Genomic DNA, 50,068 nt, shown 5'->3' on the forward strand with positions numbered 1-50,068 from the left:
AGCGTGCCCTCGGCCTTGGCCCGGCAAAGCGTCGACGCCCGAGTGAGCGCCCATACCGTCGAAATCCTGCATGGACACCGGCGAGTCGCCAGCCACCTGTTGCTCCCGCGGCGCGGCGCCTACAGCACCCAGAGCGAACACATGCCGGCCTCGCACAAGGCCCACCGCGACTGGACACCCCAGCGCCTGCTCGACTGGGGCGAGCGGATCGGCCCGCACGTCCGGCAGATCGTCGAACATCAACTGACCCACAAACCCCATCCGGAGATGGGCTACCGCTCCTGCTTGGGTCTGCTCTCGCTGGCCCGCCAGTATGGCAACGAGCGCCTGGAGGCGGCAGCCAGCCGCGCGGTGCAACTGCGTGCACTCAACAGCCGCACCGTGCGCAACCTGCTCAAGCAAGGGCTCGACCAGCAACCGCTGCCCAAGACCACCGCCGCCGCTCAACCCGCCCGCCACGAGAACGTGCGCGGTGCCGACTATTACACCCAAAAGGAGCTGTTCAATGATGACGCAACACACGCTTAATCAGTTGCACCACTTGCGCCTCAGCGGCATGGCCAAGGCGCTGGAAGAGCAGTGGACACTGCCGGCCAGCCACAGCTTGAGCTTCGATGAGCGGCTCGGCCTGCTGCTCGACCGCGAGCTGGCCTGGCGCGACAACAAACGTCTGGAGCGACTGCGTAAACAAGCCAAACTCAAATACGCCGGCGCCTGCCTGGAAGACCTCGACCGCCGCCAGGGCAGAGGCCTGGACGAACGCCAGCTCGCAACCCTGGCCAGCGGTGACTGGATCCGCCAACAGCACAACCTGTTGCTGACCGGCCCAACCGGCGTCGGCAAAACCTGGCTCGCCTGCGCTTTGGGTAACCAGGCCTGCCGCCAAGGCTACAGCACGCTATACCTGCGCACGCCACGCCTGCTGGAACAACTGCGCATCGCTCATGGCGACGGCAGCTTCGGCCGCACGCTGCAACAACTGGCCAAAGTCGACGTCCTGATTTTGGACGACTGGGCGCTGGCGCCGCTGGAAGAAAACGCCCGGCACGACTTGCTGGAAGTNGATCGCCCACGGCGACGGCAGCTTCGGCCGCACGCTGCAACAACTGGCCAAAGTCGACGTCCTGATTTTGGACGACTGGGCGCTGGCACCGCTGGAAGAAAACGCCCGGCACGACTTGCTGGAAGTGATCGACGACCGCGCCGGCTCGCGGTCGACGGTACTGACCAGCCAACTGCCGGTTGATCACTGGCACGGCTGGATCAACGACCCGACAGTGGCCGACGCCTTACTGGATCGACTGGTGCACAGCGCGTATCGAATCGTGATGAAGGGCGAGTCGCTGCGACGTAAAAAGACGGAAGAAGAAGCGGCATCGTGACCGATGCGGTTAGAATTTAGACCCCGCGCAATCGGGTGGAGAAACCGGTCACGTTGTTAGCGAAATGACCGGTCACGATGAGCGAAATACGCAACTTGATTTTTTTTGCCAGGCGCACTGCCGTTCAGCCGTGCGCCTGAAGAGACGGCCGGATACATCCGGGAGCTTTTGAAATCGCTTGAAGGCATTAGAGGTTCTCGGAACTAAAAGCGACCGAACCCACGCCCCTACATTGCCTGAAAGCAAGCGCCGAGCAACTTAATGTTACATCCCGTCTAGACTCCAACCACAAGTGCCGAAGGTCCCTGGAAGCACTTGCCCCCAACAGCACATCATTCCCATCAACCGACCTGAGTACACAAGACCATGTGTAAATCATGTGATTCAAACCCTGTTCAAAACGCGAGTGGTCGTCGTAGATTTCTTCAGTTTGCCGGACTAGGAGCAGGCGCTCTGCTACTTGCCGGTGCGCTACCCGCCAAATTCGTTCAGGCTGCCGAGAAAACCCCTGCTGCGCCAAAACCACAAAACTCCATCAGTCCTGACATGGCACTTCAAAGGCTTATGGAGGGAAATGAACGGTATGTTTCAGGCAACTCCAAGACACATGACTTCAAGTCAGAGCGGGAAGCCCTGGTCTCAGGCCAGAACCCGTTTGTGTCGGTACTCGGTTGCTCTGACTCCCGTATCGCGCCTGAGTATGCTTTTGACACTGCTCGAGGTGATCTTTTCGCCATACGCGTCGCGGGGAACTTCGTTACCGATGAGGGTTTGGCAAGCCTTGAATACGCTGTCGCGGTGCTCGGCGCACCACTGATCCTGGTATTGGGGCATGAGAGCTGCGGCGCCATCAGTGCAGGTATAAAGGCAGTAAAAGATCACACTGTTTTCCCTGGTCACATCCCAAAACTGACTGACGCACTTAAACCTTCCATCGAGAAAGTGCTCAACAACCCCGGAAGCCTTATCGACAACGCTACAACGCAGAATGTCAAAGACTCGGTTAACCGTCTTAAAAATGCCTCACCACTGCTGACTGATGCGCTCAGTAAGGGCACGTTGAAGATCGTGGGTGGCGTCTATCGCCTCGCTAGCGGCAAAGTAGACTTGATAGCCTGACTCAGTAGCGCTGCACCGATGCCGAGATCCAGCTGTGAAGAGCCCAGCTCAACAGTGCCGGAGGCCGAGGCGGCACCGGCGGCCCGCCTCGGGTCAATCAGCAGAGGTCAGTACGACAACCCTATTCTCACCATGGGCGCGTCACTGCGGGAGGTCGTTGGCGAGTGCATGCGGTCGCCAATCGTGTCGCCGTACTTGATCCACTACAAGCCGAAGTCGCGGCGACGGGAACAGATCGACGCCAAGGATCACTGGACGCCGGTGACGCCGGACTACCTGGCCAAGGAGTTCAGCAAGGCAAGGGATGCGGCGCACGCCTACGACCATGTGCCGGTCGGCGAGTGCCCCACTTTTCACGAGATCCGCGCTTTAGGGGCATGGCTGTACGAGCAACAGAAATTCCCGCAGGAGTACATCCAGGCATTGATGGGGCATGCGGACGAGAAGATGGCGAAGCACTATCAGGAGGGGCACGACGAAAAGAAAATCGAGTCCCTGGAGGTGGGTGCCGAGTTGGCGTTTTGCGTGGGGGTTTTGCAAAAGTTTTGCAAATCGCAGAAAGCAAAAAAGGGTCACCGTTTCCGGTGACCCTTCTAGACCGCCCAGCAGAGCGGATTTTGTTTGGTAGGCGCGATTGGACTCGAACCAACGACCCCCACCATGTCAATGTCTGCTTGAGCAAGCTGCAAGCCTTGGTGCTCAAGGGTTTCACAGAACGCCCATTCACATTATGAGGCGTCAAAAATGGCCACTTTCCGCTTACTTCCGTCTGGCAACTGGAATGCTCAGGTACGGATAAAGGGTAAATCTCCCCAGTCGAAAACTTTCAGCACCAAAGCTGAAGCAGAGTCATGGGCGTACCAGCTCGAAGCCGTGACGATGGATCGCAAGCACCACACCATTTATACGTTGGGCATGACGTACTGCGAAACGATGCTCAAGGGAAAAGGCAGCTACGACCACGCACTGAAGATCGTGGAGCATCTGGGTAAGCACTTCACCCAGCCAATCAATGAAATCACCCCGCAGATGATCAACGACTTCAAGATCATGCGATTGAAGAAGGTGAAGCCGTCAACGTGTAGGACGCAGCTTGCTTTTATGTCCCGCTTCTATCGATTTGCTAAACGCGGATTGCTGATCGACATTCACAACCCTGTGAGTGATATCGCACTACCAAAGCCAGACCGGTCTTCTGACAAGGTGATTAGTGCAAGTGAGCTTGAGCGGTTACTGGCGAAGCTGTCACCCATCATGAAACCCATTGTCGAACTGGCATATGAGACTGCCATGCGGCGCTCTGAAATCCTGAAGCTGACCAAAGACTGCCTGCACCTCAAAGAGCGGATTGCCGATGTGATTGATGGGAAGAACGGCACACGATCAGTTCCCCTCACCCACCGAGCCGTTGAAATTCTTGAACTCGCCCAACTGTGGGCCACTGTGGAACGTCACCCACTCGGCATGATCTTCACTGTGACTCCCCACGCCGTTTCTCAGGCTGTGCGTCTGGCGCGTGTAAAGGCTGGACTTGATAGCAGCGTCAGGCTGCACCAGCTCAGGCACACCAGAATCACCAACGTAGCGAAAAAGGGATTCAACAACGCACAGATCATGATCGTCTCGGGCCACAGGGATACTCGATCCGTAGCTCGATACTCCCACCTGAATGTCAGGGATGTGTTGCACCTGATCGACTGATCAAACGAACGGGCAGCCAGCCTCGATTAACAGAAGGGTTGGCGGCCTCGAAAACTCGTCAGAAACCAACGGTAAACCCGAGCATAATCTGCTCTGGGTTCGTCATATTCTTAGAACAAACTTCCGTCCGGCCCAATGTTTACGGGGCAGATCGACGGTCTGAACTAAGCAAACGCTTTTCTCTCTCGCTGAAAAGAAGTTTTTCAAACTTGGCAATCGTAAATGTCAATACCTAGGGGTTGCTTTTTTAAAGGATTCGTGTAGAATCTGCCTCCTGCCTCAGTGGGCAGAACAGACAAATTAGAAGCCTCTACGCGACCATGGTGTGAACAAATCGCCCAGAAATCGCAGGAGGTTTTTTAACGCCTGAATTTTGGTTGACCACCACCGACGGTCAATGCAAACCATGAGAAATGCCATGATCATTGCAAAAGCAAGCAAAACAAACCACGAGGTCGCCGACATCCAATAGCTGAATTCAATACTACTTTGTAGAAAGAATACTGCCGATGATGCCGACCAATGTGTCGGTATTTTTTTTGCCAAAAAATCAACATACGGAGGTACATATGAACATCGATTCTACCTAACTCGCCTGCACTGCACAGCGCCATGCATTAGCAAGTTGCCGCGACAAAAATATACAGGCACAACCAAATAGAGGTGAAAGCCAACCCCAAAAAAAGCCACAAGGAGAAATATAAAATGCCGAACTACATCGTTATAGACAAAGAATCAAATCTGATCATAAAAATTATTTGCTCAAGCGTCAAACCGAGACTTATCGCCAAGTACCGAGCAATACGGGTGTCCGATGCCATTTTGGCTAAATATGATAAACGGGCCGGACTGCGATCCCGAAACGGTACTTTGGTCGACGCCGGAGAGTTAGCGAGCGTGAGCCCTGCGTTTTTTGAACTGCTACAAGTTCGCAGCTAACGCCACTGTTTACTGACGCAAATCCATGTAAAAGAGCCGACCCCTACCTACCCTATGGACTGGGCATTTTTACATGGGTTTCAGCCAGCATATACGGGGGTGTAATTGCCTATATTAGGCAAAGCACACCCTCTTCGGCACCACGCTCACAAAAACCAATTGATCAGGCAATTACCCCGAGGTGATGGCCCACACAGACAAACAATACAAGAGGACCATTTATGATTTTCAAAGCAATTCAGGACTTCAATATCAGTACCCGCCGTATCGGTGACTTTTGCGTCAACATTGACACTAGTGAAATTATCGAGAAATACGTTACATCGGAGTTCATTGCTCCGACAGACCCAGTCAAAGAACCCAAACCAAAGGCAGCATGGAAGGCTCCAAAATACTCCCTTGGCCCTGAACAAATCCAAGACGCACTGCGCCTCCTAACTGCTGCAAACGACTCCCAGGACGCACCACAAAAAGTTGCAAGTAACGTGGCGCCGCTGAAGCGAGTCACACGCCCACCAAAGGTAATGGCTAACCCAATCCACCATCTGATCGTGCTTGCCGATGTGCATCCTGAGCACGACCTGTACGACTTACCACCACAGGACTGGGTGGAGGGTTATGTCATGGGAGCCTGCTATGTCGTCGCCAAGGCAAGCAAAGGTAAACTGAACGTGAGCCCTGCCCATGTGTACGCCGCTGTCAAAATGCCAGACATTAGCACTACGACTGTAAGGAATCTCACCGGCCTAGGCAAGTCTCAAGTTGCCTTGATTGCACAGTGTGCCCGTCTTGCTCTGGATGGAATGATGATGCATCTAGAACGCAATCCGCAGGTACGTGACGCGCTGCAAGCTGAGGTCGAGTGCATCGACGCTTGCACCAGTGCTTACATACATTCCCAGCAGGCTCGTACTGCCTAACGCTGAGCACTTCAACGAATTCAGAGATAGTCCGGGACTATATAGAGACGGAACGTCTCGGCGGTAGCTCAGTCGGCGGAGCCGAAGACTTAGCACAGTTGAAATGGGTCAGGGGCTACTGATGAACGAAGTGAAGCCCCCAAGAAAATAAGGATACTATTTTAACTTCGTTCAAGGCTTAGCACGATCAATGGAAAATCACGCCACGAAAAAGCCTAGGCTGATGAACGAATCAATAATCCATCAGCACCCAAGGCATGGCCAAAGCATGCCCCACAGTTAATTTATACCCAACCTTAACCTTAACATCTAAACATTAACCAATTTTGGTCGTCGAATCCGTGGTCGAGGTGGATATAGAAAGCTTTTTATTTCAGTAATCCACTGAGGACATTCTTCAACGACCGCTAACTCTGCATATTGCAGTGCAAATTTTATTTTAAATCCGCTAATATCAAATAGTTTTTCAAGAACTTCTTTATCAGAGTCTCGCAAATTCAGAGCCAACCCCGACGGAAGAGTGGCATCCATTACTTTAAACTCTTCCGAAAAACTCTCAAAGTCAAGCTCATACAGCTCATCTTTCTTGAAAAAATTCAAAGTATCCAAAAAAGCTTTCGCATCAAGAGTATCTTCAATTTCTGTAGGAGGAAAAAAAGTAGAGCTTGTAGTTTGCACAAGTGTAGTTTTCTTTTCAGATGAAGAGTTCAATAACCGGCGAATCCTTAGATTCTCTATTCCATCTGTGCATTCAAATTTCTCAAAATCTTTGTCTGTATCAAGCAAAAATAATACCCGACCATTAATATCATCCCTGTTGCCCTCTAGGGCCATTACAATATAGTTGAACATTTTTTTAACATTTTTTGCTGCACCAACAGGCAAAATGTATGGTCGCTTATCGTCAGCAGAAAAGTAATGTTCTAAATAAATTTTATCTGACGACCCTTCACAAATAATCCAACGATAATCAGCCCCGGTAACAGAAGCAATTATGGATTGAACCAAATCATTCATACCCTTGAGCTCTATATTAGAAGGGAGCATACCCTTCGTTTTTTCTTTCAGTAATTTTATATCATCCCTGAAGCAACGAAGATCAATCAGCGGGATAGCTCGACTCAGATCAGATTTTGACACATAGACGGCTACTCCGTTCGAGACAATTGGCATAAAACCATACCAATGCGTAGTTATTATTGTCTGTACATTTGCTTCAGCTATTTCACGAAGTTTCTCGAACTGCTCGAAGCAAGAAGATACGTGCAAAGATAACTCTGGCTCATCAATACCTAAAATGACTTGCTGAGGACCTGTTTGCTCTGCCCTCAGCAAGAAACCTCTAGCAACATCGATTAACGCCTTCCTCTTTTCACCAGAACTCAAATGATTGACAGGGGTAGAATTACCTCCATCGATCTTCGTCAATATTTTCGAGTCAAAAAAAGCTTCAATCACCTTCTCGGTAAAATGAGAGTGATTAAATAAAGTTTGCTTTTTTGAAGGTTTTTTGTACTCATAACCATCTAGAACAACAGCAATTTCATTGAGGAACGCCGTTAAGTCCCGATTGATATCATTGATAGTTTTTGTGTTAATAAAGGTTCTAACAATACTATCCAGCTTTCGCCCCAATAACGCCTGAATGGTACGACCTTCAATTTTTGTATAGGACTGAAAGTCAATTTCAGAAGGCAGATACACGTAATTATAGGCTTCCTGTACGAGCTGCAAAATTGAATCACCAGCAGGCTTACCAACCAGCGTGATGAATTTATCCCCCCAAAAATCTTCGTGCGTTTCAAAAATAGAAAAATAAGTCTCAGATGGAGAACCAACTCCTCGCTTTAACAGACCTACTGGAAACAAATAATGAGACGACGAATCATAACCCTCCAATATCAAATGATCACGATGCTCACAAAACTGCACTGCGATTTTCTTATTGGCGGAGTTAAAGTTTTGACTTTTAGCACCCCAAACCTGCTCGCTAGCAGCTTCAAGCGCGAGATCGTGCTTGAAGCTTGCAGGTACGCGCCCCTTCTCAAATAGAAAAACGGGACATATGAACGGCTCCCGAGTATCAAAACCATTACTAACAATATGATTATAATTCCACTCCGAACCGTTAAAAAAAGAATTCAACGCTTCCAATATTGAACTTTTACCAGCTCCATTTTCACCCACAATAGCACTGAACAGTTTTCCTTTAGATAAAGGTATGTAATTGATATTTTGATATGTTTTGAAATTACGAATAAATAGACCAACGATCATTTACACTCTTCCCTAAAGCTCAACTGATATCGCACACGCTACGCTATTTCGCCAATAATGGCACACTGGCATTGCAAAAACGATCAACAATTCCATAGTTTCGAACTGGAAGCAATACGGAGCAACTTTAGAAATGTTGGAAAAACGCCACCCCCCAAGCCACATATATTTATCATTTCAAAGAACGCTCGTTCTGCGAATTGACAATCAGCAGTTTCAGCCTGACAATAAAGGCATCAGTCAGCACACCAAGGACCAAGAAATGAAAGTAGTCGCCTACATTCGAGTCTCCACGAAGGGCCAAGGTGATAGTGGTCTGGGCTTGGATGCACAACGCGACTACATCAATCGTGCTGCTGATCAGAATGGCTGGCAGATCGTTGGCGAGTTCGTAGACGTGGTATCGGGCAAGCTGGCTATCGAGGATCGTCCTGAAGGTGCAAAGGCACTGGCTCTGTGCAAAGAGCAGAAAGCACAACTGGTAGTCGCCAAGCTTGATCGACTCTCACGCTCCGTTCACCACATTGCACGGCTTATGGAGCAGACAGAATTCAAAGTCGCCACCATGCCGCAAGCGAAGACGTTTGAACTCCACCTATTCGCAGCACTGGCCCAACAAGAACGCGAGTTCATTGCAAGCCGTACCCGTGAGGCTCTGGCCTCCTTGCAACGTCGCGCTGATGATGGTGATGCAGTTGCAGTACAGAAGATCAACAACCGTTCTCAGGCGCTTGCTAAAGGCCGTGCTGTCGCTGACATCACAGCCGCCAATGACCAGCGAATGAAGAACGTGAACGCGCATCAAGCAGCCATCCAACCACACCTGCTGGCGTGCTTGTACAACAAACTGAATACCTTCCAGTCAGTAGCCGATTGCCTCAACACCAAAGGCTTGCGTACCGCTCGTGGTAGCGAGTTCACACCAACAGCAGTACGTCGACTGATGCTCGCATTCAACGTCTCGTTCTGAGGCTGTGGAAACCTCAGAGCGCCATTGTTATTTTGTATTTCCGCAGCTTTCTGGTGACCCAATCCGTGTTGTGCTAAGTGCATAGGACAGGCCGACCGTTTTCAGAATGCCCCCACAGTCCAGACGTTTCTAGGATGGACCCACCCCCCTCTTCACGAAAAGTGCTCATAAAAAATTGGGGCGATTGGGTTTTCGTGGAAAAACGGCTTGGTCACTTCTGATTGATCTCTAGCTCAAGCAAAAGCGTTTCAGTGGCAACGACGAACTTCTCTAGCGGGTGTGCTCGGCAGTAGTTCGTAATCCAAAGAAGCCGCCCTTCGGCGTCTGTCCCGTTGAAATATTTGACGCCAGTCTGACCACTCAAACTGCTGGCGTATCCAGAGACCCACACCATGTACTCTTCCTGAATATCCTTATTGTATCCAGCGAACTTCCCACAACTTGCGGCTCCGTAACCGTAAACCTGCCCTTGAGCCGAGGCACTATCACATCCCACAATCCCAACCAATGCAACCGCTGCCGCTATCCCCGCTATCTTCATGATGATTCCCTTATCGCGTGGTCCAGCAATCCTAGCTCCGAGCCTAGCAATGCTTATTTACCGCTCATCTCGATGGTGGCAAAGTGACCATAACTCAAACAATGCAAGGAGCAAAATAGTTGAAAGTCATTCTGTATCTCTGGATGTGTACCAACACCTTCGTACCCGGTCAGACTGATAGCACTGGCTGCATGACGCCGATGATTGACCAGAAGGTTTACGAGTCGGTGGAGTCTTGTACTTATGAGGCAATCCAGCGCCAAGCTGTAGCGGGATTCACTACGATGAAGCAACCCCCAACACCGCAAGGAAAGATGCTGAACTCTATGGACTTTCGGTGCGTAGAGTGGGATGGAGAGTCCGCAAAAATTCACCCAGAAAATACATTCCAATCCGACTGGGCGAAGAGTGGAATACGGCTAATCCGGCAATAGCATTGAGTCGGCTCGATACGAATGCCGAAAGCATCACCGCTGCAATTGAGAGACTGCGTCAAAATCATCAATAGCTAAAAACCAGATAGCGAGACGTGAAAAGCCCCGCCGAAGCGGGGCTTTGCATCACACCAAGACTTTCAAGACTATTACTGCCTCCACTCCGTTGGCCGCTGCTCTCCTGGCATTACCAACGCCTCATAATTCGTAATACCCGCAGCGCGTGCGGCGGCTGCCACGGTCACTTTCGTATAACTGACCGCGTTGTCGATTGTGCTGCCGGGTTTAAACCATGCGGTCCACAAGGTCGTGAGCTTGTGCTTTGCGTAGTTTCGCCCCCTGAGAAACTCGTTAAACTTAGCTCTCGCGGCATGGCTCACGTTGCCATTCAAGTCAACCGTTACGGTTACATAAATAGCCATGATTACTCACCCCGCGATTGGTTGGATTGGGAGACAACAGACGCAGCAAGGGCTTTCGTTTCCTCACTGTATTTGTCGCTTTGGAGAACCTTGCCCGCAACCGCTTCCATTTCAGCACTTGTCTGCTTTGTGGAGTGGGTTTGAGCTAACGCCGAAGCGGCGAGGCGTTTAGCAATCGCGGATGCGTTCGAGTTACTGAGGGTTTCGGAGGCCAATTTGGCCACCTTGGATGACGTCTTCTTACTATTGATGGTCATGCGGTGGTACTCCCAATTTAGGTTTTGTGTCAGCCCCAATGGAGTACCGACCAGCAGAGAGCTGTTGACGATCCCGTCAATGTTTGGCTCAATGCAGTCCCCCTAGGGCTAACGTAATCGCTACTGTTTAGCTTTGGTTGGTGCGGGTGGTTGTGAATCGGTCTCGACAACTTCAATCACAACCATTCGCAGACTTTCCTAAGTACCTAATTCTAGGTCAGCAGCTAACGGAAAAACCCTATATGTAGGGGTTTTGCTCCGTTGAGATACAGGATATTGCGTTTCGCGTGACAATTGCAACGTACTACCTGTGGATAAACCAGTGCGTAAATGGATCAGAAAATTGGAACTACCCTGCAAGCCCCGTGCCGACTGACCTAGAACGTTTAAAGTTTTTTTTCAGAAGGCGTGTGATCGCCGTACTGGTACACCATTTTCCCCGCCTCCTTGTCACCCTCCCGCCGGTATAAATCACTCAGCGTCCAACGCAACCGCTCATGCTCAACCTTGAGCGTGCCCAGCTCCCTACACGCCTGACGGTACATCGATATCAGCCCGGATAACTCTTTGTGTGCGCTCCGAAGATTCCGGCGAGTCAGCTCAAGCTCCGAGCACAGCAAGTCGCATTGATGCTTCAGCAGCTCTTCATGTGAGGGCAAGCCAAGCTCAAACCCCGCATCATCGATTAGGTCGTCTTTCATTTGGGTAGCGCCATATACTGTACGCACATACAGTACAGTTTGAAAAACGGTCGCTCAAGAGGGAGAAGACAGGTGGTGAAAAAGACAGGGAGATAGAGGAAGGATTGCGCATGAGAAGCGGCTGATTTGGTCGTTCACATTGTCCAGTGTGAACGAAGCCTATATTTTGTGAACGTTCTGAAGAAATCCAAGACAACAAAAAAGGGCCCACCTTTCGGTGAGCCCTTCTAGACCGCCCAGCAGAGCGGATTTTGTTTGGTAGGCGCGATTGGACTCGAACCAACGACCCCCACCATGTCAAGGTGGTGCTCTAACCAACTGAGCTACGTGCCTGCTGTGAGGCGGCATTCTACGGAATTCCGAAGGGGTGTCAATACCTTTTTCGAGCTAACCCTATGAATATGCAAAATATTTAATTTTGCGGCTGCAAAGAAGATTTTGCGGTGGCTGGCGGTCGATTTTTATCTCGGGTAGGATCGACGCACTCGTAAAATATATTAAACAGAGGCTACAGGATGGCAAACACTCCCTACCCGCAATCCTATTACGCCGCATCGACCAATGCGGCTCCGCCGCGCCCGGCTTTGCAGGATGACGTAGAGACTGATGTCTGTGTGATCGGTGCCGGTTACACCGGCCTGTCCTCTGCCCTGTTTCTGCTGGAAAACGGTTTCCGGGTCACGGTGCTAGAAGCGGCGAAGGTAGGTTTTGGTGCGTCGGGGCGTAACGGTGGCCAGATCGTTAACAGTTACAGCCGCGACATCGATGTGATCGAGCGAAGTGTCGGTCCCAGGCAGGCTCAGTTGCTGGGGCAGATGGCGTTCGAAGGTGGGCGGATCATTCGTGAACGGGTAGCCAAATATAATATCCAGTGCGACTTGAAGGACGGAGGCGTATTCGCCGCCATTACCGCCAAGCAGATGGGACATCTGGAATCCCAGAAGCGTCTGTGGGAGCGGTTCGGTCACACGCAGCTTGAATTGATGGATCAGCGTCGCATCCGTGAAGTGGTCGCTTGCGAGCAGTACATCGGCGGCATGCTCGACATGAGCGGCGGGCACATTCATCCGCTGAACCTGGTGTTGGGCGAAGCGGCAGCTGTCGAGTCGCTGGGCGGCACCATTTATGAGCAATCGCCGGCGGTGCGCATCGAGCGCGGCGCGAGTCCGGTGGTGCATACGCCGCAGGGCAAGGTCAGGGCCAAGTTCATCATCGTTGCGGGCAATGCGTACCTCGGTAATCTGGTGCCGGAACTGGCCGCCAAATCGATGCCCTGCGGGACTCAGGTGATCACCACCGAACCCCTGGGCGACGCATTGGCCAAGAGCCTGTTGCCACAGGACTACTGCGTCGAAGACTGCAACTACCTGCTCGACTACTACCGTTTGACCGGCGACAAGCGCCTGGTCTTCGGCGGTGGCGTGGTGTATGGCGCGCGGGATCCGGCGAACATCGAGGCGATTATTCGGCCGAAGATGCTCAAGGCGTTCCCGCAGCTCAAGGACGTGAAGATCGATTACGCCTGGACCGGCAATTTTTTGCTGACCTTGTCGCGACTTCCTCAGGTCGGACGCCTGGGTGACAACATCTACTATTCCCAGGGTTGCAGCGGCCATGGCGTGACCTACACGCATTTGGCGGGCAAGGTGCTGGCCGAAGCATTACGTGGCCAGGCTGAGCGGTTTGATGCGTTTGCGGATTTGCCGCACTACCCGTTCCCTGGTGGACAACTGCTGCGGACACCGTTCGCCGCGTTAGGTGCCTGGTATTACGGGCTGCGGGATAAGTTCGGGTATTAAGCGACACCGCAATCCCCTGTGTGCGAGCCTGCTCCCACAGCGGATTGGTGCTTAGAGTCGATCCCGTGCGATGCCGCTGCGAATGCGCAGGATATCGGCAAGCACGGCGAGAGCGATTTCCGCTGGCGTCTTGCTGCCCAGGTTCAGCCCGACAGGCGCATGTATCCGCGCCAGCTCTACCTCGCCCAAACCACCTATCCGGCGCAACCGTTCAAAGCGCTTTTGCGACGTCTGCATCGACCCCATCACCCCGATGTAAAACGCCTCGGTGCGCACCGCTTCCATCATCGCCAGATCGTCGATGCGCGGATCGTGGGTCAACGCCACTACGGCGGTGTCACTGTGGCAGCCGCCGTCGGCGATGAACACCGAAGGCAGTTGACGACGAATCTCAACGTTTTCCAGCACCACGCCTTCCAGCACTTCGTCACGCGGATCACACAGAACCACCTCGAAGCCCAAGCCGACCGCGAACTCCGCGCAGGCCTGAGCGACGCTGGAATAACCCGCCAGCAGCAAGCGCTGAGCCGCGCCGATCCGCACGCGAACCCGGTCGATCTCGCGCTCGATGCGCGCGCCCTGCTCGCGGTCGGCGAACAGACTGCGCGCACCGCTGGCCAGATCGACTTCGCGGATCAGCCGACGCTGACCCAACAGCGCCGACTCCAATTCACGCAGATGCGCCTGAACCTCGCAATCGGATTCAAGCTTCTCGACCAGCACATCAAGCACGCCACCACAGGGCAGGCTTATTCGCGAACGCGGATCATCGCCTTCGCCGTAACGGACAACGCAGACTGGATCAACGAACACACTCTCGGCGACGCGCTCGAGAAAGTCTTCCTCGACGCAGCCTCCGGACAGCGAGCCAATCCATTGACCGTCCATATTCACCGCCAACAGCGAGCCCGGCGCGCGCGGCGCCGAACCGTAAGTGGCGAGCACCGTACACAGCCACAGACGCTGGCCGGCCGTCGACCATTCCAGCGCCCGGCGCACGACTTGCAGATCGAGATGCTGCATGTCAGTGCGCCTTGTGCTCGAGCGGCGGTGCATCAGCGCGTAATTTTTGCACGTCGCTCACCGCCAGATCACCCGACTGCCCGCCCCAACCCTGACGCAGATAGTTCAGCAGATCCGTGAGTTGTTCGTGGCTGAGCTTCTCGGCAAACGCCGGCATCGGCTGCATGTGTTCGAACCCGGTAAACTTCTGTTCGCCGATCCCGTCGTCGATCACTCGCACCAGGTTGCGCGGGTCTTCCAGGCGCAACGTGGTGTTGCCGCGCATGGCCACCGCAATGTGTGGTTTGCCTTCACCACCGACCGCGTGGCAACCGGCGCAGACGTTCAGGTAATCCTGACGACCACGCTGGGCACTGGCGCTCAACCTATCCAACGGCACGTCAGTCAGCACCTTCGCCGCCGGTGGCTGATCGCCGAGCAGGTAGGTCGCCATCGCCGCCAGGTCCGGGTCGCTGAGGCCTTGGGTGCTGTTGTGGAACACCGGGAACATCTCGTTGAACATCGTGCCTTGGGCGCTCATGCCGTGCTTGAGGAACGAGCTCAGGTCCTGTTGATTCCAGCCGCGCGCGGCCAGGTCATTGGCCAGCAGACTTGGCGCCAGATAGCCATTGAGTACGCCACCCGTCAGGCGCTTATCCTGCTGCATCGCGCCCGGCAAGCCGCGCGGCGTGTGGCATTCGCCGCAGTGACCGAGCACGTCGACCATGTACTGGCCGCGCTTGAAGGCTTCGCTTTTACCTTCCGTGGACGACAGTTTCATGTCCTTGCCGTAGAGCATGTTCCAACCCATCAAGCCCAGACGCACGTTGAACGGAAAGCTCAAGCTGGTGACGGGCGCGGCACGTTCAATTGGCTCGATGGTTTTCAGGTACGCATGAATCGCGTCGGAGTCTTCACGCGGCATCAAGTGATACGAGGTGTACGGCATCGCCGGGTACAGGTTTGCGCCATCGCGACGCTTGCCTTCGGTGAGCGCGGCAAAGAACTCGTCATCGTTGTAGAGGCCGATGCCATGCTTTTTGCTTGGGGTGATGTTGGTGCCGTAGATCGTGCCGAACGGCGAAACGATCGGCAGACCGCCCGCATACGGCGCGCCACCCGGTGCAGTGTGGCAGGCCATGCAATCGGCAGCGCGGGCGAGGTATTCGCCGCGTTTGACCTGATCGTCCGCGTGCGCCAGCAACACCGGCGCGGCCAGACCAACCGCCAACGCCAGGCGGGAAAGTAGATGCTTCATGCTTAACCCTCCTTGACCAGGCCGAGATCGGTCAGCACGTTTCGCGTCGCGCTGTAATAACGTACGTAACCGGTGCAGCGACAGATGTGGTGACCGAGACTGTCCTCGATGACTTTTTCCAGCTGGCTTTTGACGATGGGCTGACGCTGCAGCTTCTCGACCAGCACCGTCGCGGCGTTGACGAAACCCGGCGCGCAGTAGCTGCACTGAAAGGCGAACTCATCGACAAAGCGCTGCTGGATCGGGTTCAGCTCAGTGACTTTGCCCTCCTCGTCACGTTTCGCGTGGCCTTCGATGGTCCGCACTTTTTTGCCTTCGAAGTAATGCGCGCCGGTGATGCAGGTGCGCACTTCTTCGCTGGTGCCATCCGGGTTATCGACGATCACCACGCAGGCATGGCAGATGCCCTGACCGCAGCCCAGACGTGAGCCAGTGAGGTTTTTGTATTCGTGCAGGTAATCGATCATCGGCAGGTCATCAGGGATTTCCACCGGGCCAACGGATTCACCGTTGAGGGTCAGTTGAAGCGGGCGGTTAGCCATTGAGGGCCTCCTTGATGCGGGCAGAAGTGATAGGCAGGTCGCGAACTCGTTTACCGATGGCGTGCGCCACGGCGTTACCGATGGCACCAACCACCGGGATCATCACCACTTCGGCAATGCCCTTCGAAGGGTCACTCGGCGACAGCGGCGGCAGGATTTCAGCCGTCTGCGTCCAGACCGCTACGTGGCGCGCCATCGGCAAGCGGTAACGGTTGAAATTCCAGTCACCCTCCCCCGGGCCACCCTCGTACAGCGGCATCTCTTCCATCAACGCATGGCCGATACCCATGGCGATGCCGCCTTCGAGCTGACCTCGCACCAGTTCTTCCACCAGCACCCGACCGCACTCGACCCACGAGTGATGGTTAAGCACCTGAACTTCGGCCGAACCTTTGTTCACTTTCAGTTCCACCAGCGTTGCGACCGGGCTGTAGTAAGTCACCGCCGCGTTGTTCAACTGAGTATCGGGGTAATGCACATTCTGACGATCCAGCAGGTGGAAACCGGCGCTGGTCATCTGCGCCAGTTTCGCCTTCGGTGCGCCATCGCCGTACTTCACCGCGAGGCCATCGAGCGGCAGGCGCTCGCGGACGCCGTCGATGCTGAACTCGGCCTCGGCCCAGCTCCAGCGGTTGAAACCGTGCACGGTGGCGCCGGTCACCAGGCCTTTATCATGTGCGTGTTTCGCCAGTTGCTCGAAGCTCAACGGCTGCATGCCGTTGGCCGTGAGTTTGCCGTTGACCCAGTGCGCGTCTTCGCGGCGAACCACATACGGGTTGGCCTGGCCGCCGTAAGGGCCTTGGCCCCAGATCTGCAACGCCGCCGGCCATAAGCCGTGGTTGAACAGCACGCGGGACGCTTCACGGGTGGCGTGGCTGAAGTAGTACGCCGAATTGGTCGCCGACGAGGCTGACGCAATTTTGCCGACCCAGCGCGGGTTACGCAGAAAACCGTCTTGTTCAGCTTGGCTCATGATGTATGGATTGCCGCCGGTGATCAGCTGCAACTCCTGCCAGTCGGTCTCGCCGGTGTTCACTTCAGTGGCCGGAATGCCGATGAAATCAGCAACCACCAGCGCCTGAGACGTGGACATGCCAGTGCCGATTTCGATGCCGATGTGGCGCAGAGTCACGTGCCCTTCGGCGGTGAATTCGATGCTCGCCATCGGCGCTTCGGAACCAGTACCGAAGTCTTTCTGGCAGATGGCGAAACCGACGCCGTACCAGTTGTCCGGGTCGGCGGCTTCACGCTGTTGCTTGATCGCGTCGCGGTTTTTCCAGACCTCGTGAACTGCCGCCTTGTCGAGTATCTCGTGCAAGCGCAATGCACCGGCCGGGATCGCGCCCTGGGTGTTTTTCATACCCGAGAGCATGGCGTTCTTCTTGCGCAGGTCGATGGCGTCGATGCCGAGACGACCGGCGATTTCGTCGACCATCATCTCGGTGGAAGCCATGCTTTGCAGCGTCCCGTAACCGCGCATCGACCCGGCTTCTACGGCACGAGAATGGTACGCGGTGACCTGCAAATCGTTCTGCGGCATGTAGTAGATCGATTGCGCCGCGGTGGCGCCAACCGCTGCCACTGATGGGCTGTAGTTAACTCGTCCGCCGCCGTCGACGGTCATTTCGGCACGGAAAATCTTGAAGCTGTGATCGGTCTTGTCCACCGCCAGTTGGTAGCGGATATCGAACGGGTGACGTTTGATGCCGCTCTGGAATTGCTCATAGCGGTCGTTAGCCAGACGCACCGGAACACCAGCGCCGTATAACGCCGCGAGGGCTGCGTAGTAGACGAAAATGTTGTGGTCTTTAGAACCGTAACCCACGGTGTAACCGGGGTGCATGTTCAGGTTGTCCAGGCCGAACCGCGACGGCGCGATCATCTTGGCGGTCTCGGTCGCCGCTTCCAGTGGACACTGGGTCGCCACCACAAAATGCAGTGTTTTGGTCGCCGGATCGTACCAGCCGTTGCCGTTGTCCGGCTCCATCGCGGCCGGTTCGATTGACGGGGTTTTGTAGCGCTCGTCGAACACCAGCCAGTTGTCTGGCGGTGAGTCGATCTGCTGCTTCATGCGATCGGCGTAGAACAGCCCGCGCTCAGTCAGGTTGCCGTGCAGGTCCGGTTGCGAATTCCATACCGGACGACGGTTTTTCAGCATCGGAAACAGGATCGAATCTTTGAGGCTGGCGAACTCATCTTCGTCTGCCGAGGTCGCACCGCCGACGCGCACGTAGCGGAAGCTGCCGTAAGGATCGGCTTCGTAGTAAGGAACCTGGGCGCCGTAACGAATCGCTTTGTCGTTGAATTTGAGTTTGGCCTTGGCCTGGCGGAAGCGTTCGAAATCGTTCCAGATCAGAATCGCGACCGGGTGACCGATAAACATCGGCACCTTGCCTTCGGGCAGCAGCGGATCCGGCGCGTGCTCCTCCGGGAAGACGATGCCGTCCTTTTCCAGATCGGCGGCGGTGACGATGCGGTCCGGCTGCAAGTCAGCGCCGAGCCACGACAGGTCAACACCTGCGTAGATGCGGTCGGCCTTGGTGATCTTCAGCAACATGGCGTGGCCTTGCTGCTCGGGCCAGCCCGGCATGTCCTTGGCACGGATGTCGCGGGCAAAGACTTTGCCGCCGCAGACCTTCGACAAGGCATCGTTACGCGAACGCGCCTTGCCGTTGTTGCCGAGCCATTGCTCGGACGGCACGGTTACGCTGTTTTCCATCAAGGCAGCCAGCGCCTGACTGCTGAGCGGTGTCAGCGTGACGCTCACGCCCGCTACCAGCCCACCCTGAAGAAACGAACGCCGGGATATATCACGGTTGGACATGGATCATCCTCTGGGCGGTTATGGGCTCGCCCTTTTGGTTATGTACTGGAAATCTAGAGTATTGCAGAAACCCTTTTTGACGATGCGAAGGGCTGTGTTGACAGTTTAAAGCTGACCTAGTGGTTAACTTTATAGGTTTCTGCGCTTGTCGCAAACAACCAGTTACAAAAATCTGACCGAAGAATCAAATCACAGCGGCGTTGCGCCGCAGAGGATGACCGTGCCCGGGAACGATCCTGCTAGCTCCCGGGCACTGATTTCAGAAGTCGACAGTCGCCGACAGGAGGTAAGTCCGCGGGGTCGAGAGCGTCAGCCCCGGCGCGCTGTCATCCGAGGCACCGGCCGAACTCCAGTAGCGCTTATCCGCCACGTTTTCGATATTGCCGCGCAGGGTGATGGTCTTTTCGTCGACCCTGAACGCATAACGCGCACCCACGTCAAAACGCTCCCACGAGTCGATTTGCTTGTTATTGGACTGATCCAGAAACTGCGAGCTGGAGTAGATGCCGCGACTGGTCAGCGTCAGGCCCTGAACGGTCGGCACGTCCCACTCGGCGCCCAGATTGACGTTGTATTTAGGCGTCGCAGGTGCGCGGTTGCCGTCGAAGGTGCCGTTGGTGGTATTCGTCAACTCGCTATCGATATACATGACGCCACCGAGCAGACGGAAGCCCTGAATCGGCTCACCGAACACGCTCACTTCCACTCCATCGTTTTGACGCTTGCCGTTCGGACCAAATACCCGCGTGGTCGCGTTGGTCTCATACGCCGGTTGCTTGATCCGGAATACCGCCGCGGTCACCGCGAACGCACCCGCGTCATACTTGGCGCCGACCTCGATCTGGCGACTGATGAACGGCGGGAATATCTCGTCCTCATTCACCGAGGTCGACGGCGCGATCTTGCCCTGGCTCAAGCCTTCCATGTAGTTGGCGTACAGCGACAGCTTATCGGTGGCTTTGAACAGGATGCCGCCCGACGGCGAAACCTTTTCTTCGTCATAAGCGGTGTCGCCTTTGACATCATTCGACCAGTCGTCGACTTTCACGCGCTGCCAGCGGGCGCCGAGGGTCAGCAGCAACCGGTCATCGAAGAAACCCAGGGTGTCGGACAACGCCACACCACTGAAGCGGTTTTCGGTATAGACCTTTGAATCGAGTCGCGTGGGTCGGCCGGGGGTGGGCGTTTCCACCGGGTCGTAAAGGTTGCTCGGGACCCCGGCATAACGTGCACCACCGTTTTCGAAATCCATGTAGAAGTAGCTCGCCGCCAGATTGACCTCATGGCTCACGGGGCCGGTATGAAACCAGTTGCGCACACCCGCCGTGGCCGTCCGGACATTTTCGTCGCGGGTGAAGTCACGGGGCAGAACGCGGAAATCGCCAGCATCGTTGGTGACCGCAACGGCATGACGCAGGAAGTCATGATTGCTTTTGCGCGCGCCAACACCGCCGTACAGCATGACCGAATCGCTGACATCGAATTCGCCGCTCACCGTGCCGAACGTATCGTTGGTACTCGCTTTGCTCCAGGGTTGCGCGTAGTTGTGGCGAACATCATTTGCATGCGGAACCTGCGCGTTGGTGCCAACCTGCACGCGCTCCTGCGGGGCGTCGGTATCGCGCTCGGTGCGCCCGATGTCCGCCGAAAGCCGTAGGCGTTCACCCCGAAAATCCAGGCCCAGTATGGCCATTTCGCGGTCGATACGCTGGTGGTCCCATTCGGTATCGCCGGACTGCTTCACGCCGTTGAAACGAATGCCGAACTTGTTGTCTTCGCCGAAACGCCGCCCCACATCCACGGCACCGCCGACCTGACTGTCGGAGGCATAGCTGCCGGTGAACGAGGTGATGGGCGAGTCGGTCGCGCGCTTGGGCACGACGTTGATGCCACCACCCACACTGCCCCGTGGCGAGATGCCATTGATTAGCTGGCTCGGGCCTTTGAGGATGTCGACGCGGTCGGCCATTTCCATGTCGATCGTGTAGGTCGGCAGCACGCCGTAGAGACCGTTGTAGGAAACATCGCTATTGAACAGGCTGAGCCCGCGAATGGTGAACTGCTCATATCGCCCACCCGCCGGGTTGGTGACGCGAACCGAGGGATCGCTGGCGACCAGGTCGCCCAAAGTGCGAGCTTGCAGGTTCTCAATGGCTTCGCTGGTGTAGGTGGTGATGCTGAACGGCGTGTCCATGAAGTCGTTGGAGCCGAGCAAGCCTTGCGAACCGCGACGCGCTATTTGACCGCCGGCATACACGGGATCATCCGCGCCGCTGGTGGCGCCGAGAATCGAAGTCGGGGCCAGTTGCAGGCTGCTGCCGTCCGGCGCCGGGGTCAGGATGTAAGCCTGCTTACCCACCGGTTGCAGTTGCAGACCGGAACCCTGCAATAACCGGGCAAAGCCCTCCCCCACCGCGAACTCACCGAACAGACCGGCGCTGCTGCGACCGCTTACCAGCGCCGGGTCAACCGATAGATTGACCCCGGCCAGACCGGCAAAACGGGTCAGCGCATCGCTCAGGCTACCGGCCGGCACCTGATAACTGCGCCGGGCACTGTCTTCAGCCCAACTGGCGGGAATAAACAACGGACTGGCGCTCAGGCTGACCAACAGGCTCAGGCGCAACAACGGACGCAAACTGAAAGGCGTGACTACAGGCATTGAAGAAGCTCTCTTGATTCGTTCACATGCCTTGAATGACCAGCGAGACGAAAAAAGGGGACAGGCTTCACACACTATTTTTGCGCGACATCAACGTGACCCAATAACGGGTTCGAGAATGCACCTCCAGCGGCAGGCTGGCTGCCAGCAGTGCCAGCACGCGGTCGGTGTCTTCGAGGCGGAAACTGCCAGTGACTCGCAACGCTTCCAGCGCGGGCTCCCAACGCAGCACGCCCGGACGGTAAGTGCTGAGTTCGCGCAGGAAATCACCCAATGGCTGATCGTTGGCCATCAGCACACCCTCACGCCAACCTGGAGCCAGCGCGTCGAAAAGACTGATCGCGCTGGCGCCCGAGGCTTGAAGGTTGGTCTGCTGGCCCCTGCGCAAGATCAACGACGGCCCCTGCAAGGGCTGCAATTGCACAGCACCGTTGTAGACCGAAACCCGGTAACCGTTCGTTTCTTGACGAACACAGACCTCGCTTTGACTGACGAGAATCTGACCGAACCGGGTCTGAACTGTCAGCGGTGCTGCGCCCCGCACCTTCAGCGACATTTCGCCTTCGATAAGTTTCAGTCGACGGCTCTGCAAATCGACATCAACGGCGCTGGCTGTATTGAGCTGCAAGGAACTGCCATCGGCGAGCTGCACTTTTTCGCGCTCGCCAGTGGCGGTGTGCAGGTCGGCCCGCCAGACCTCCAGCGGCAACTGTCGACTGATCAGCCACGCTGCCGGCACCAACGCCACCGCACCCAAGGCACGCTTGAGCACCACTCGCCGCCCTGGCTCGGGGCGATCCAGACTTTTGAGCGCCAACGTGGACGGCAGATCGGCAAAACGCTGACGCAAGGCTTGAGCCTTTTGCCAGGCATGCTCGTGACTGGCGCTGCTATCGCGCCAGCGTTGCAGATTCGCCCGATCCTGCTCGTTGGCATGACCAGACTCCAGCAAGGCGAGCCACTGCGCCGCAGCACGCACGACCTGACGGGCATCGTGTGTCAGGCTGCTCACAGGTCTACCAACAGGCAATGCTCGTATGCTTGCGCCATGTAGCGTTTGACCGTGCGCTCTGAAACCTTCAATCGCTCGGCAATTTGCTGATACGTGAGGCCTTCGAGCTGACTCCAGAGAAAGGCGCGACGCACCACCCCCGGCAATCCATCGAGCAGTTCATCCAGGGCTTGCAGGGTTTCCAGCAGCAGCCAGCGCGTCTCGGGCGATGGCGCGCACTCTTCGGGCATCGACGCCAGCGCTGCGAGATAGGCTTGCTCGAGGGTACGACGCTGGTAGAAATTGCTCAGCAGGCGCTTGCCCACGGTTAGTAAATAGGCACGGGGTTCTTGCAGGTCGGCAATCCGCTGGGAACTGGCGAGTAATCGCAGAAACGTATCCTGGCTCAGGTCCGCCGCATCACAGCCGTTGCTCATTCGCCTTCTCAACCAACTTTCCAGCCAGCCACGGTGATCGCGGTACAGGTCGTGGAAGGTTTGCTGCTTCGGCATCGCTGCATCACTCATCTCAAGAAGCCCTGTGCCTAGGAATTATCATAAATGAGAGTGATTCTAATTAATGTCGGCGCGATGAAGGAAGTCCTTTATGCGTCGGCTGAGCAGCAAGGGTGGATTGGCAGGACGCCAGCAGCGGAAAAACCAAATTTCAGACACAAAAAACCCCGGTCTTTCGACCAGGGTCTTTGCTATCGACTCAAAGTAGCCAGCGGCTTTCTTTGTAGCTTCAAGGCGTTCAGCGGGCCTTGAAGCAGATATGGCGCAGCGGACGGGACTCGAACCCGCGACCCCCGGCGTGACAGGCCGGTATTCTAACCGACTGAACTACCGCTGCGTATCGCTTTGGACTTGCGTCCAAGTAACTCGTCTGATTGGAAGCTTCGAGGCTTTCAATCTCGAACCAGAATAAATCCTGACTCGGAAAATATGGCGCAGCGGACGGGACTCGAACCCGCGACCCCCGGCGTGACAGGCCGGTATTCTAACCGACTGAACTACCGCTGCGCGTCGGTGGAGGCTTTTAAAAGCTTCCATCTTGCTTTCGCAAGACTCTCGGAAGTGGTGGGTGATGACGGGATCGAACCGCCGACATTCTGCTTGTAAGGCAGACGCTCTCCCAGCTGAGCTAATCACCCGTTTGCATCTCCGAGGCCGCGAAATTTACGCAGGTACCGAAGCTAAGTCAATACCCCGCTTGAAGTTTTTCTGAAAAAGACAAAATCATGTCATTTTCTGCAGCGCTGCCCACGGCCGCCTGCAACCTCAAGCCGCCGCTGTCACGGCCCCTGCTCGAATTACTCGCTGTAAATCATCTTCTTGGTCATGCCGCCATCGACCACGAACTCCTGGCCCGTGACAAAACCGGCGTTCTTCGACAACAGCCAGGCGACCATCGCCGCCACGTCCTCGACCGTCCCTACCCTGCCCGCCGGATGCTGGGCATGATCGGCATCGGTCAGAGGTTCGGCACGACGTACGGAGGGATCTCGCGCATCGATCCAGCCGGGACTGACCGCATTGACGCGGACTTCCGGCCCGAGGCTGATCGCCAAGGCATGAGTCAGGGCCAGCAGGCCGCCCTTGCTCGCCGCATAAGCCTCGGTGTCGGGTTCCGACTGCCCGGCGCGGGTCGAGGCCAGGTTAACGATCGCGCCGCTGTGAGCACGCAGGTAAGGCGCACAGTGCTTGGCCAACAGCATCGGCCCACTGAGATTCACCGCCAGCACCCGATTCCAGTACGCCAGATCAAGGCTTTCAAGGGGGATGTTGTGCGGATCGGCAATCGCCGCGTTGCACACCAGCGCATCCAGGCGCCCGAACTGCCCCAGCACTTCGGCGACGCCCAATGCCACCTGCCCTTCGCTCGAGACGTCCATGGCGATGAACCAGGCGTTGTCGCCAAGCACCTTCGCCACTTTCGAACCGCGTACTCGATCAAGATCAGTCAGCACCACCTGCCAGCCTTCGCTGATCAGCCAGGCCGAAATCCCCAGACCAATGCCTCGCGCGGCACCCGTGACCAGTGCAACCCGGCCGTTGGTGCCAGTGCTTGGCGTGAACAACTCGATCACAAGGCAGCCAACCCACGTGCCAGGTCGGCTTGCAGGTCGGCCACGTCTTCCAGACCGACCGCGATGCGGATCAGGCTGTCACGAATGCCCGCTGCTTCACGCTCTTGTGGCGCCAGACGGCCGTGAGAGGTGGTGCTTGGGTGCGTAATAGTGGTCTTGGTGTCGCCGAGGTTGGCGGTGATGGAAATCAGACGGGTCGCGTCGATAAAGCGCCAGGCGCCCTCTTTGCCGCCCTTGACCTCGAAACTCACGACCGCCCCAAATCCTTTCTGCTGACGCAGGGCCAACTCATGCTGCGGGTGACTTTTGAGACCCGCGTAGTGGACTTTCTCGATACCGTCCTGCTGCTCCAGCCATTCGGCCAGTTGCTGGGCATTGGCACAGTGAGCCTTCATACGTAGGCTCAAGGTTTCCAGGCCCTTGAGGAAAATCCAGGCGTTGAACGGGCTCAGGGTCGGCCCGGCAGTCCGCAGGAAACCGACAACTTCTTTCATCTGTTCGCTGCGACCGGCCACAACACCGCCCATGCAACGGCCTTGGCCATCGATGAACTTGGTCGCCGAATGCACGACGATGTCCGCCCCCATCTTCAGCGGCTGCTGCAATGCCGGGGTGCAAAAACAGTTGTCGACCACCAGCATCGCGCCTTTGGCGTGCGCGACTTTCGACAACTGGGCGATGTCCACCAGCTCGGCCAGAGGATTAGATGGCGATTCGACGAATAGCAGTTTGGTATTGGCCTTGATCGCCGCATCCCAACCGGACAAGTCAGCCAGAGGCACGTAATCGACTTCGATACCGAAGCGCTTGAAATACTTCTCGAACAGACTGATGGTAGAGCCGAACACGCTGCGCGACACCAGTACGTGATCGCCGGCGCTGCACAGGCTCATCACCACCGCCATGATCGCGGCCATGCCGGTCGCTGTGGCCACCGCTTGCTCGGCGCTTTCCAGCGCGGCAATGCGCTCTTCGAACGCACGCACGGTCGGGTTGGTGTAGCGCGAATAAACATTGCCCGGCACTTCACCGGCAAAGCGTGCGGCCGCGTCGGCGGCGGTACGGAATACGTAGCTGGAAGTGAAGAACATCGGATCACCGTGTTCGCCTTCCGGCGTACGGTGCTGACCGGCGCGTACGGCCAGGGTATCGAACGCTACGCCTTCGAGGTCGCTGTCCAGCCGACCGGCATCCCAATCCTGACTCATGCTGTCACTCCTTGCCCCGTTTTCTTTAAATAAGAATTCTTTTAGTCGATACAAAACCGGCCCCAAGGGGCCGGTAGTTACTCAGTTGTTATACAGATCAATGATCGCACTGACTGCCTGCGTCTTGACCTTGGAGGAATCGTTACGTGCCTGCTCGATCTTGTTCAGATAAGCCTCGTCGACGTCGCCAGTGACGTACTGGCCGTCGAACACCGCGCAATCGAATTTCTCGATCTTGATCTTGCCGCCACCGACCGCTTCGATCAAGTCAGGCAAGTCCTGATAGATCAGCCAGTCGGCGCCGATCAGATCAGCCACATCCTGGGTCGAACGGTTGTGCGCGATCAACTCGTGAGCGCTCGGCATGTCGATGCCGTAAACGTTCGGGTAACGAACAGCCGGTGCCGCGGAGCAGAAGTAGACGTTCTTGGCGCCGGCTTCGCGGGCCATCTGGATGATCTGCTTGCAGGTGGTGCCGCGGACGATGGAGTCGTCCACCAGCATCACGTTCTTGCCGCGGAATTCCAGCTCGATAGCGTTGAGCTTCTGGCGTACGGATTTTTTCCGTGCAGCCTGGCCTGGCATGATGAAGGTCCGGCCGATGTAGCGGTTCTTCACGAATCCTTCACGGAACTTGACGCCCAAGTGGTTCGCCAACTCCAGGGCCGCGGTGCGGCTGGTGTCCGGAATCGGGATGACCACGTCGATATCGTGATCCGGACGCTCGCGCAGAATCTTCTCAGCGAGTTTCTCACCCATGCGCAGGCGTGCCTTATAAACCGAAACGCCGTCGATGATCGAGTCCGGACGCGCCAGATAGACGTGTTCGAAGATACACGGGGTCAAGGACGGGTTGATCGCACACTGGCGGGTGTGCAGCTTGCCGTCTTCAGTGATGTAGACCGCTTCGCCCGGAGCCAGGTCGCGAATCAGGGTGAATCCGAGTACGTCCAGGGAAACGCTTTCGGAAGCGATCATGTACTCGACGCCTTCGTCGGTGTGACGCTGACCGAAGACGATCGGACGGATGCCGTGCGGGTCGCGAAAACCGACGATGCCGTAACCGGTTACCATCGCCACAACCGCGTAACCACCGACGCAACGGTTATGCACGTCAGTAACAGCGGCGAACACGTCCTCTTCGGTTGGCTGCAACTTGCCGCGCTGGGCCAGTTCGTGAGCGAACACGTTGAGCAGCACTTCCGAATCGGAGTTGGTGTTGACGTGGCGCAGGTCAGATTCGTAAATCTCCTTGGCCAACTGTTCAACGTTGGTCAGGTTACCGTTGTGCGCCAGGGTGATGCCGTAAGGCGAGTTGACGTAAAACGGTTGGGCTTCGGCTGAAGTCGAACTGCCCGCGGTCGGGTAACGCACATGGCCAATACCCATGTGGCCGACCAGGCGCTGCATGTGACGTTGGTGGAACACGTCACGCACCAGGCCATTGTCCTTGCGCAGGAATAACCGGCCATCATGGCTGGTCACGATACCGGCAGCGTCCTGGCCGCGGTGCTGGAGGACGGTTAGCGCGTCATACAGCGCCTGATTGACGTTCGACTTACCGACGATACCGACGATGCCACACATGCGACGCAACCCCTACTTAATGGATCTGAACTGAACACAACTCACTGAGGCGTTTTGGCCATCGGCAAGAGGTGCTCCTTGAACGGTATCTCAGCGGGTACGCTGATACCGCTGGCAAGCCACTGACTGCTCCACCCGAGAATCAGGTTTTTGGACCAATCTGCAACCAATAGAAATTTTGGCACGAGCTGTGACTCTTGCCACCACCCGTCCTGCTGTACCGGGCCCAGACTCAACAGCCCGACCGCCACGACCACCAGCAACACGCCACGCGCGGCGCCGAAGGCCATGCCGAGAAATCGATCAGTCCCGGATAGCCCGGTGACGCGAACCAATTCGCCGATAAGATAATTGATCATTGCGCCTACGATTAACGTGGCGACAAACATGATGGCACAGCCTGTGATCACACGGGCCGACGGCGTTTGGATGTATCCGGCGAGGTACTCGGACAATGAACCACCGAACATCCAGGCGACGACTCCTGCGATGATCCAGGTCACCAGCGACAGTGCTTCTTTGACGAAGCCGCGGCTCAGACTGATCAATGCGGAGATGGCGACGATTGCAACGATCGCCCAGTCAACCCAGGTAAATGGCACAGTGCAGCCTACAGACGGATAAGGCGGCGCATTTTAGCAGAGCCCATGCTTATCGGTAAGCTGCGATTGTCAGTGCATTTCAAATCGAGGCGATAGTTTTAGCCTTATCGAAACCGCACCCGCACGTGTAGCGGCTGGCGAAGCCTGCGTTCGGCTGCACAGCAGCCGTAAAATCAGGCAATTCGGTCTCGGCTGCTTCGCAGAGCCGACTGACGATTCGTTAGCCACGCTCAGGCTGGAAACGCAGCACAAAACCCTTGAGGTTCTGCTGGCGGCTCAACAAGTCACGCAGACGATCAGCTTCTGCCCGCTCGATCAGCGGCCCAACAAACACCCGATTTTTGCCGTCGACACTACGAATGTAGGCGTTGTAGCCCTGACTGCGCAGAGATTTCTGCAGGCTTTCTGCACCTGCACGGCTCGACAGGCTGGCCAGTTGCACCGACCAACTGACCGACAGGCCATTGGCATCGACGCGGCTTTGAGTCGTGTCCGGCTTGCCCGGTGCAGCCGTGATCGGTTGGGTAGGCGCTGTCGCAGGCTTGGCGACCGGAACAGGAGCCGCCGGTTTGGCGGCCGAGGCACTTGGGGCAATCGGCGTGGACGATGCTTCTTGCTGAGCGATTTCATCATCACTCGGCACAGGCTCTTGAGGCAGCGTTTGCGGCTCAGGCACCACCACCGGCTCGACCTGAACTTGCGGCACCGCAGGCGCTTGCGGTGCAGCCGGGGCTTCAACCGTCACTTGACGCTGCTCATCCTCACGGGAAAACAGCATCGGCAGGAAAATCACCGCCAGCGCTACCAGAACCAGAGCGCCAACCATGCGCTGTTTGTATGCCTTATCCAGCAATGCCATTTGCCGCTTCCTCCGTGGAGCGCCGGGCCAACCATTCAAGGGCCTCGGCAACACAATAAAATGATCCAAACAACAGAATCTCGTCGTCGCTCGTCGCCAGCGCGCACTGCCCTTCCAGGGCGGCGGCCACGCTGTCATAGGACGTTACCAAGGCGCCAAGGCTCTGCAACGCCGCATGCAAATCGGCAACCGGGCGTGCTCGCAGTGAGTCCAGCGGCGCGACGGCCCAATGCTGGACACTAGCATTCAATTCACCGACAACACCATCCAGATCCTTGTCTGCCAGCAATCCGAACACCGCAAGACGCTTGCCGGCCGGTGGACGACTGGCCAGACGGCGAGCCAGATACTCTGCGGCGTGGGGGTTATGCCCCACATCCAGCAACAGGTTCAGGCGTTTGCCCTGCCAGTCAAACTGACGACGATCGAGGCGACCGACCACCCGAGTGGCTTTCAGCGCAGTAATAATGCGTGCATCCACCCAAGGCAACCCGAGCAACAGGTAAGCCTGCAACGCCAATGCGGCGTTCTCCATCGGCAGATCGAGCAATGGCAGATCATGCAGCTCGACCACTCGCCCCTGAGCGTCAAGCCCGCGCCATTGCCAGTTGTGATCGGTGATGCCGAGGTCGAAATCGCGCCCTCGCAGGATAAACGGGCAATTGAGCTCGCGCGCTTTATCCAGCAGGGGTTGTGGAGGATTCAGGTCACCACAGAGCGCGGGCGCGCCCTGACGGAAAATGCCGGCCTTTTCGAACGCTACGGATTCACGGCTATCACCCAGATAATCCGCGTGATCGACACCGATGCTGGTGACCAGCGCAATATCGGCATCGACCACATTGACGGTGTCCAGACGCCCGCCCAGCCCGACTTCCAGCACCACTGCATCGAGACTGGCGTGTTGAAACAGCCAGAACGCCGCAAGGGTGCCCATTTCGAAGTACGTCAGGGATATGTCGCCACGACCCGCCTCGACCGCAGCAAAGGCTTCGCACAGCTCGACGTCAGTGGCTTCGACGCCATTGACCTGCACCCGCTCGTTGTAACGCAGCAGGTGCGGAGAATTGTAGACACCGACGCTCAGGCCTTGCGCGCGCAGCAACGAAGCCACGAATGCGCAAGTAGAACCTTTGCCATTGGTGCCGGTGACCGTGATCACCCGAGGCGCCGGCTTGCCCAGCCCCATGCGGGACGCTACCTGTTGCGAGCGCTCCAGGCCCATGTCGATGGCCGAAGGGTGCAACTGCTCAAGGTAGGCGAGCCACTCACCAAGGGTACGTTCGATCATATGTTGGCGGGGACCGGTGGAACCACGATTGGCTCGACTGGTGCGGCGACGAATTCCGGCGTCGGCAGGCCCATCATTTGTGCCAGCAGATTGCCCAGGCGCGGACGCAGTTCCTGGCGGTGAATGATCATGTCGATCGCACCGTGTTCCAGCAAAAACTCGCTGCGCTGGAAGCCTTCTGGCAGTTTTTCACGCACGGTCTGCTCGATCACGCGAGGGCCAGCGAAGCCGATCAGGGCTTTCGGCTCGCCGACAATCACGTCGCCGAGCATCGCCAGACTGGCGGAAACACCGCCGTAGACCGGGTCGGTCAGTACAGAGATGAACGGAATGCCATCTTCACGCAGACGCGCCAGCACCGCGGAGGTCTTGGCCATTTGCATCAGAGAGATCAGCGCTTCCTGCATCCGCGCACCACCAGAAGCGGCGAAGCAGATCATCGGGCAGCGGTTTTCCAGCGCGTAGTTGGCGGCGCGAACAAAACGCTCACCCACGATGGCGCCCATCGACCCCCCCATGAAGGAGAATTCGAAGGCCGAAACCACTACCGGCATGCCCAACAGGGTGCCGCTCATGGAAATCAGCGCGTCTTTTTCGCCGGTCTGCTTCTGCGCAGCGGTCAGGCGATCCTTATACTTCTTGCCGTCGCGGAACTTCAGACGGTCAACCGGCTCCAGGTCCGCACCCAGTTCGGCACGGCCTTCAGCGTCGAGGAAGATGTCGATACGGGCGCGAGCGCCGATACGCATGTGGTGGTTGCACTTGGGGCAAACGTCCAGGGTTTTTTCCAGCTCCGGACGATACAGCACAGCCTCGCAAGACGGGCATTTGTGCCACAGACCTTCAGGCACCGAGCTCTTCTTGACCTCGGAACGCATGATCGAAGGGATCAGTTTGTCTACTAACCAGTTGCTCATGCTTTCTTTCTCCAGTACCGGCGGCCCGAACGCTCTGGTTCGCAGCCCCGCGTATGCCCTTGAGCTAAATTCATGTGTGTGGCGATGATCGATGGATTGCCGGATCAGCTAAACGTGACCTGCGTACACCCCAAAAACCCTCAGCCATGCCTGTGGACGGCGGCAGTGTGCCAGCCGTCACATCAGCTATTGCGTACCGCTTTAATGAATGCCTGAATTTTTGCGTGATCCTTGATGCCCTTGCTCGCCTCCACCCCACCGCTGACGTCCACGGCATAAGGCCGAACCCTTGCAATCGCCTCGGCGACGTTGTCCGGCGTCAAGCCACCCGCCAGAATGATCGGTTTGCTCAAGCCTTGTGGTATCAGAGACCAGTCAAACGCTTCACCGGTTCCGCCGGGTATGCCTTCAACGTAGGCGTCGAGCAGGATACCGCTGGCGCCTGGAAACGCCTCGCATGCAGCCGCGATATCGTCACCGGCCTTGACCCGCAGCGCCTTGATGTACGGACGGTGCCAGCCCTCGCATTCGGCCACGGTTTCGTCGCCGTGGAACTGCAACAGGTCAAGCGGCACGGCGTCGAGGATTTCCCCCAACTCGCAGCGGCTGGCGTTGACGAACAAGCCCACGGTGGTCACGAACGGCGGCAACGCCTCGATGATCGAACGCGCCTGCAGAAACGTCACGGCCCGAGGGCTTTTGGCGTAGAACACAAATCCGATCGCATCAGCCCCGGCCTCAACCGCCGCCAACGCATCTTCTAAGCGGGTAACCCCACAAATCTTGCTGCGAACGGCCGACATGTCGATAGAACCCCAAGGTAAACCCGAGAAAGTCCCGGATGGTAACAAAAGCGTTCGAGGGCGTCAGCCGTCAAGTTCCGAGAAGCCGGTCAGGAAGTGCGGCCCGATGTAACGCTCGGGCAATTCGAACTCGTCACGGTACTCGACCTGTACCAGGTACAGGCCGTACGGATGCGCCGTCACCCCACCGGAACGGCGAATGCGGCTCTCCAGCACTTCTTTCATCCACTCCACCGGGCGCTCGCCGGCACCGATGGTCATCAGCACGCCAGCAATGTTGCGCACCATGTGGTGCAGGAAGGCGCTGGCGCGGATGTCCAGCACGATCATCTTGCCGTGGCGCGTGACGCGCAGGTGATGCAGCTCCTTGATCGGCGACTTGGCCTGACACTGGCCGGCACGGAAAGCGCTGAAGTCGTGGGTTCCAACCAGGTACTGCGCCGCCTCGGCCATGCGCTCGACGTCCAGCGGACGGTGGTTCCAGGTGATTTCTTCGTTCAGGTGCGCCGGGCGTATCTGATCGTTGTAGATCACGTAGCGATACCGCCGGGCAATGGCCTTGAACCGCGCATGAAAATGCGCCGGCATGACCTTGGCCCAACTGACACTGACGTCGTGAGGCAAGTTGATATTGGCGCCCATGACCCAGGCTTTCATCGACCGCTCGACCTGAGTATCGAAATGCACCACCTGACCGCACGCATGCACACCGGCATCCGTACGCCCGGCGCAGAGCAGCGACACGGGTGAATCGGCGACTTTGGACAAGGCCTTTTCGAGCGTTTCCTGCACGGTGAGTACACCGCAAGCCTGGCGCTGCCAGCCGCGATAGCGCGAGCCTTTGTATTCAACGCCTAACGCGATCCGGAAAAAGCCGTCGGCCACCATTTCGGCGACCGGATTATCTATATTTGCCAAGGAGTGACAGCCTGCTGATGTACGCAAAGGCGGGCATTATAAGGCCGCCGGACCGGGACGCCAGTGGCGCGTGTTGTTTGTGCCCTGCCGGGGCGGGTTGACTGCCGTCGACTGAAACAAAAACGGCAGCCTCAATGGGCTGCCGTTTTGTTTACACCTGAGCGATCAATCAAGCCAGACGAGAAAGCATTTCCTTGGCTTCGCTCTTCTGACCGTCGTCACCCTCGGTCACCACCTCATTGAGGATGTCCCGGGCGCCATCGGCGTCGCCCATGTCGATGTAGGCCTGGGCCAGATCGAGTTTGGTCGCGACTTCATCGGTGCCGGAAAGAAAATCGAATTCCGGCTCGTCAGCTGCGGAGGCCATGGCGTCTTCCGCCGTAAAGCTCGGCTGGCCAAGACTCGGGGACAGACGATCCAGTTCGGCGTTGACGTCATCCAGCTCGGATGCAAACGCGTCCGGAGCCTCTGGCGCGTCCATTTCGTCAGCCAGCGACAGGTCGAAATCGGCTGGCAGCTCCAGATCGTCCAGCGCAACCTCGGGAACAGCCGGCGCGTCGGCGACAGGCAAGTCCAGGTCCTTGACGCCTTCATCCAGGCTCAACAGGAAGTCGTCTTCGGCCAGGGTCGCCGGCGAGGCATCCCCACCCAGATCCATATCCAGGTCGAAGTCCGACAGGTCATCGAGGTTTTCCTTGATGTCGGTCTGCTGCTGCAACACCGACTCGAAGCTCAAGTCGTCGTCCAGCGGGAATTCGTCCAGCTCAGCCACGGACACTGACTCTGCTTCTGGTTCTGGTGCAACCACTGCCGGAGCGGCGGATTCCAGATCTTCCAAGTTCAAATCGAAGGCACTGTCTAAGTCATCAGACGCTGCTGGCGCCGGCGTTTCAGGCTCGTCCAGCAGCAGATCCTGGACGTATTGCGCGTCCAGTTCAGCAGCGATCGCTGCGGCTGCGATACCACCGGCTGCGGCAATGACCATGGCCGGGAAGCGGCTCTTGAGTTTTTCGACTTGAGCAAAGTTGTCACCGTTGGCCACCAGTTGGCGTTCCTGGGCAACGAATGCATCGCGGTCGCCTTGCTGACCATAGACTTCCATCAGCTTGAGGCGCAGATCACTGCGTTGCGGCGCTTGCTTGATCCCATCTTCCAGCAAGGCAGCCGCCTGATTCAGTCGACCGGCAGTGATGTGCGACTGCGCCTTGCTCAATACGTCGTCATCGTGCTCGCCAGCAGGTGAAACCAATGGAGCAGCGATCGGCGGCGTGACCACAACCGGAGCAATCACCGGAGCCGGAGCGGGTGCAGGCGCCGGGGTTGGCGCGGTAGCGAGCTTCACGCTCGGCGGCGGCACTTCCAGGTCTTCGAAGATGCTTTTTGGCAGGTCGAGTTCAGCGGAGAACGCCTGTTCCTCGGACAAGTCACGGGCCATGCGCAAATGCTTCTCGGCTTCTTGCTGGGCTTTGCGGCGACGCGCCAGCAACAGCAGCAGGAACAGCACCACCACGGCGCCGCCACCTGCCAGACCCAGCAGCCACGGATTAGTCAGCAGTTCTTTGAATTGCTGATCGTCGGATGCTGCTGGCGTCGGCTCGACAGGCTGCTCGACTGGCGCCGCAGTGGCCTCAGGCGCAGGACTGGCCGCCAGTTCGGCTGACATTGCCGGAGCGGTCGCACCGGGTGCCGGCGCACCCGTCGCACCTTCAGCCTGCAACTTGGCCAGTTGGTTGTTCTTCAGTTCGATCAGACGTTGCAGCTTGTCCAGCTGACTTTGCAGATCGGTCATGCGGCTTTTGAGTTCAGCATTGTCACGACGGGTCGTGTCGAGGCTTTCCTGGGTCACGGCCAGCTTGTTGCTCAAATTCTTGGCATCACCCGCAGCGCCTTTACCACCTGCCTTGCCGGACTCGGCGGAGACCAGGCTCAGCTTGTCCGTCGCCGCTTGCGACGAAGGGCCGTCACCGCGAACGCGTTTGGTGGCATCGAGCTGCTGCTGCCCGGTCCCGGGCTTCGCCACGTAACGACGCCCCTGACGCCACGCGGTGTTCTGCGCGGAAACTTCGGCAATGGCTTTTGGTTGCGGCAGGCTGGTGCTCTGCGCCTGATCCGGCAGACGCAGCACCTGACCGGCTTTCATCCGGTTGATGTTGCCGTCGATAAAGGCATCCGGATTCAACGCCTGGATAGCCAGCATGGTTTGCTGGACCGAGCCGCCATTGCGCGCCTTCGCAGCGATTTCCCATAGGGTATCGCGCGGCGCGGTGGTGTATTGGGCTGGATTGGTGGCACCGGTCACCGGTGCGGTGACGGTTTGCGTCGGTGCAGGCTGCGCAGCCGCATCGGCGGTTTGCGGCGAGAATTTGGACGGGTCGAGCAGCATGCTGTAATCGCGCAGCAGACGGCCGTTGGGCCACATCACCTGAACCAGGAATTTCACCATGGGTTCGGAGAGTGGTTTGCTGGATGTCACACGCAGGATGCTTTTGCCGCTGGCGTTGAGCACCGGGGTAAAGGTCAGGTCATTGAGAAACGCCTGGCGGTCGACACCGGCCTTGGCGAAATCTTCCGGCGAAGCCAGGCTCGGCACCACTTCGGCAGCGGTGAGGTCCTTGACGTCGAGCAACTCGATTTCTGCCACCAAGGGCTGGTTCAGCGTCGACTTCAGGGTCAATTCCCCGAGCCCGAGGGCATGCGCCATACCGGAGGACAGCGCCGAGGCGGCCGCTATTGCTAACACCAGTTTGCGAACTTGAACCATAGCCTCATCCTTTGTTTGAACATTCCTCGGCCAGCGAGAAGGTGTTGATAGTCGCTGCCGTAAGGCATTGCGCGCGGCGGCGAAGAGTCGTCGCGCGCGATCATTTCAGTCATGCCACGCAAAGCTCCCGAGGGAGCCCGCCTTCAGCAATCCGGCCAAGCATAGCGCCCAGCTGGATTCATTCGACAAATTGTTGCCAAGTATCTTTTACAGCCGGTCTTTTATCAACAATTCAGCCACCTGCACAGCATTGAGCGCTGCGCCTTTGCGTACGTTATCTGACGTCAGCCACAAATTAAGTTCCGACAGGTCGTCGATCCCGTTGCGAACCCGACCAACGTAGACCTCGTCTTGCCCTACCGCATCGCCTACCGGCGTCGGATAATCGCCGGCTTCCACCAACTCGATACCGGGCGCGTCTTCCAGGGCGGCGATGACTTTTACCAGGTCGATGTCGCTTGACGACTGCAAGGTCACGTTAAAGCTATCGCCAAAAAACACCGGGGCTTGAATGCAAGCGACGGAAATCTTTAATAAAGGCAGCGCCATGACCTGACGCAGTTCGCGTACCAGGCGTTTTTCCAGCAGTGTGTGACCCTGATCATCAGGCTTGCCCACTTGCGCCAGCAGGTTGAAGGCCATCTGCCGATCAAAGAAGGTCGGCTCCAGTGGACGCACGTTGAGCAGCTCGGCCGTTTGCCGCGCCAGCTCGGTGACGGCTTCGCGCCCCTGGGCGGAGACGGCCAGGCTGGCGGTCAAATTGATGCGTTGCAGGTCGAGCAAACCGAGCAACGGCGCCAGCACTACCGCCAGTGTGGTGGCTGAAGGGCTTGGACTGCTGACCTGGAACGGCATTTTCAAACCGGCCAGCACCTGCGCGTTGGCTTCAGGCACGATTTGTGGCGCCTGATCAGCCGGCAAGGCGCCGGACAAGTCAATCAGCGAGCAACCGGCGGCCGTGGCACGCGAAGCAAAACTGAGGGTCACCGCAGGGCCGGCCGCGAAGAACACCAGTTGGACTTTACTAAAGTCGAACTCATCGACTTCCCGCACCCGCACGTTCTTGCCGCGAAACGGCACCGAATGGCCGGCCGATTCGCTGCTGGCGAGCAGGTGCAAATTGCCGACCGGGAAGTCGCGCTCTTCGAGAATCTGCACGAGCGTTTCGCCGACAGTACCGGTGGCGCCGATCACGGCAATATCAAAGGACTGGCTCATGGTTCTACCTCTGGCGAAACGGGGGGAGCGGCACTTTACCGGGTGGTTGGCGCACAGGCAATTCACGGCCCATCCTGATCGTTCCCACGCCGCGCGGGAACGATCGGCGGGAACAAAAAACCCGCACCTCTTTCAAGGCACGGGTTCGTTCATTACTTTAACCGATCAACGCTCAAGCAGAATCCGCAGCATGCGACGCAGCGGTTCGGCCGCGCCCCACAGCAGTTGATCGCCAACGGTGAACGCGCCCAGGTACTGGGTGCCCATGTTCAGCTTGCGCAGACGGCCAACCGGTACGTTCAGGGTGCCGGTGACTTTTGTCGGGCTCAATTCCTGAATACTGGCTTCGCGACTATTCGGTACCAGTTTGACCCAAGGGTTGTGCTGGCTGATCAGCCCTTCGATGTCGGCGATCGGCACGTCTTTGTTCAACTTGATGGTCAGCGCCTGGCTGTGGCAACGCATGGCGCCGATACGCACGCAGATACCATCGACCGGGATCGGGTTCTTGAAACGACCAAGGACCTTGTTGGTCTCGGCCTGGGCCTTCCACTCTTCACGGCTCTGACCGTTTGGCAGTTCCTTGTCGATCCAGGGGATCAGGCTGCCGGCCAGCGGTACGCCGAAGTTTTCGGTCGGGTACGCGTCGCTGCGCATGGCTTCGGCCACACGGCGGTCGATGTCGAGGATCGCGCTGGCCGGGTCGGCCAGTTGATCGGCGACCGCGGCGTGGGTCGCGCCCATTTGCTTGATCAGTTCGCGCATGTTCTGCGCGCCGGCACCGGAGGCCGCCTGATAGGTCATGGCGCTCATCCACTCGACCAAACCAGCTTCGAACAGACCGCCCAGGCCCATCAGCATCAGGCTGACGGTGCAGTTGCCGCCGATGTAGTTCTTGGTGCCCGCGTCGAGCTGCTGGTCGATGACCTTGCGGTTCACCGGGTCCAGCACGATCACCGCGTCATCCTGCATGCGCAGGCTGGAAGCGGCGTCGATCCAGTAACCCTGCCAGCCGGCTTCACGCAGCTTCGGGAAGACTTCGCTGGTGTAGTCGCCACCCTGGCAGGTCAGAATCACGTCGAGGGTTTTCAGCTCATCAATGCTGTAAGCGTCCTTGAGCGGAGCAATGTCCTTGCCCACGGACGGGCCTTGGCCACCGACATTGGAAGTGGTGAAAAACACCGGCTCAATAAGATCGAAATCCTGCTCTTCCAGCATCCGCTGCATGAGCACGGAACCGACCATACCGCGCCAACCGATCAGACCTACACGTTTCATCGCAACTACACCTTTTTTAAAAAGTGGGCCACTGCTTTCAAGAGTGAAAGTTGCAGCGGGCCCGAGAGATTACAGATTCCGCAGCGCGGCGACTACTGCGTCGCCCATTTCCTGCGTACCGACTTTAGTGCAACCGGCCGACCAGATGTCGCCAGTACGCAGGCCTTGGTCCAGTACCAGGCTGACGGCTTTCTCGATGGCATCGGCCGCCTCCTGCAGATTGAAGCTGTAACGCAGCATCATCGACACCGACAAAATGGTCGCCAACGGGTTGGCAATGCCTTTGCCAGCGATGTCCGGCGCCGAACCATGGCACGGCTCATACATGCCTTTGTTGTTGGTATCCAGGGACGCCGACGGCAGCATGCCGATGGAACCGGTAAGCATCGACGCCTGGTCGGAAAGAATGTCGCCGAACAGGTTGTCAGTGACGATCACGTCGAATTGCTTCGGTGCGCGCACCAACTGCATGGCGGCGTTGTCGACGTACATGTGGCTCAGTTCGACTTCAGGATAATCCTTGGCCACTTGCTCGACGATTTCACGCCACAGCTGGCTGGAGGCCAGCACGTTGGCCTTATCCACCGAGCACAGCTTCTTGCCACGCACCATGGCCATGTCGAAACCGACACGGGCGATGCGGCGGATTTCGCTTTCGCTGTATGGCAGGGTGTCGTAAGCCTGGCGCTCGCCGTTTTCCAGGGTGCGGGTGCCGCGTGGCGCGCCGAAGTAGATACCGCCGGTCAGTTCACGGACGATCAGGATGTCCAGGCCAGCAACGATTTCAGGCTTGAGGCTCGACGCCTCGGCCAGTTGCGGGTACAGGATTGCCGGACGCAGGTTGCCGAACAGGCCCAGTTGCGCACGAATTTTCAGCAGACCGCGCTCAGGGCGAATGTCACGCTCGATGGCGTCCCATTTCGGGCCGCCCACGGCGCCGAGCAGTACAGCGTCGGCCGCGCGTGCACGGTCCAGGGTTTCGTCAGCCAGCGGCACGCCGTGTTTGTCGATGGCAGCGCCACCGATCACGTCATGGCTCAGCTCGAAGTCCAGGCTGTATTTGTCGCTGGCCAATTCCAGCACCTTGACCGCTTCGGCCATGATTTCCGGGCCAATACCGTCACCTGGGAGAATCAGAATCTGCTTGCTCATGCTTTCCTCATGTCATCAGTCGGTGCGCCCGTGGGCGCGCCCGGAAAAATTCTATCGTTCTGCCATCAGCACCAGCACATCGGTACTGAACGAACCATCGGCCTCAATCTGAAAATATTCGCGCACTTCGTTGCCCATCGATTGCTGCAACTCGAGGATCGCGGCGCGCATCACTTCTGGCGTGCGCATGCGCTCGACCCAGGAGGTGTACTCCAGTCGCAGCCGTTGACGGGTGGTGCTACGGGTATACAACCCCGCTTCACTAACCTGACGCAACCATTCGCCGGCAGAGTAATCACGCACATGACTGGTGTCGCGCAGCACTTCGACACTTTGCAGGTAAGTGTCGAACAACGGACTACCCGGCGACAACACGTCGACGAACGCCGCCACGCCGCCCGGCTTCAACACCCGGCGAACCTCTCGCAGGGCCAGGCCGAGATCGCTCCAATGGTGCGCCGAATAACGGCTGAAGACGAAATCGAATTCGCCATCGGCGAATGGCAGGCGCTCGGCGGCGCCCAGCACGGTGGAGACGTTGGTCAGACCGCGATCGACCGCGGCACCGGCCACCACGTCGAGCATCTGCTGCGACAAATCGTAGGCCACCACGTCTTTCACCAGCGAGGCCACGTGAAAACTCACGTGACCGGCGCCGCAGCCCAGGTCCAGTACCCGGGCATCGCCCTGCCCCGCCAGCTCAGCCTGCAGCAACGCAAATTCGGTGCCCTGAGCGTGTACCGCGCTGCTCAGATAAGCCGAGGCTTGTTCACCGAACTGCTTTTGTACGACTTGGATGTGGGCGGTGCTAGTCATCGTAATGTCCTGATATTTATGTTGTCTGGGCTGGCGCCTTACGCAAAATCAAACATCGCGAAACAACCACGGCTGGCTCGCACGGTGTTTGGCTTCAAACGCCGCAATCGCTTCGTGGTCCTGCAAGGTCAGGCCGATGTCGTCCAGACCGTTGACCAGGCAATGCTTGCGGAACTCGTCAAGTTCGAAGCTGTAGACCTTGCCATCAGGCCGGGTGACGGTCTGGGCTTGCAAGTCGACCGTCAACTCGTAACCCGGATTGGCTTCAACCTGCTGGAACAACTCATCCACTTCAGCGTCGCTCAGGATGATCGGCAACAAGCCATTCTTGAAGCTGTTGTTGTAGAAGATGTCAGCGTAACTCGGCGCAATGATGCTGCGAAAACCGTACTCTTCCAGCGCCCACGGCGCGTGTTCACGACTGGAGCCGCAGCCGAAGTTCTCGCGGGCCAGCAGCACACTGGCGCCTTGATAACGTTCGGCGTTGAGCACGAAATCCTTGTTCAGCGGACGCTTGGAGTTGTCCTGGTAGGCATAGCCCACGTCCAGGTAGCGCCACTCGTCGAACAGGTTCGGACCAAAACCGCTGCGTTTGATCGACTTCAAGAACTGCTTCGGAATGATCTGGTCGGTGTCGACGTTGGCACGGTCCAATGGCGCGACCAAACCGGTGTGTTGGGTAAAAGCTCTCATGTGCGGTTCCTCAGATCAGTTCGCGAACGTCGATGAAACGACCGTGGACGGCAGCCGCCGCGGCCATGGCCGGGCTGACCAGGTGCGTACGGCCACCGGCGCCCTGACGCCCTTCGAAGTTGCGGTTGGAGGTCGAGGCGCAATGCTCGCCCGACTCCAAGCGGTCCGGGTTCATCGCCAGGCACATCGAGCAACCCGGTTCACGCCACTCGAAACCGGCTTCGAGGAAAATCTTGTCCAGGCCTTCGGCCTCGGCTTGCGCCTTCACCAGGCCCGAGCCTGGCACCACGATGGCTTGCTTGATGGTCGAAGCGACTTTACGGCCCTTGGCGATCACCGCCGCAGCGCGCAAGTCTTCGATCCGCGAGTTGGTGCAAGAACCAATGAAGACGCGGTCCAGTTGAATGTCGGTGATCGCCTGATTGGCGCTCAACCCCATGTACTTCAAGGCGCGCTCGATGGAACCGCGCTTGACCAGGTCCATTTCCTTCGCCGGGTCCGGCACGTTCTGATCAACTGCCAAGACCATCTCGGGCGAAGTGCCCCAACTGACTTGCGGCTTGATCTGAGTAGCGTCGAGCTCAACCACGGTATCGAACACCGCATCAGCGTCGCAAACCAGGTCTTTCCAGGCTTCGACTGCCATGTCCCATTCTGCGCCTTTCGGGGCAAATGGACGGCCCTTGACGTACGCCACGGTTTTTTCGTCGGCAGCCACCAGGCCAACACGAGCGCCGGCTTCAATAGACATGTTGCAGATGGTCATGCGGCCTTCGACGGACAAATCACGAATGGCGCTGCCGGCGAACTCGATGGCGTGGCCGTTACCGCCGGCGGTGCCGATCTTGCCGATCACAGCCAGGACGATGTCCTTGGCGGTCACGCCGAACGGCAATTTGCCTTCGACCGACACCAACATGTTTTTCATTTTCTTGGCGACCAGGCATTGCGTGGCGAACACGTGCTCGACCTCGGAAGTCCCGATGCCGTGAGCCAATGCGCCAAACGCCCCGTGAGTCGAGGTGTGCGAGTCGCCGCAGACCACGGTCATGCCCGGCAAGGTGGCACCCTGCTCCGGACCGATCACGTGAACGATGCCCTGACGCACGTCGTTCATTTTGAATTCAGTGATGCCATATTCGTCGCAGTAGTCATCGAGGGTCTGAACCTGCAGGCGCGAGACCTGATCGGTAATCGCTTCAATGCCGCCCTTGCGATCCGGAGTGGTCGGAACGTTGTGGTCCGGGGTGGCGATGATTGAGTCGACACGCCAAGGCTTGCGCCCGGCCAGACGCAGGCCTTCGAAAGCTTGGGGCGAAGTCACTTCATGGATGATGTGGCGGTCGATATAGATCAGCGACGACCCATCGTCGCGCCGTTTCACTTCATGGGAATCCCAAAGCTTGTCGTAAAGCGTTTTGCCGGCCATCAGACGGTCCTCATCAGCGTGTTTCTATGCCCTGGATCTTGAGAGATTCAATAACCCCTTGGCTTGTGAGGTCGATCCTAGGGGGTTACATTAAATAACTCAAATTCATATTTTTCATGCTTTGGATAACCAACTGGAATACTGCAATGGACCTCGCCAACCTCAATGCTTTTATCGCGATTGCCGAGACCGGCAGCTTCTCCGGCGCTGGCGAACGACTGCACCTGACGCAACCGGCCATCAGCAAGCGCATTGCCGGACTCGAGCAGCAATTGAAGGTACGCCTGTTCGATCGCCTGGGCCGCGAAGTGAGCTTGACCGAAGCCGGACGCGCCTTGCTGCCGCGGGCTTATCAGATTTTGAATGTACTGGACGACACCCGCCGCGCCCTGACCAATCTGACCGGCGAGGTGACCGGCCGCCTGACACTGGCCACCAGCCACCACATCGGCCTGCACCGCTTGCCCCCCTTATTAAGGGAATTCACCCGACGCTACCCGCAAGTGGCATTGGATATTCAGTTCCTCGATTCGGAAGTGGCCTACGAAGAAATCCTCCATGGTCGCGCCGAACTGGCGGTCATCACCCTGGCGCCGGAGCCCCACGCACTGGTCAAGGCCAAGCCGGTGTGGGATGACCCGCTGGACTTCGTCGTCGCCCCGGAGCACTCGCTGATCAGCCACGGCCCGGTCACCCTGGCGGACATTGCCCTGCACCCGGCGGTTTTCCCCGGTGGTAACACCTTTACTCACCACATCGTCCGGCGCCTGTTCGAAGCTCAAGGCCTGACGCCGAACATCGCCATGAGCACGAATTATCTGGAAACCATCAAGATGATGGTCTCGATCGGCCTGGCCTGGAGCGTGTTGCCGCGCACCATGCTTGATGATCAGGTTGCGCGAATACCTTTACCAGGCATACAACTCACTCGCCAGCTAGGCTATATCCTGCACACAGAACGGACGCTTTCGAATGCGGCACGGGCTTTCATGGCCTTGCTGGATGCACAAAACGAACTGCCAGGGACTCTCGGCGAAGCTGTGCTACTTCTATAGAGCCTCGATTCACTGAACCTGACACCCCACTCAGCCAAGGCTTGCCAATGCCGAAATCTGTTGACCGTATTCCGCCGATGCCGCGCATACAGGCGCTTGACCCAAAACGGTCCGAGCAGAGCTGGGAAAGCGCCCCACAATTGCTGGCCGCCCTCAACGGTGCACGTTTGGGCGCCTGGTATTGGGACATCGAACATGGGCAGATCAGTTGGTCGCGGGGTACCCAGGCGCTCTTCGGCTTCGATCCCCAGCAACCGCTGCCGGCGGATCTGGAATACCTCGACTTGCTGCCGCCAGAGGATCGTGCAAAAACCATTCGCGCCTTCAACGCGGTGATCGCCGGTGCCCCGCTGGAACACGCGATGCATCACCGCATCCTCTGGCCCGACGGCAGCCTGCACTGGCTGGAGATCAACGGCAGTCTGCTGCCGGACAAACACGGCCGGCCACGCATGATTGGCGTCATCCGTGAAGTCACCCACCAGCGCCAGCGCGAACAAGCGTTGAGCAGCTCGGAAAAACGCTTCGCCACGCTGTTCCACCTCTGTCCGAACATGGTGCTGCTGACCCGCCAGGAAGACGGCCTGATCAGCGAAGCCAACCAGTATTTCGAAAGCCTGTTTGGCTGGCCAGTGCAGAACGCTATTGGTCGTACTACCCTGGAACTGGGCCTCTGGGTGCATCCGGAGCAACGGGCACAACTCGTCAAGGCCACCAAGGCCAAGGGCGAACTGATCAGCATGGAGGTGCAGTTTCGTGCCAGCAATGGCCAGGTCCATGACGGCATCCTCAGCGCGCAAAAGGTGGAACTTGAAGGCCAGCCATATCTGCTGAGTACGTTTCTGGACACCACCGAACGCAAAGCCGCCGAGCTCGCGCTGAAAGACAGCCAGGAGCGCCTCGACCTGGCGCTGGATTCGGCACAACTCGGCACTTGGGACTGGCACATTCCCAGCGGCATGCTGTACGGCTCGGCACGCGCCGCCCAGTTACACGGGCTGGAAGCCATACCTTTCCATGAATCCTTCGACGAGTTTTTCGAAGGCGTGCCCGACGAAGAGCGCGGCACCATGCGCGACGCCTATCGCAGCCTGCGAGAAGGCCCTGCCGGCAATTATCAACTGACCTACCGCGTGCAACTACCGGACGGCAGCTCGCGCTACCTGGAAAGCCGCGCCCGGCTCTATCGCGATGAAAATGGTGCCCCGCTACGCATGGCCGGCACCCTGCTCGACATCACCGATCAGGTTGAGCGGGAGCAACTGCTGGTGGCGTCCGAAGAGAAGTTCGCCAGCCTGTTCCAGGTCAGCCCGGACCCGATTTGCGTGACCCGCCAGGACACCGGTCAATTTATCGAGATCAACTCCAGCTTCACCCAGACCTTCGGCTGGAGAGCCGCCGACGTGATTGGCCGCAGCGCCGACGAAATCGGTCTATGGGACGCTTCCGCGCAAAGTCTGCGACGGATCGAGCAGGTCATCCGCGAACAGGGCTTGAACAACGTAGCGATCCTGGTGCAGCACAAAGACGGGCAATCCCTGACCTGTGTGATTTCAAGCCGCCAGATCAGCGTCGGCGAGCAGCCATGCATTGTCACCACCCTGCGTGATATCACTCAACAGCAACGCTCGGAAGCAGCGCTCAAGGCCAGCGAAGAGAAGTTCGCCAAGGCCTTCCACTCCAGCCCCGACGCCATCACCATCACTGAGCGCGACACCGGGCGTTATCTGGAGGTTAACGATGGCTTTTGCCGCCTGACCGGCTACCGCGCCGATGAAGTGGTCGGTCGCACGGTGTATCAGGTCGGCGTCTGGGCCGAGGAAAAACAACGCTCGGCGCTGCTCGCCGAACTCCAGATCAAGGGCCGGGTACTTCATCAAGAAATGCTCGGACGCAATAAACGCGGCGAGATACTGACCCTCGAAGTCTCGGTAGAACCGATCACCCTCAACGAAACCGCCTGCCTGCTGCTGACTGCGCGGGACGTCAGCTTGCTGAAAAACGCCGAAGCGCAGATCCGTCACCTGGCCTACCACGACCCGCTGACCAACCTGCCCAACCGCGCCCTGCTGATGGATCGCCTGAGTCAGCAGATTGCCCTGCTCAAGCGCCACAACCTGCGCGGCGCGTTAATGTTTCTCGACCTTGATCACTTCAAGCACATCAATGATTCGCTGGGTCATCCGGTGGGCGATACCGTGCTGAAAATCATCACCGCGCGTCTCGAAGCCAGCGTGCGTATGGAAGACACCGTCGCACGTTTGGGCGGTGACGAATTCGTGGTGCTGCTCAGCGGGCTCGAAGGCTCGCGCAACGAGGTCAGCGAGCAAGTTCTGGAGCTGGCGGACACCTTGCGTGAACTGCTATCAGAGCCGATGTTCCTCGACGGCCAACGCCTGCAAGTGACCCCGAGTATCGGCATCGCGCTGATTCCCGATCACGGCTCGACCCCGACCGACCTGCTCAAACGTGCCGACATCGCCCTGTACCGGGCCAAGGATTCGGGCCGCAACACCACGCAGATGTACCACAACACCATGCAGAAGGCTGCGAGCGAACGCTTGCGCATGGAAACCGACCTGCGTCTGGCCCTTTCCCGGGGTGAGTTCCGCGTGCACTACCAGCCTCAGGTGGACGCCCGGAACGACCGCATCGTCGGCGCCGAGGCGCTGGTGCGCTGGAACCATCCGGAACTCGGCGCGCAATCACCCACCGAGTTCATCAAGGTGCTGGAGGACAGCGGTCTGATTCTGGAAGTCGGCACGTGGATCATCGACGAAGCCTGCGCCGCCTTCAGGCAACTGATTGCCGAGGGCCTGATAGACCCGCTTGACTTCAGCCTGTGCGTCAACATCAGCCCGCGACAATTTCGCCAGAACGACTTCGTCGAGCGCATCGAACACAGCCTCGCCCGCCACGGCCTGCCCTGCTCACTGCTGAAACTGGAAATCACCGAAGGCATCGTGATCCAGAACCTGGAAGACACCATCAGCAAAATGCGTCGCCTGAAAAAAATCGGCGTGAGTTTTGCCATGGACGATTTCGGCACCGGTTATTCCTCGCTGACCTACCTCAAGCGTCTGCCGGTCGACACCCTGAAAATCGACCAATCGTTCATCCGCGATGCCACCACCGACCCCAACGATGCCGAGATCATCCGCGCCATCGTTGCCATGGCCCGCAGCCTCGAATTAAAAGTGATTGCCGAAGGGGTAGAGACACCGGAGCAGCTGGCGTTCTTGCAGGGGCTGAGCTGCCATTTTTATCAGGGGTATTTGCACAGTCCGCCGCTGCCCATGAAGGACTTTCAGAAGTTGCTCAAGTGACGCGGACCTTGTAGATACCGCCCTGGACCTCACCGGGCAAGCGCAAGCTTCGGGTCATAGGGTCGACCCGCGTTCGGCATCACGTCATCCTTAAAAAAGGACCGCTGATTGCTTTTCCAGAGATGACTCACAGATTTTTTCAGGCAGCTTCGGACACCTGAAGCCCCAGTAAACGCGAGACCTGATCCAGTTCGGTCTCACGACGCAACACAGTGAACAGCTCGACCGCTTCGGGATAATTGCGGGTCAGCATCGCCAGCCATTGCTTCAAGCGACCTGGCGATTGGCGTGGCGTCATCTGCGCCTTGGCTTGCAGCCAGAAGTCCTGAATCAAGGGCAGCAGCTCGGCCCAGGTCATCTCGACGACGTCCTCACCTGCCCGCGCCATTGCGATCTGCCGTGCCAGGTCCGGGCGCGAAACCAGGCCGCGACCGAGCATGATGTCCTCTACGCCGCTGATTTCGCGGCACCGACGCCAGTCTTCGACGCTCCAAATGTCGCCATTGGCGAACACCGGAACCTTGACTACATCCTGCACCCGGGGGATCCATTCCCAATGGGCTGGCGGCTTGTAGCCATCAGTTTTGGTCCGTGCGTGAACCACGATATGCGCCGCGCCACCTTCGGCCAGGGCTGTGGCACATACCAGCGCACCGTCCGGGCTGTCGAAACCGAGGCGCATCTTGGCCGTCACCGGAATGTGCGCAGGAACGGCGCGACGAACATGTTCGACGATCTGGTTCAGCAGCTCAGGTTCTTTGAGCAGCACCGCACCGCCACGGGACTTGTTCACAGTCTTGGCCGGGCAGCCGAAGTTCAGGTCAATCACCTCAGACCCCAGTTCGCAAGCCAGCGCGGCGTTTTCCGCCAGGCATACCGGATCGGAACCGAGCAGTTGCACCCGCAGCGGCACGCCGGATGCGGTGCGGGCGCCGGTCAACAGCTCCGGGCCGAACTTGTGGTAATAGGCCGGCGTGAGCAGTTGATCGTTGATCCGAATGAACTCGGTCACGCACCAATCGATACCGCCCACACGGGTCAGCACGTCCCGCAGGATGTTGTCGACCAACCCCTCCATGGGCGCCAAAGCAATTTGCATGAAAAACACACTCAACGAAAAACGTGCGGCAGTTTACTCGAAAGCGTCGATTAGATCGCGACTTGCAACGCGGGGCCGTAGCCCTCGATGAATTGCGCTGGCATGCGCTTGGGCTTGCCGGTCGACAGTTCGATGCAGACGAAGGTGGTTTGGGCCCGCAGCAACGTGGTGTTGTCGATGGGGCGCTTCAACTGGAAGTGTCGGGTCATTTTCAGGCGCTGGTCCCAATCGACGATCCAGGTCGCCAATTGCAACTCATCGCCTTCATAGGCGGCGGCCAGGTAATCGATCTCGTGCCGCACCACCGCCATCGCCCGATCCAGCCGACGATACTCGACCAGGTCCAGGCCAAGGCGCTGGGAGTGGCGCCAGGCACAGCGTTCGAGCCAGGTCACGTACACCGCGTTGTTCGCGTGACCCAACCCATCGATATCCTCTGCGCCGACCTCCAGATCAATGATAAATGGCGTTGCCCGATCCCAGCCCATGCCCCACTCCCGGTCAGAAAATTTTCACCGGCGCAGTGTAACGGATGCTCAGGCCGATTGGCGCGATTGCAGACTGCGGCGACCGGCCAGCAACGAGAGAACGCCTTCGGTCACTCGAGGATCAGCCAGTACCCGTTGATGACCCCCCTCTTCCAGGCGCAACAGACGGCTGTCAAACCAGGCCTCGTTGATCAACTGCGACTCCTTGACCGGAACGAAGCAGTCGTCTTCGGCATGAACGATCAGGCCGGGCATGTCGAGCTGATAGTGCGCAACATCCAGTGCCGCAGCGCGCATGCCGACGTCTCTTTCGACCTGACGAATGAACGCCGAGCGGGCTTTCGGTGGCAGCCGTACATAGCGGGCGAAACCGCGCAACACGCCGAGAATCCGCGCCGGGGCAGCGATCGTGACCAGGGTTTCGGTACGCAAGCCCAACTGAACGGCGAGCATGGCACTGGCGCCCCCCATGGAATGGCCGATGACGGCTTGCAGCGGCGGCAACTCGGCAGCGGCTTCAAGCATGGCCCGGGCGAACAGCACCACGTTGGCCTCGCGACCCGGCGAGCGGCCGTGGGCCGGACCGTCCAGCGCTACCACGGTGTAACCAGCATCGACCAACGCGGTGATGAGGCTGGCAAACTGCGTCGGCCGGCCTTCCCAACCGTGCATCAGCAACACCGCAGGACCTTGTCCCCAACGCAGCGCCGAGAGACCGAAGCGCAGGGTGATTCGCTCGGACGTCGCCAACAATGGCAATTCCCAATCACGCGGCGGCAGTTCCCGCGGCGTCATGAATGCCAGTCGCATTTTGCTCGCGACCAGTTTCGGTGCGACCCAGCCCAAGGTGCCATTAATGCCACGAACCCACTTCAACGTGCTCATCGCTCTCACTCCTCAGGCTAATGCCTTTAGGTCACAGCACCGCAGACTTGGCGGCGCGCAGCAATCGATCGGATAATTCTCCCGCCCCCAACGCGCGAGCCAACGCCAAACCACCGACCATCAAGGCTATGTCGGCCAAAGCTTTGTCGGTGTCTTCCGGGCTGGCCGCCAACTGCGCGACCATCATTTCCACATGCTCATTCAACGCCACGCGAAACGCGTCCGGCAGGCGCCCCAGTTCACCGACAGAAGCCGGAATCGGGCAGGCTGACTCAGAAGAATCACGGTGTTTGCGGGACAGATAAAAGGCAGCAACCAACGCGCGACGTTCTTCGCCGGTCAATTGGGCGTCCATGTCTGCGATCAAGCCACGCCGGTGACCGAGCAATTGTTTGAACGCTTCCAGCATCATCGCGTCCTTGCTTTCGAAGTGCGCGTAGAAGCCGCCGACGGTCAGGCCGGCCGCACCCATCACTTCGCCTACGCTCGGTTCGGCCGGGCCGCGCTGAATCAACGCTGCACTGGCAGCCTTGAGGATGCGTTCGCGGGTTTGCGCTTTTTTATCGTTCATCGTCGCCTCCGAATATTACGAACAGAATATTATTCTCATAATAATTTTAAGCAAGTCGTGGATGTGACCGCTGGTCTGAAGAACAGTTTGAAAGAAATAGGGGATTTGGCCAAACGCCAGACAAACAAAAGGGCCATTCAATAATTGAATGACCCTTATAAAATCCCGCAGAGCGGGTAATCGTGGCGTCCCCTAGGGGACTCGAACCCCTGTTACCGCCGTGAAAGGGCGGTGTCCTAGGCCACTAGACGAAGGGGACGCAAAACCTTCTATACAACTGAT

Annotated in this window: 42 protein-coding genes, 5 tRNA genes and 2 pseudogenes; 12 read left to right on the plus strand and 37 right to left on the minus strand. The window is 57.9% G+C overall.

Features of this window, described 5'->3' with window-relative positions; all coding sequences use genetic code 11:
• The 8 genes and pseudogenes from ACXPVS_RS24985 to ACXPVS_RS25020 all read left to right on the plus strand — a co-directional run.
• Positions 1 to 618, plus strand: a pseudogene (locus ACXPVS_RS24985) (Mu transposase domain-containing protein); the annotation flags it as partial.
• On the plus strand, positions 557 to 1,062 hold a 506-nt coding region (locus ACXPVS_RS24990), incomplete at its 3' end, for an ATP-binding protein (RefSeq protein ID WP_458512321.1). The pseudogene ACXPVS_RS24985 and the gene ACXPVS_RS24990, both read left to right, overlap by 62 nt.
• A 1-nt stretch (position 1,063) precedes the next feature.
• A pseudogene (locus ACXPVS_RS24995) lies at positions 1,064 to 1,382 on the plus strand (ATP-binding protein); the annotation flags it as partial.
• A 366-nt stretch (positions 1,383 to 1,748) separates the two neighbouring features.
• The gene (locus tag ACXPVS_RS25000) at positions 1,749 to 2,501 is read left to right on the plus strand and encodes a carbonic anhydrase (protein ID WP_458512283.1); all 753 of its coding nucleotides are present in this window, start codon (positions 1,749 to 1,751) and stop codon (positions 2,499 to 2,501) included.
• Between the two features lie 54 nt (positions 2,502 to 2,555).
• Positions 2,556 to 3,089, plus strand: coding sequence for a tyrosine-type recombinase/integrase (locus tag ACXPVS_RS25005; RefSeq protein ID WP_458512284.1), 534 nt, complete (start codon positions 2,556 to 2,558; stop codon positions 3,087 to 3,089).
• 156 nt (positions 3,090 to 3,245) lie between these two features.
• Positions 3,246 to 4,202, plus strand: coding sequence for a tyrosine-type recombinase/integrase (locus ACXPVS_RS25010; protein ID WP_458512285.1), 957 nt, complete (start codon positions 3,246 to 3,248; stop codon positions 4,200 to 4,202).
• Positions 4,203 to 4,907: 705 nt separating this feature from the next.
• Positions 4,908 to 5,141, plus strand: a complete 234-nt coding sequence (locus tag ACXPVS_RS25015; protein WP_458512286.1) for a hypothetical protein — start codon at positions 4,908 to 4,910, stop codon at positions 5,139 to 5,141.
• A 221-nt stretch (positions 5,142 to 5,362) separates the two neighbouring features.
• The gene (locus tag ACXPVS_RS25020; RefSeq protein WP_458512287.1) at positions 5,363 to 6,061 is read left to right on the plus strand and encodes a hypothetical protein; all 699 of its coding nucleotides are present in this window, start codon (positions 5,363 to 5,365) and stop codon (positions 6,059 to 6,061) included.
• A gap of 309 nt (positions 6,062 to 6,370) precedes the next feature.
• Here the strand turns inward: ACXPVS_RS25020 and ACXPVS_RS25025 are convergent, their stop codons facing one another.
• A complete protein-coding gene (locus tag ACXPVS_RS25025) occupies positions 6,371 to 8,338 on the minus strand; it encodes an AAA family ATPase (RefSeq protein ID WP_458512288.1) in 1,968 nt (655 codons plus the stop codon).
• 133 nt (positions 8,339 to 8,471) lie between these two features.
• On the opposite strand from ACXPVS_RS25025, the gene ACXPVS_RS25030 reads away from it, so the two are divergent.
• Positions 8,472 to 9,308 carry a recombinase family protein gene (locus ACXPVS_RS25030; protein ID WP_458512289.1) on the plus strand — a complete coding sequence of 279 codons (837 nt, stop codon included), beginning with the start codon at positions 8,472 to 8,474 and terminating at the stop codon, positions 9,306 to 9,308.
• A 211-nt stretch (positions 9,309 to 9,519) separates the two neighbouring features.
• On the opposite strand, the gene ACXPVS_RS25035 is transcribed toward ACXPVS_RS25030, so the two are convergent.
• The 5 genes from ACXPVS_RS25035 to ACXPVS_RS25055 form a co-directional block, all read right to left on the minus strand.
• A complete protein-coding gene (locus ACXPVS_RS25035) occupies positions 9,520 to 9,849 on the minus strand; it encodes a hypothetical protein (RefSeq protein WP_458512290.1) in 330 nt (109 codons plus the stop codon).
• Positions 9,850 to 10,432: 583 nt separating this feature from the next.
• On the minus strand, positions 10,433 to 10,705 hold the full coding sequence (locus ACXPVS_RS25040; protein ID WP_458512291.1) for a hypothetical protein: 273 nt from the start codon (positions 10,703 to 10,705) through the stop codon (positions 10,433 to 10,435).
• Between the two features lie 2 nt (positions 10,706 to 10,707).
• Positions 10,708 to 10,962 (minus strand): hypothetical protein, encoded by a 255-nt coding sequence (locus ACXPVS_RS25045; protein ID WP_458512292.1) that lies wholly within the window; start codon positions 10,960 to 10,962, stop codon positions 10,708 to 10,710.
• A 386-nt stretch (positions 10,963 to 11,348) separates the two neighbouring features.
• Entirely contained in the window at positions 11,349 to 11,663 is a 315-nt protein-coding gene (locus tag ACXPVS_RS25050; RefSeq protein WP_458512293.1) for a hypothetical protein, read from the minus strand.
• A 256-nt stretch (positions 11,664 to 11,919) separates the two neighbouring features.
• Positions 11,920 to 11,996 (minus strand) — tRNA-Val (locus ACXPVS_RS25055).
• A gap of 182 nt (positions 11,997 to 12,178) precedes the next feature.
• Here ACXPVS_RS25055 and ACXPVS_RS25060 point away from each other — a divergent pair.
• Positions 12,179 to 13,462 (plus strand): NAD(P)/FAD-dependent oxidoreductase, encoded by a 1,284-nt coding sequence (locus tag ACXPVS_RS25060; protein ID WP_458512294.1) that lies wholly within the window; start codon positions 12,179 to 12,181, stop codon positions 13,460 to 13,462.
• A gap of 51 nt (positions 13,463 to 13,513) precedes the next feature.
• Here the strand turns inward: ACXPVS_RS25060 and ACXPVS_RS25065 are convergent, their stop codons facing one another.
• The 26 genes from ACXPVS_RS25065 to leuC all read right to left on the minus strand — a co-directional run bounded on the left by ACXPVS_RS25065 (position 13,514) and on the right by leuC (position 42,362).
• Positions 13,514 to 14,485, minus strand: a complete 972-nt coding sequence (locus ACXPVS_RS25065) for an XdhC family protein (RefSeq protein WP_458512295.1) — start codon at positions 14,483 to 14,485, stop codon at positions 13,514 to 13,516.
• Between the two features lies 1 nt (position 14,486).
• The gene (locus ACXPVS_RS25070; protein ID WP_458512296.1) at positions 14,487 to 15,722 is read right to left on the minus strand and encodes a c-type cytochrome; all 1,236 of its coding nucleotides are present in this window, start codon (positions 15,720 to 15,722) and stop codon (positions 14,487 to 14,489) included.
• A 2-nt stretch (positions 15,723 to 15,724) separates the two neighbouring features.
• Positions 15,725 to 16,264, minus strand: coding sequence for a (2Fe-2S)-binding protein (locus ACXPVS_RS25075; protein ID WP_458512297.1), 540 nt, complete (start codon positions 16,262 to 16,264; stop codon positions 15,725 to 15,727).
• Positions 16,257 to 19,088 (minus strand): xanthine dehydrogenase family protein molybdopterin-binding subunit, encoded by a 2,832-nt coding sequence (locus ACXPVS_RS25080; protein WP_458512298.1) that lies wholly within the window; start codon positions 19,086 to 19,088, stop codon positions 16,257 to 16,259. The genes ACXPVS_RS25075 and ACXPVS_RS25080 overlap by 8 nt, the downstream gene beginning before the upstream one ends.
• Before the next feature lie 259 nt (positions 19,089 to 19,347).
• Entirely contained in the window at positions 19,348 to 21,750 is a 2,403-nt protein-coding gene (locus ACXPVS_RS25085; RefSeq protein WP_458512299.1) for a TonB-dependent siderophore receptor, read from the minus strand.
• A gap of 67 nt (positions 21,751 to 21,817) precedes the next feature.
• Entirely contained in the window at positions 21,818 to 22,762 is a 945-nt protein-coding gene (locus ACXPVS_RS25090) for a FecR domain-containing protein (protein WP_458512300.1), read from the minus strand.
• Positions 22,759 to 23,268 (minus strand): sigma-70 family RNA polymerase sigma factor, encoded by a 510-nt coding sequence (locus ACXPVS_RS25095; RefSeq protein ID WP_458512301.1) that lies wholly within the window; start codon positions 23,266 to 23,268, stop codon positions 22,759 to 22,761. The genes ACXPVS_RS25090 and ACXPVS_RS25095 overlap by 4 nt, the downstream gene beginning before the upstream one ends.
• Before the next feature lie 248 nt (positions 23,269 to 23,516).
• Positions 23,517 to 23,593, minus strand: a tRNA-Asp gene (locus tag ACXPVS_RS25100).
• 93 nt (positions 23,594 to 23,686) lie between these two features.
• Positions 23,687 to 23,763 (minus strand) — tRNA-Asp (locus tag ACXPVS_RS25105).
• A gap of 55 nt (positions 23,764 to 23,818) precedes the next feature.
• A tRNA-Val gene (locus ACXPVS_RS25110) sits at positions 23,819 to 23,894 on the minus strand.
• Between the two features lie 159 nt (positions 23,895 to 24,053).
• Positions 24,054 to 24,830 (minus strand): SDR family oxidoreductase, encoded by a 777-nt coding sequence (locus ACXPVS_RS25115; protein WP_458512302.1) that lies wholly within the window; start codon positions 24,828 to 24,830, stop codon positions 24,054 to 24,056.
• The gene (locus ACXPVS_RS25120) at positions 24,827 to 26,038 is read right to left on the minus strand and encodes an O-succinylhomoserine sulfhydrylase (RefSeq protein ID WP_458512303.1); all 1,212 of its coding nucleotides are present in this window, start codon (positions 26,036 to 26,038) and stop codon (positions 24,827 to 24,829) included. Before ACXPVS_RS25120 ends, ACXPVS_RS25115 begins: the two co-directional genes overlap by 4 nt.
• An 81-nt stretch (positions 26,039 to 26,119) precedes the next feature.
• On the minus strand, positions 26,120 to 27,625 hold the full coding sequence (purF, locus tag ACXPVS_RS25125) for an amidophosphoribosyltransferase (protein ID WP_458512304.1): 1,506 nt from the start codon (positions 27,623 to 27,625) through the stop codon (positions 26,120 to 26,122).
• 41 nt (positions 27,626 to 27,666) lie between these two features.
• Positions 27,667 to 28,227 (minus strand): CvpA family protein, encoded by a 561-nt coding sequence (locus ACXPVS_RS25130; protein ID WP_074875247.1) that lies wholly within the window; start codon positions 28,225 to 28,227, stop codon positions 27,667 to 27,669.
• Between the two features lie 220 nt (positions 28,228 to 28,447).
• Entirely contained in the window at positions 28,448 to 29,086 is a 639-nt protein-coding gene (locus tag ACXPVS_RS25135; protein WP_458512305.1) for an SPOR domain-containing protein, read from the minus strand.
• Positions 29,070 to 30,377 carry a bifunctional tetrahydrofolate synthase/dihydrofolate synthase gene (gene folC, locus ACXPVS_RS25140; RefSeq protein ID WP_458512306.1) on the minus strand — a complete coding sequence of 436 codons (1,308 nt, stop codon included), beginning with the start codon at positions 30,375 to 30,377 and terminating at the stop codon, positions 29,070 to 29,072. Before folC ends, ACXPVS_RS25135 begins: the two co-directional genes overlap by 17 nt.
• Complete coding sequence (gene accD / locus ACXPVS_RS25145; RefSeq protein ID WP_458512307.1) at positions 30,374 to 31,294, minus strand: acetyl-CoA carboxylase, carboxyltransferase subunit beta; 921 nt, start codon at positions 31,292 to 31,294, stop codon at positions 30,374 to 30,376. Before accD ends, folC begins: the two co-directional genes overlap by 4 nt.
• Positions 31,295 to 31,476: 182 nt before the next feature.
• Positions 31,477 to 32,097, minus strand: coding sequence for a phosphoribosylanthranilate isomerase (locus tag ACXPVS_RS25150; RefSeq protein ID WP_458512308.1), 621 nt, complete (start codon positions 32,095 to 32,097; stop codon positions 31,477 to 31,479).
• A gap of 63 nt (positions 32,098 to 32,160) precedes the next feature.
• Positions 32,161 to 32,985 carry a tRNA pseudouridine(38-40) synthase TruA gene (truA, locus tag ACXPVS_RS25155; protein WP_140679896.1) on the minus strand — a complete coding sequence of 275 codons (825 nt, stop codon included), beginning with the start codon at positions 32,983 to 32,985 and terminating at the stop codon, positions 32,161 to 32,163.
• 199 nt (positions 32,986 to 33,184) lie between these two features.
• Positions 33,185 to 35,776 carry a FimV/HubP family polar landmark protein gene (locus ACXPVS_RS25160; protein ID WP_458512309.1) on the minus strand — a complete coding sequence of 864 codons (2,592 nt, stop codon included), beginning with the start codon at positions 35,774 to 35,776 and terminating at the stop codon, positions 33,185 to 33,187.
• A gap of 207 nt (positions 35,777 to 35,983) precedes the next feature.
• Positions 35,984 to 36,994 (minus strand): aspartate-semialdehyde dehydrogenase, encoded by a 1,011-nt coding sequence (locus ACXPVS_RS25165; protein ID WP_458512310.1) that lies wholly within the window; start codon positions 36,992 to 36,994, stop codon positions 35,984 to 35,986.
• A gap of 165 nt (positions 36,995 to 37,159) precedes the next feature.
• On the minus strand, positions 37,160 to 38,272 hold the full coding sequence (gene asd / locus ACXPVS_RS25170; protein WP_458512311.1) for an aspartate-semialdehyde dehydrogenase: 1,113 nt from the start codon (positions 38,270 to 38,272) through the stop codon (positions 37,160 to 37,162).
• Positions 38,273 to 38,341: 69 nt separating this feature from the next.
• Positions 38,342 to 39,424 (minus strand): 3-isopropylmalate dehydrogenase, encoded by a 1,083-nt coding sequence (gene leuB, locus ACXPVS_RS25175; RefSeq protein WP_458512312.1) that lies wholly within the window; start codon positions 39,422 to 39,424, stop codon positions 38,342 to 38,344.
• A 51-nt stretch (positions 39,425 to 39,475) separates the two neighbouring features.
• Complete coding sequence (locus tag ACXPVS_RS25180) at positions 39,476 to 40,240, minus strand: class I SAM-dependent methyltransferase (protein WP_458512313.1); 765 nt, start codon at positions 40,238 to 40,240, stop codon at positions 39,476 to 39,478.
• Between the two features lie 48 nt (positions 40,241 to 40,288).
• Positions 40,289 to 40,933 carry a 3-isopropylmalate dehydratase small subunit gene (gene leuD, locus ACXPVS_RS25185; protein ID WP_458512314.1) on the minus strand — a complete coding sequence of 215 codons (645 nt, stop codon included), beginning with the start codon at positions 40,931 to 40,933 and terminating at the stop codon, positions 40,289 to 40,291.
• A 10-nt stretch (positions 40,934 to 40,943) separates the two neighbouring features.
• On the minus strand, positions 40,944 to 42,362 hold the full coding sequence (gene leuC, locus ACXPVS_RS25190) for a 3-isopropylmalate dehydratase large subunit (protein WP_458512315.1): 1,419 nt from the start codon (positions 42,360 to 42,362) through the stop codon (positions 40,944 to 40,946).
• Between the two features lie 146 nt (positions 42,363 to 42,508).
• On the opposite strand from leuC, the gene ACXPVS_RS25195 reads away from it, so the two are divergent.
• Positions 42,509 to 43,417, plus strand: a complete 909-nt coding sequence (locus ACXPVS_RS25195; protein ID WP_458512316.1) for a LysR family transcriptional regulator — start codon at positions 42,509 to 42,511, stop codon at positions 43,415 to 43,417.
• Between the two features lie 47 nt (positions 43,418 to 43,464).
• Complete coding sequence (locus ACXPVS_RS25200; protein ID WP_458512317.1) at positions 43,465 to 46,743, plus strand: EAL domain-containing protein; 3,279 nt, start codon at positions 43,465 to 43,467, stop codon at positions 46,741 to 46,743.
• Positions 46,744 to 46,882: 139 nt separating this feature from the next.
• Here the strand turns inward: ACXPVS_RS25200 and ACXPVS_RS25205 are convergent, their stop codons facing one another.
• From ACXPVS_RS25205 to ACXPVS_RS25225, 5 genes are all read right to left on the minus strand, one after another.
• Complete coding sequence (locus ACXPVS_RS25205) at positions 46,883 to 47,842, minus strand: tRNA dihydrouridine synthase (protein WP_046054225.1); 960 nt, start codon at positions 47,840 to 47,842, stop codon at positions 46,883 to 46,885.
• Between the two features lie 50 nt (positions 47,843 to 47,892).
• Complete coding sequence (locus ACXPVS_RS25210) at positions 47,893 to 48,330, minus strand: acyl-CoA thioesterase (protein WP_458512318.1); 438 nt, start codon at positions 48,328 to 48,330, stop codon at positions 47,893 to 47,895.
• 48 nt (positions 48,331 to 48,378) lie between these two features.
• Complete coding sequence (locus ACXPVS_RS25215) at positions 48,379 to 49,215, minus strand: alpha/beta fold hydrolase (RefSeq protein ID WP_458512319.1); 837 nt, start codon at positions 49,213 to 49,215, stop codon at positions 48,379 to 48,381.
• Between the two features lie 31 nt (positions 49,216 to 49,246).
• Positions 49,247 to 49,786: a TetR/AcrR family transcriptional regulator gene (locus ACXPVS_RS25220; RefSeq protein ID WP_458512320.1), complete on the minus strand. Its 540-nt coding sequence runs from the start codon at positions 49,784 to 49,786 to the stop codon at positions 49,247 to 49,249.
• Between the two features lie 183 nt (positions 49,787 to 49,969).
• Positions 49,970 to 50,045 (minus strand) — tRNA-Glu (locus ACXPVS_RS25225).
• Between the last annotated feature and the right edge of the window lie 23 nt (positions 50,046 to 50,068).

Source organism: Pseudomonas sp. Ma2-10 (assembly GCF_054330215.1).

Coding starts and splice junctions, on each gene's coding strand:
- ACXPVS_RS25180 (WP_458512313.1), bottom strand. CDS start 40,240: ATGACTAGCACCGCCCACATCCAAGTCGTACAAAAGCAGTTCGGTGAA.
- ACXPVS_RS25030 (WP_458512289.1), top strand. CDS start 8,472: ATGTTGGAAAAACGCCACCCCCCAAGCCACATATATTTATCATTTCAA.
- ACXPVS_RS25010 (WP_458512285.1), top strand. CDS start 3,246: ATGGCCACTTTCCGCTTACTTCCGTCTGGCAACTGGAATGCTCAGGTA.
- ACXPVS_RS25070 (WP_458512296.1), bottom strand. CDS start 15,722: ATGAAGCATCTACTTTCCCGCCTGGCGTTGGCGGTTGGTCTGGCCGCG.
- ACXPVS_RS25220 (WP_458512320.1), bottom strand. CDS start 49,786: ATGAACGATAAAAAAGCGCAAACCCGCGAACGCATCCTCAAGGCTGCC.
- ACXPVS_RS25045 (WP_458512292.1), bottom strand. CDS start 10,962: ATGACCATCAATAGTAAGAAGACGTCATCCAAGGTGGCCAAATTGGCC.
- purF (WP_458512304.1), bottom strand. CDS start 27,625: ATGTGTGGCATCGTCGGTATCGTCGGTAAGTCGAACGTCAATCAGGCG.
- ACXPVS_RS25065 (WP_458512295.1), bottom strand. CDS start 14,485: ATGCAGCATCTCGATCTGCAAGTCGTGCGCCGGGCGCTGGAATGGTCG.
- ACXPVS_RS25085 (WP_458512299.1), bottom strand. CDS start 21,750: ATGCCTGTAGTCACGCCTTTCAGTTTGCGTCCGTTGTTGCGCCTGAGC.
- ACXPVS_RS25050 (WP_458512293.1), bottom strand. CDS start 11,663: ATGAAAGACGACCTAATCGATGATGCGGGGTTTGAGCTTGGCTTGCCC.
- ACXPVS_RS25210 (WP_458512318.1), bottom strand. CDS start 48,330: ATGGGCTGGGATCGGGCAACGCCATTTATCATTGATCTGGAGGTCGGC.
- ACXPVS_RS25195 (WP_458512316.1), top strand. CDS start 42,509: ATGGACCTCGCCAACCTCAATGCTTTTATCGCGATTGCCGAGACCGGC.
- leuC (WP_458512315.1), bottom strand. CDS start 42,362: ATGGCCGGCAAAACGCTTTACGACAAGCTTTGGGATTCCCATGAAGTG.
- accD (WP_458512307.1), bottom strand. CDS start 31,294: ATGAGCAACTGGTTAGTAGACAAACTGATCCCTTCGATCATGCGTTCC.
- ACXPVS_RS25035 (WP_458512290.1), bottom strand. CDS start 9,849: ATGAAGATAGCGGGGATAGCGGCAGCGGTTGCATTGGTTGGGATTGTG.
- asd (WP_458512311.1), bottom strand. CDS start 38,272: ATGAAACGTGTAGGTCTGATCGGTTGGCGCGGTATGGTCGGTTCCGTG.
- ACXPVS_RS25215 (WP_458512319.1), bottom strand. CDS start 49,215: ATGAGCACGTTGAAGTGGGTTCGTGGCATTAATGGCACCTTGGGCTGG.
- ACXPVS_RS25080 (WP_458512298.1), bottom strand. CDS start 19,088: ATGTCCAACCGTGATATATCCCGGCGTTCGTTTCTTCAGGGTGGGCTG.
- ACXPVS_RS25000 (WP_458512283.1), top strand. CDS start 1,749: ATGTGTAAATCATGTGATTCAAACCCTGTTCAAAACGCGAGTGGTCGT.
- ACXPVS_RS25200 (WP_458512317.1), top strand. CDS start 43,465: ATGCCGAAATCTGTTGACCGTATTCCGCCGATGCCGCGCATACAGGCG.
- ACXPVS_RS25040 (WP_458512291.1), bottom strand. CDS start 10,705: ATGGCTATTTATGTAACCGTAACGGTTGACTTGAATGGCAACGTGAGC.
- leuD (WP_458512314.1), bottom strand. CDS start 40,933: ATGAGAGCTTTTACCCAACACACCGGTTTGGTCGCGCCATTGGACCGT.
- ACXPVS_RS25015 (WP_458512286.1), top strand. CDS start 4,908: ATGCCGAACTACATCGTTATAGACAAAGAATCAAATCTGATCATAAAA.
- ACXPVS_RS25135 (WP_458512305.1), bottom strand. CDS start 29,086: ATGGCATTGCTGGATAAGGCATACAAACAGCGCATGGTTGGCGCTCTG.
- ACXPVS_RS25160 (WP_458512309.1), bottom strand. CDS start 35,776: ATGGTTCAAGTTCGCAAACTGGTGTTAGCAATAGCGGCCGCCTCGGCG.
- ACXPVS_RS25205 (WP_046054225.1), bottom strand. CDS start 47,842: ATGCAAATTGCTTTGGCGCCCATGGAGGGGTTGGTCGACAACATCCTG.
- ACXPVS_RS25075 (WP_458512297.1), bottom strand. CDS start 16,264: ATGGCTAACCGCCCGCTTCAACTGACCCTCAACGGTGAATCCGTTGGC.
- ACXPVS_RS25165 (WP_458512310.1), bottom strand. CDS start 36,994: ATGAGCCAGTCCTTTGATATTGCCGTGATCGGCGCCACCGGTACTGTC.
- truA (WP_140679896.1), bottom strand. CDS start 32,985: ATGGTGGCCGACGGCTTTTTCCGGATCGCGTTAGGCGTTGAATACAAA.
- ACXPVS_RS25120 (WP_458512303.1), bottom strand. CDS start 26,038: ATGAGTCAGGATTGGGATGCCGGTCGGCTGGACAGCGACCTCGAAGGC.
- folC (WP_458512306.1), bottom strand. CDS start 30,377: ATGATCGAACGTACCCTTGGTGAGTGGCTCGCCTACCTTGAGCAGTTG.
- ACXPVS_RS25025 (WP_458512288.1), bottom strand. CDS start 8,338: ATGATCGTTGGTCTATTTATTCGTAATTTCAAAACATATCAAAATATC.
- leuB (WP_458512312.1), bottom strand. CDS start 39,424: ATGAGCAAGCAGATTCTGATTCTCCCAGGTGACGGTATTGGCCCGGAA.
- ACXPVS_RS25060 (WP_458512294.1), top strand. CDS start 12,179: ATGGCAAACACTCCCTACCCGCAATCCTATTACGCCGCATCGACCAAT.
- ACXPVS_RS25020 (WP_458512287.1), top strand. CDS start 5,363: ATGATTTTCAAAGCAATTCAGGACTTCAATATCAGTACCCGCCGTATC.
- ACXPVS_RS25095 (WP_458512301.1), bottom strand. CDS start 23,268: ATGAGTGATGCAGCGATGCCGAAGCAGCAAACCTTCCACGACCTGTAC.
- ACXPVS_RS25150 (WP_458512308.1), bottom strand. CDS start 32,097: ATGTCGGCCGTTCGCAGCAAGATTTGTGGGGTTACCCGCTTAGAAGAT.